Origin of the sequence: Nocardia araoensis NBRC 100135 (assembly GCF_000308435.1) — a bacterium.
In the GTDB taxonomy this organism is placed as follows: domain Bacteria; phylum Actinomycetota; class Actinomycetes; order Mycobacteriales; family Mycobacteriaceae; genus Nocardia; species Nocardia araoensis.
Map to the genome: position 1 here is coordinate 1 of NZ_BAFR01000160.1, position 49,692 is coordinate 49,692.

Below are 49,692 nucleotides of genomic sequence, written 5' to 3' on the forward strand. Positions count from 1 at the left end.
CATCTCCGCAGTCGCGATCGCGGTTCTCGTCGTGGTCGCAGCAGCCGTGGTGTGGGTGCGCGGAGACGCGCACGGCACCGAATCGGTGACCGCGTCGTCCACGGTGCCGACCCCGGTCGCCGCCGATCAGCTGCCGACGTCGCTGCGTGAGTTGTGGCACGCGCCCGACCGTGCGAGCGCGCGTGCGCTGGTGTCCGGCGGGGTCGCGGTGACCGGCGACGACGACACCGTCACCGGCCGCGACCCGCGCACCGGCGAGCAACTCTGGAAGTACCGGCGCGACATGCCGCTGTGCGGGCTCGAGGGCCAGTACGGCATGGTGATCGCGGTCTACCGCGACGAGCGCGGCTGTAGCCAGGCCACCATGCTGGCCGGCGACAGCGGCGCCCGCCGCACGGCGCGCAGCAGCTACATGGACCGGGACGTGCATCTGTCCGCCGACGGCACCTACCTGCTGGCGCAGGGGCCGCAGCGGCTGGAGATGTGGCGCTCGGACCTGGTGCGCACCGTGGAGTACGGCTTCGTCGACGCCCCGGTGAACGTCAAGACGCAGCCGCGCAAAGGGTGCACGCTGCTGTCGTCGGGTTCCAGTCCGTCCCGGCTCGCCGTGCTGGAACGCTGCCCCGCCGACCCGGCCGAGCGGCTCACGGTGCTCAACCCGGCCCCCAAGGACAACACGGTGCCGGAGGAGTACGGCTCGCACGTATTGTCCGGTCCCGGGTCGGATTCCGCGGAAGCACGGGTGCTCGCGGTGTCCGACAGCAGGGTCGTGCTCTACTTCCCCGCCGCCCCAGGCGCCGAGCAGCTGCCGCCGCGCCTGGCGGTCTACGACGGGAACGGCAATCCCATTGTGGTGCATCAGCTTTCGGCGCCGCTGAGCCAGACGGCCACGACCACCCGGATCGGATCGGCCTATCTGGTTTTCACCGGAAACAGCGTGATCGCCTTGAACGGCAGCACTTTCGATCCCCTGTGGACGGCAGGCGGCGCCCTCGGGTCACCCGCTCTGATGGCGGGCAAACTGCTGCTGCCCACCACCGGCGCGCTCGCCGTCCTCGACCCGGCCACGGGAGCCGAAGCGGGTCGCATTCCGGTGGACCGGCCCGGCTATACCGGAAACCCCATCGCGCTCACCGTCATCGGGAACACCGTGCTGGAACTGCGCGACGGCGATTTGCACGCCCTCGGCTGAGGGACACGCCGAAATCCGTCGGTGCCGTGGAGCGGATTCCGGTTCACAGTCGACCTGGAGCCGACCGCCTGTCGAAGCACGGCACGGGCCCATAGGGGAGTTCGCAGCGTGGGTGAGTGCGGACATTCCGTTGCTCGCGGACTATCGGGGCGAGGTCGTCGGCCGGCGCCGCTGATGGCGCTCGAAATCGGCGAGCCGATCGGGGTCACAGCCGCTTCGCCACTGTCACGGGAACACCACCGTGCCGCTGCATGATCAACGGTGGACCATCATGGAGGCATGTCCGCACTCGACGATGCCCGCGTTGTGCTGCTCCGGCACGGCGAGACCAGCTGGTCCACGCAGCGGCGGCACACCGGCCGCACCGATCTCCCGCTCACCGAGCGCGGTGAAGACCAGGCCAGGGCGGCGGGCGGCTTGCTCGCCACGCTGAAACTGCGGAATCCGTTGGTGCGCACCAGCCCACGGCTACGGGCGATGCGCACCGCGGAGCTGGCCGGGCTCACCGACGCGGTGGTCGACGACGACCTCGCCGAATGGGATTACGGCGCCTACGAGGGACTCACCACCCCGCAGATCCGCGAGTCCGCGCCCGGATGGACCATCTGGACAGGCCCGGTTCCGGACGGTGAGACCGCGCAGCAGGTGTGCGAGCGCGCCGACCGGGTGCTGGCCGCTGTGACGCCCGCGCTCCCGGAGCGGGATATCGTGCTGGTGGGGCATGGCCACTTCTCCCGCGCGCTGATCGCCCGCTGGGCCGAATTCGAGATCCGGGAGGGCCGCCGGTTCGCCATGGCGACCGGCGCGCTGACCGTGCTCGGCTACGAACACGACGCGCGCACGATCCGCGCGCACAACCTGGTACCCAACGGAGCGTCACTGTGACCCGACCCGCCACCGATTCCACCGCCGTCGACCTCGGCGCCGCCGTCCTGCGCCGCGCCGTCCCCTCCGACGTGCCCGGACTGGTCGACCTCATCTACGACCTGGCCGAATACGAGAAGGCACGGCACGAGTGCACGGTCACCGCCGAGCAGCTGGGTTCGGCGCTGTTCGGGCCGGAACCGAAGGTGTTCGCGCATGTGGTGGCGGACGAGTCCGGTCTGCTCGGCTGCGCCATCTGGTTCCTGAACTTCTCCACCTGGGACGGTGTGCACGGCATCTACCTCGAGGACCTCTACGTGCGTCCGGAGACCAGGGGCAAGGGCTACGGCAAGGCGCTGCTCACGGCTCTGGCGAAAGAGGCGGTCGACCACGGCTGCAGCCGTGTGGCCTGGTCGGTGCTGACCTGGAACAAGCCCTCGATCGACTTCTACGAGTCGATCGGCGCCGTGGCCCAGGACGAATGGCTGGGCTATCGGCTCAGCGGCGACGCGCTCGGCAAGCTGGCCGCCGACGCGCGGTAGCGCGGGATGTCCTGGCTCCCGCCGCTTGATCTCGCGTCCTGGCCCACCACCGCCGCATCGGCGATGGCGCTGCAGGACGAATTGCGGCCGCTGATCTCGCCGGTCACGCCGCCGGGCGCCCGGTTCCGCACGATGGCCGGGCTCGACTCGGCCTACGACGACACCGGCGCCGTGGCCGCGGCCGTCGTCGTCTTGGCGGCGGACACCCTGCGACCGATCACTTCCGCGGTCGCGCACAGCGTCGCCGACTTCCCGTACGTGCCCGGTCTGCTGGCTTTCCGGGAGATTCCGGCCACCCTCGCCGCGCTCGAAAAACTCGACAGCGCACCGGATCTGCTGGTCTGCGACGGACAGGGACTCGCCCATCCGCGCCGCTTCGGCCTCGCCTGCCACCTCGGCCTGCTCACCGGCGTGCCGACGATCGGCGTGGCGAAGACCGTGTGGGGCGACTACGCCGAACCGGGTCCCGAACGCGGCGCGGCCACCGACATCACCATCGACGGAGCGGTGGTCGGGCGGGCGTTGCGCACCAGAACCGGCGTCAAGCCGGTGTTCGTCTCCGTGGGGCACCGCATAGACCTCGACACCGCCTGCGCCCAAGTGCTGGCGCTGACCCCGCGCTACCGGCTGCCGGAGACCACCCGGCACGCCGACCACCTCTGCCGGGCGGCGCTGCGCGCGGCCGGGAACTATTCCGGCTCGACCCCGTAATCCTGAGCCATCCAGCGGGTGGACGGCGGCGCGAACAGCAGCACCAGCGCGGCGACCGCGACCACCCCGAGCACCGTGCCGTAGACCGGCTGATGCGAATCGGTGAGCAGCGACCAGGTGACCGGGAGCAGCAGCAGCTGGGCGATGACGGCGATGGCGCGACCCCAGCGTTTCCCCAGCAGCAGTCCGATGCCCGCGGCCAGCACCGCGCCGCCGAGGATGCCGAACCAGGCCGCGGTGCCGTAACCGCTGGTCGCGGACTGGTCGTGGCCGAGCAGCCCCCGCACCACCAGCACGATCGCGAAGCCCACCGCGACGACGCCCTCGAGCGTCACCAACCCCCCGGCCGCCCGAACCGTCGTCGGCGCTGTTCCCGCGGCCGCGCTCTTGTCGCTCACGATCGCGCCCCGCCTGCGTTCGGCTCCGTCGTGCGCCGCCGCGCACGGTGTCCTCGCTTCCCTTGCTGACGCTCGTTCACGCGGCAAGCCTACGACCCGCTCGCCCGCGCCATCGTCCTGGCGTGGACCTGCGCAACGGCGCCCGAGGCGGCGCTCGCCGCTTTTCCGGCGCGGGTCGGCGGCCAACTAGGCTGCCATCGTGCGGACGCTGCTGATCGTGAACCCGAATGCCACCTCGACCACACCGGCGACCCGGGACCTACTTGCGCACGCGTTGGAGAGCCGCACGCAGCTGACCGTTGCGCACACCCAGCATCGCGGCCACGCCGCGGAACTGGCCCAATGGGCAGCGACCAACGAGATGGACCTGATCGTCGTGCACGGTGGCGATGGGACGGTCAACGAGACCATCAACGGTTTCCTGCCGCTGCCCGTCCTCGACGACGGTCAAGCCTGGTTGCCGCGCCTCGGTGTGATCCCGGGCGGCTCGGCCAACGTCTTCGCCAGGGCGCTCGGCATCTCCCCCGACCCGGTGACCGCCACCAACCAGCTCATCGACCTGCTCACACTGGACGCCGATCGCCGGATCGGCCTGGGTCTGGCCGACGACCGCTGGTTCTGCTTCAGCGCGGGCGTCGGACTCGACGCCGACGTGTGTGAGGCGATCGACGCCAGTCGCGCCCGCGGCCGCGCCGCCACTCCGGCACGCTATGTTCGAACAACCGTGCGACAATTCTTCCGGGCAAAGCGCAATGAACCCGGCGTTCAGGTCGAAATTCCCGGCCGTGAGCCCATAGACGGGGTGCATTACGCCTTCGTTACCAACACCACACCGTGGACATATCTGAACGCCACGCCGGTGCACACCAACCCCGGCACCCGGTTCGAAACGGGCCTCGGCGTGTTCGCGGTGCGCTCCATGGCCGTCCTCCCGACCCTCCTGCTCGCGCGCCAGCTCCTGGCAGCCAACGGGAATCCCAAGTCCCGCAATTTATTTCGCGAAGACGACGTTCCCACCGTACGAATCGAGTCCAAAGAACCGATCGGCCTGCAAATCGATGGCGACTTCATCGGGAAGCGCAACGTGGTGGATTTCACTGCCGTGCCGGACGTCCTGGCCGTCGTCGCCCCGCGGCCGCGCTGAGCGGCGAAACACCGCGAAAAACATCGCGGTAAGTGGTGCGAAATCGGGGTAGAGCGAGTACAAAGGACCGGGCAGGCTTCCCCACAGCGGGGGCCTTCAGAGCGTGAGCTTCCCCACGGTGCACCGCGTGCCTATTGACATCTACGGTGTTCGTGAAAGCATTCACAAGCAACCGTGCGGAAACATTCGAGTCGCACAAGTGAACGAACCACAAACCATCGGCGCCCTGTGCGGCGCCCAGCAAAGGAGCAGAGGAATGGACTGGCGCCACAAGGCCATCTGTCGCGATGAGGACCCCGAGCTGTTTTTCCCCGTGGGTAACAGTGGTCCGGCGCTCGCACAGATTGCCGATGCCAAGCTGGTCTGCGCTCGCTGCCCCGTAACCGCCGACTGCCTGTCCTGGGCCCTGAAGTCCGGACAAGACGCCGGCGTGTGGGGTGGTATGAGCGAGGACGAGCGCCGGGCGCTCAAGCGTCGCAACGCGCGCACCCGCACCCGCACCGTCGTCTGATCGACAGACGACCAGCCTTACCGGGCCATTCAGCCCGGCCCGGTAACGCATTTCAGCCCGGCACCCAAAGGTGCCGGGCTGTGTTGTTTTTGCACGCTCGTCCGCGAACTGGAAATGATCGGTCTCGCTTCGCGGCGAATCCGGAAGCCGATCAATGCGGTTCGCCGGACCGCAATATCGGCGGCGCGGATTACCGCGTAGCCGGGGCCGCTGTTCGACTGGCGGGCGAGCGAAACCTGTGGGAAAGTGGTTGGTTTTCAAGCGGGTTCGGTAGGTCGCGAATCCGTGCGACACCTCGCATTCCGCTCGATGCGGACATTCGCGAAGTCACCGCACCTCGAGCCGCGACCGCGCCCGAGTAGCGGCCACGCCCGCGACATCCGAGCAACAGCACGCGGACCGATATCGCAGCGGCCGCCCGGCCCCGCCCGCTCTCGGCGATGGGAACTACAGCTCTGCCCCGGGAAACGTGTCGCAGTGATTCTCGAAGCTGCGGCTCGCGGGTCGAACGGGCTGGTCAGCGGCCGGAACGACGGCCCAGTGGGACGCGCAGGACGGCATCGGTACCGATGTCGGCGCCGGGGTGCAGGCCGATGGAGCCGCCGAGTTCGGCGGTCACCAAGGTGCGAACGATCTGGAGGCCCAGCCGATCGGAGGATTCCAGGCTGAACCCGGACGGCAGACCGCGGCCGTCGTCGCTGATGATCACGTCCAGCCAACGGGCCGAACGTTCGGAACGGATTGTCACCGTGCCGTTTTCGCCCGAGTCGAAGGCGTGCTCGATGGCGTTCTGCACCAGTTCGGTGAGCACCATCACCAAGGGGGTGGCGCGTTCGGCGGAGAAGACGCCGAGCGAGCCGGCGCGGCGCACCTTGATGCGCGCGGTGTGCACCGTGGCCACGTCGGCCATGATCGGCAGCAGGCGATCCACGACCTCGTCGAGATCGACCTCTTCGTCCACCGACATCGACAGCATCTCGTGTACCGAGGCGATGGAGGTGACCCTGCGCACCGATTCGGTGAGCGCGACCTGCGCCTCCTCGTTCTCGGTGCGGCGGGCTTGCAGGCGCAGCAGCGCGGCGACGGTCTGCAAGTTGTTCTTGACCCGGTGGTGGATCTCCCGGATGGTGGCGTCCTTGCTCAGCAGCGCCCGATCGCGCCGCTTCACCTCGGTCACGTCGCGGACGAGCACCGCGGCGCCGGCCAGCTCACCGTGCGGGCGCAGCACGAGGGTGCGCAGCAGCACGGTGGCGCCGCGCGCCTCGACCTCCATCCGCCGCCCGGTCCGCCCGGCCAGGGCGGCTTGGATGTCGCCGACCACTTCCTGGGCGTCGAACGGATCGGTGATCAGCGAACGAGTGGTGACGGCGAGATCCTGGCCGGCCAAGTCGGCCTGCAAACCCATGCGATGGTAGGCCGACAGTGCGTTCGGGCTGGCGTAGACGACGATGCCCTCGGTGTCGAGGCGGATGAATCCGTCTCCCGCCCGCGGGCTGGAATGGGTGGCCGCGCGATCCTCGGTGGTCGGGAAGGTGCCGTCGGCGATCATCTGGCACAGATCGTCCGCGCACGCCACGTAGGCGCTCTCCAGCTGACTGCGCACCCGGGAGCGTTGCCGATCGGTGTCGCGGCTCAGCACCGCGATCACGTCGTCGCCGCAGCGCACCGGGATGGCCTCGCGGAGCGCGTGCACCGGATGCGGGTGGTAGACGCCGGACGCCTCGACCTCGCTGTCGGCTCGCACGGTCTCACCGGTGAGCAGCGCCTCGAAGACCTGCGGATGGTCGGCCCGCAGCGCGACCGTGCCCACCAGATCCTCCTGGTGCACGGTGGGCGCGGTGGTGGGACGGCACTGCGCGACGCACACGATGTCCGCGCCATCGGTCACCGGTCCCGCACCGACCCAGAGCAGCAGATCGGCGAAGGACAGATCGGACAGCAACTGCCAATCCCCCACGACCCGCTGCAGATGATCCACGGCGACGCCGGGTAGGTCGGTGTGCTCGGCCAGCAGCTCGCTCAGGGTCGACATGCAGATCTACCGCCGCAATCGATCAGGAGATGACCGCGATCAGGTGGCCCGCCTTGATCGCGTCGCCTTCCTTGACGCCGATCGAGGTCACCGTTCCGCTGGACTCCGCGAGCACCGGGATCTCCATCTTCATCGACTCGAGGATCACCAGGGTGTCGCCCTCCTCGACCTCGTCGCCCTCCTTGGCGACCACTTGGTAGACGACCGACACCAGCTCGGCGAGCACTTCCTCAGCCATGACACCCCATATCCTCGTTGGCCTGCATCCGCTGACGGTACAGCCAACCACACGTGAAAGAATGGCCTTCAATCAGAAGGGAGACTACTCATGGGTAAGCGCGGACGTAAGAAGCGTAGCCGCAAGGGGAACGCGGCCAACCACGGCAAGCGGCCCAACGCCTGAGCGCTACGCTCGGCCCGCAAGCACGAAGCGGCACGCACTTCCAGCAGGAAGGCGTGCCGCTCGCGTTTCATCGGCCGGCTAGTCGGAGGACTCGACCGAGCTCTCCGTGGTCACGATCGTCCGGCGGAGCTCGATGGTCAGGCGCTCACGCAGCGACGCGGGCGCGCGATCACCGCCACACTTGCGGCTGAGCAGGCTCTTGATCTTCTCCTCGATGCCGTAGGCCTCGATACAGGGGCTGCAGTGCTCCATGTGGTGCTGCAACCGTTCCCGAGTCGCGTCGTCGCACTCCCCGTCCAGCATCAGCCACACGTCGGCGAGTACCGCCGTGCAGTCGAGCTCCATGTCAGGGTCCCGCTCGGTACTCACTGCTTGACCTCCTGGCGTTCCCCCGAACGGTTGAATCCACGCTCGCGCGCGACATCGGCGAGCAGACCCTTCAGTTGTTTCCGGCCCCGGTGCAGCCGGGACATCACCGTACCGATGGGAGTGCCCATGATGTCGGCGATCTCCTTGTACGGGAAACCCTCGACGTCGGCGTAGTACACCGCCATGCGGAACTCCTCGGGGAGTTCTTGCAGCGCGGCCTTGATGTCGTCGTCCGGCAACGCGTCCAGCGCCTCGACCTCGGCCGAGCGCAGCCCCTGCGAGGTGTGCTCCGCTGTGGCGGCCAACTGCCAGTCGGTGATCTCGTCGGTCGGATACTGCGCGGGCTGGCGCTGCTTCTTGCGGTAGGAGTTGATGTAGGTGTTGGTCAGGATCCGGTACAGCCAGGCACGCAGGTTGGTGCCCTCCCGGAACGACTTGAAGCCCTGGTAGGCCTTCACGTAGGTCTCCTGGACCAGGTCCTCGGCGTCCGCCGGGTTCCTGGTCATCCGCAGCGCGGCGCCGTAGAGCTGGTCGAGCAGCGGGAGCGCGTCCCGTTCGAACCGCTGTGCCAGCTCGGCATCGTCGACGGCGGCGACATCGTCGGCCGCCACGTCATCGTCGCTCGTCACACCTGTCCCTTCGATCGCCGTACCTGCCAAATCTACCGGCATCGGCACATCGAAGGAGAATCCGCCGTCGGTCGGGGACACCTCGGTCCATACCGGACGGTCGTCGAGCAGCACGGGCACAGGCGTCTCCTCGTCGTCTCATAGGGCCTGCTCACGCGGTGGAAATCAGTTCCAGCGCGGTGTACCGGCTACAACATGCGCGACCCGTCCGGTGTTCCCACCGACCATCGACCCCGGCGAATGCGCAGGAAATCCCGTTGCGGGCGGTGTCACGGCCGCCGTTAGGGTTTGGCCCATGGCAGCAGGCTCGACCCCGGCGATCCGCGCGTTGACCCAGGCGAAGGTGTCCCATCGCGTGCACGCCTACAAGCACGATCCGCGCTCCGATTCCTACGGCACCGAGGCGGTCGACGCGCTCGGCGCCGAACTCGGGGTCGCGGCCGAGCAGATCTTCAAGACCTTGGTCATCGAACTCGCCACCGGCTCGCTCGCGGTGGCCGTGCTTCCGGTGCCGAACACGTTGTCGCTCAAGGCCGCCGCGGCGGCGCTGGGTGCGTCGAAGGCGAGCATGGCGGACAAAACGCGTGCGGAGAAGACGACCGGGTACGTCCTCGGCGGAATCTCCCCGCTCGGTCAGCGCAAGCGGCTGCCCACCGTGATCGACGACTCGGCGCTGACCTGGGACCGGATGCTGTGCAGCGCCGGACGGCGCGGACTGGAGATCGAGCTGGCGCCCACCGACCTGATCCGGCTGACCGCGGCGGTGACCGCACCCGTGACATCCGCGTAATTCGGCCAAGATCGCCGCGATCTGTGCGTTACTGAACTCGCCAGATCGATCCGACTCGAGGATGTGATGCGAATGTCTACGCAGCAGCGTTTGCGCACCCTGATCGTCGCGTTGTTCGGAGCTCTCGTCTTGGCTCTCGGTTCGGTAACGCTCTCCGCCCCGGAGGCGGCCGCCGCGCCGGACAGACCGCCGCTCACGCAGGCCGGCGATTCCGTGTTCGACTTCGACGGTCAGGGTTCGAAGAGTGACGACAAGGCCGGGAAAGCCGAGAAGCTGAGCGGCAATGTCACCACCAAGTTGATCGACTTGGTCGCCGGAATCATCAAGTGCGGACTGAACATCGCTTCACCCAGCGTGAAGTGCAGTTTATAACTGGCAGCGCCTGCGGCGCTGCGTGTTCGCGGCCCCCTCATGGCTCGCGTCCGAGTGGCCACCGCTAGCGACTTCGTCGCGGACGCGGGGCCACCCGGACGCGAGCCGGGCCGCGAACGGCACAATCTCCGCGCTCAGAGCAGGCTGATCTGCTCGGCTTGCTTCTGATCCTCCACGCGGGCGAGCAGTTCCGGGCCGTTGTTGCGCACGCTGTTGACCAGGGCAGGGACCGGGCGAGGCACAATTCCGGCGACGACCTCCTCGGACGGCGTCTCCAGTAGGCTCGCCGGGGCCGGGTGATCAGGGTCGAGCCACGCGTCCCAGTGCTCCTGCGGCATGGGCAGCGGCATCCGGTCGTGGACGCGGGTGAGGTCGCCGACCGCGTCGGTGGTCAGGATGGTGCACGACAGCAGCGGTTCGCTTTCCGGCTGCGACCGGTCGCGCCAGACCGACCACAGACCGGCCATGTAGAGCCGGGAACCGTCCGCGTTGGCCATGTAGTACGGCTGCTTGGCGACCTTGCCTTTCGCGCCCTTTTCGCCGTTCGGCTCGACGACCCACTCGTACCAGCCGTCCATCGGCACCAGGCAGCGCCGGTACTTCACCGCGTCACGGAAGGACGGCGTGGTCGCGGCCTTGTCGGCGCGGGCATTGAACAGCGGTTTGCCTTTGACGGGGACGCCGGGCTCGGCCGCTTTCGTCCACACCGGGATCAGTCCCCAGCGCATGCGCCGGATACGCATTCTCGGGTCGTCGTCTTCGCGGCCTTGGTCGTGCCGCTCGACCACGGTGAGCACCTGGGTCGTCGGGGCAACGTTGTAATTGGTGAACGAGCTCTCGTCGGCCGCGCCGGTCTCATCGATCGCATCCAACTCGACCGCGAGCCTGCCGGGATTGGTCGTGGTCGCATATCGTCCGCACATATCCCGATAGTCCCACTCGCCACCGACAACGTCGGAGACAATTGGTGCATAGCTGGTGACCTGTTGAGAGTTGTGACATAGCATTCTCTCATCGAACGGACGGGCCGCCCGTCCACTCGGACACACGCATCGACCGTCCACCGCAGACGGCAAGAGGAGAACCACTGTGACATCCACCGACACCAAACCGGCCGACCACGACACGGCACTGACGTCGGTCAATCCGGCGACAGGCGAGGTGATCGGCACGCACGTCATCGCCGACGACGCCGCGGTGGCCGCCGCGGTCGCCAAGGCTCGCGCAGCGGCCGCCACCTGGGGCGCGCTGAGTTTCGATCAGCGGCGCACGCATCTGCTGCGCTGGTCGAGCAAACTGGTGCAGAAATCGGACGAATTCTGCGCACTGATCCACGCCGAGAACGGCAAGCCGCTCGACGACGCCTTCCTGGAATTGATGCTCGCGCTCGAGCACATCTCCTGGGCGGCCAAGAACGCGAAGAAGGTGCTCGGCCCCAAGCGGGTCTCCCCCGGCGCGCTGATGTCGAACTTCAGCGCTCGGCTCGAGCAGCGCCCGCTCGGCGTCGTCGGCGTGATCGGCCCGTGGAACTACCCGGTCTACACGCCGAACGGTTCCATCGCCTACGCGCTGGCCGCGGGCAACACCGTCGTGTTCAAGCCGAGCGAATACTCCACCGGCATCGGCAACTTCCTCGCCGACGCGTTCGCCGAAGCCAATCGGGAACTGCCCGAGGGCGTTTTCACCACGATCAACGGCTACGGCGCAACGGGCGCGGCGCTGGTCCGCTCGGACGTCGACAAGATCGCGTTCACCGGCTCCACCGCCACCGGTAAGCGGATCATGGCCGCTGCCGCCGAACGACTCACCCCCGTGCTGCTGGAATGCGGCGGCAAGGACGCGGTGATCGTCGCCGCCGACGCCGACATCAAGGCCGCGGCGGACGCGGTCGCCTGGGGCGCCACCGCCAACAGCGGACAGACCTGCGCGGGCGTCGAGCGGGTCTACGTGGACCGCTCGGTGCGCGAGGAGTTCGTCGCGGAGGTCAAGCGCATCCTCACCGACGTCAAGCCGGGTTCCGGCGACAAGGCCTCCTACGGCCCGATGACCATGCCGAGCCAGATCGACATCGTCCGCCGCCACATCGATGACGCGCTGAAGAGCGGCGGCACCGCGGTGCTCGGCGGTCCCGAGTCGGTCAAGGCGCCCTTCATCGAGCCGGTCGTGCTGGTCGACGTGGACGAGAACTCCGAGGCGGTGTGCGAGGAGACCTTCGGCCCGACCATCACCATCCGCACCGTCGACAGTGTCGACGAAGCGGTGGAGTTGGCCAACAATTCCAAGTACGGCCTCTCCTCTGCGGTCTACTCGAAGAAGAACGGCCTCAATATCGCGCGCAAGCTGCGCGTGGGCGCCACCTCGGTGAACTCCGTGCTCGCCTTCGCCGCCATTCCCGGCCTGCCCTTCGGCGGCGTCGGCGATTCCGGCATCGGCCGCATCCACGGCGAACCGGGTCTGCGCGAGTTCACCCGCCCGCACTCGATCGCGGTGCAGCGCTTCACCGTTCCCGGTATGGCGCTGCTGAGCTACAGCCGCACCGACTCCACGATGAAGCTGCTGCGCAAGCTCGTCCCGTTCCTGCACGGGCGGCACAAGTAGGATTCCCACGGCCGGGCCGGGCACTCGACCTCGAGTACCCGGCCCCGTGCCGTAGGTGGTACCTGCGGCGATCCGCTAGGTGAAGGCCCGGTCGAGCCGAGTCGACAACCAGCCACGACAGACCGCGCACCGGAATGGAGCTTCGATACCGACGTGCCCAGCGCACCGCAACCCCGTCTTTCGAGCGAAGCGAGACCGAGCCACCAGAGGGCCGCGTACACCCAGCGCCGCAGGCGCTGGCAAACCAACACCGTGTGATGATGGACGAGTGAACTTCTGGCCAGCGCCCCATGTCGAGGTCCCCGTACACGCGACCGTGACCCTGCCCGGATCGAAATCCATCACGAACCGGGCGCTCATCCTGGCCGCCCTTGCCGACGGTCCGTCCACCATCACCGGTGCGCTGCGCAGCCGGGACACGAACCTGATGATCGCCGCGCTGCGCGCGCTCGGCGCGGACATCGAGGGCGCGCGCGACACGCTCACCGTCACCCCGGCGCCGCTGGGCGGCGGCACGGTCGACTGCGGGCTCGCGGGCACGGTGATGCGCTTCCTGCCGCCGGTCGCCGCCCTGGCGTCGGGCGATGTCGCGTTCGACGGTGACGAACAGGCCAGGATCCGGCCGCTGCGCACGATCCTGGACGCGCTGCGCTCGCTCGGCGCCGATATCGACGGCGACGCACTGCCGTTCACCGTGCACGGCAAGGGCGCGCTGCGCGGCGGCACTGTGACGATCGACGCGTCCGGGTCGTCGCAGTTCGTCTCGGGCCTGCTGCTGTCGGCCGCGCGCTTCGACGAGGGCTTGGTGGTGCACCACGACGGCAAGGCGCTGCCGTCGATGCCGCACATCGAGATGACCGTGGAAATGCTGCGGCGCGCCGACGTGCGGGTGCAGGCGCCCGCGGACAGCTTCAAAGCGCAGACCTGGACCGTGGAGCACGGGCCGATCCGCGCCGTGGACTGGGAGATCGAGCCCGATCTGTCCAACGCCACCCCGTTCCTGGCCGCGGCCGCGGTCACGGGCGGCACGGTCAGCATCCCGCACTGGCCGCGGCTGACCACGCAGCCGGGCGACGTCATCCGCGAGATCCTCGTGCGGATGGGCGCGGAAGCGCGGATCTTCGACGGCGTGCTCACCGTGCACGGCCCCGACCGGCTCGCAGGCATCGATATCGACCTGCACGACGTTGGTGAGCTGACGCCCACCGTCGCCGCGCTGGCCGCGCTGGCCGACTCCCCGTCCGTGCTGCGCGGCATCGCGCATCTGCGCGGTCACGAGACCGACCGGCTGGCCGCGCTGTCCACCGAGATCAACCGCCTCGGCGGCAAGGTGACCGAGACCGCGGACGGACTGGAGATCGTGCCCACCGAACTGCACGGCGGCAAGTGGCATTCCTACGCCGATCACCGGATGGCCACGGCCGGAGCCATTCTCGGCCTGCGGGTACCCGGGATCGAGATCGAGGACATCGGGACCACGGCCAAGACCCTGCCGAACTTCGTCGCGTTGTGGGAGCAGATGCTCGACCCCGCGCTATCCGACGAAGGAGCGGCGCACTGAGCCGGGGAGGACGATCCGCGGCCAGCTACGACGAATCCGACGTCCGGGTTCGTCCCGGGCGCAGTTCCCGACCCCGCACCAAGACCCGTCCGCAGCACAGCGACGCCGAGCAGGCCATGGTGGTGGCGGTCGACCGGGGCCGGTGGGGATGCGTCCTCGGCGGCGATCCGGATCGCCGCATCGTCGCGATGCGCGCCCGGGAACTGGGCCGCACTCCGATCGTGGTCGGCGACCAGGTGGACGTGGTGGGCGATCTGTCCGGGCGACCGGACACCCTCGCGCGCATCGTCCGGGTCGCCGACCGCAGGACGGTGCTGCGCCGCACCGCCGACGACACCGATCCGTTCGAGCGCATCGTGGTCGGCAACGCGCAGCGGCTGTTCATCGTCGTCGCGCTCGCCGATCCGCCGCCGCGCACCGGCTTCGTGGAGCGCGCCATGGTCGCCGCGTACGCCGGTGGGCTGCAACCGGTTCTGTGCCTGACCAAGCACGATCTGGCGGCCGACTCCGAATTCGCCGCCGCCTTCGAGGATCTCGATCTCACCATCGTCTACGGCGGCATCGACGATCCGCTCGATCCGGTGCTGGATCTGCTCACCGATCACCTCACCGCGCTGATCGGCCACTCCGGGGTGGGCAAGTCCACGCTGGTGAATCGTCTTGTGCCCGATGCGGAGCGGGCGGTGGGCGAGGTGTCGGGGGTGGGCAAGGGCAAGCACACCTCCACCCAATCGGTCGCGCTCCCGCTGCCCAGGGGCGGCTGGGTCATCGACACGCCGGGCGTGCGGTCGTTCGGCCTGGCCCACATCACCCCGGACGACGTCATCGCCGCCTTCACCGACCTCGCCGACGCTATCGAGGACTGTCCGCGGGGCTGCACCCACCTCGGTCCGCCCGCCGATCCCGAATGCGCGCTGGACCAATTGCCGGGCAAGGAACACCGGGTGGCCGCCATCCGCCGTCTGCTCGTCGCCCTGAACTCCAACGATCCCTGGTAATCGCCTCAGCCGTCCGAGACTCAGTCGAAAAGCCGGCCGATCATCGCGCTCTGCCCACTTTGCAGCACATGCGCGGCGGTCAGCGGAATCCAGAAGCACTCCAACTTCGTCGGCGGGGCCAAGCCGTCGTGGTCCTCCTGACTCGCCCACCGTTCGGGTGTGGTTCGGTGTAACGCGAGCTGGAAGAAGTGACGCCGGTGCGTCTGTAGCACACAACTTTCTCTCGCCGGACACGCGTGGACACGACGGTAAATCCCCTTGCGAAGACGCTTCGACATACGGAAAACAACGAAGGCGCCCAGGAAACCCTGAGCGCCTTCGTGATTCAGCGGATCAGTGACGGCGGCGCGACTTCGGGCCGCGGCGGCCCTTCGCCTCCGCGCGGGCGGCCTCGCGGCGCTCGCGACGGGTGGGCTGCGGCCCACCGTCCACGCCGTACTCCTCGGCGTCGCTGTGCACCGCGGCGCGGCCGCCCTCGTCGGGGCCGGAGTAGCTGAAACCGCGCGGGGCGGTGTCATCGATACCCCTGGCGCGCAGAGCCGCGGGGGCGGCGTGGCCGTTGGCGACCTGAGTCTCCTCGGTGGGCAGCGGACGCGGGGCGGTCATCGCTCCGACCGGCGAACGAAGGCCCTGGCCGACGGCGACGCCTTCCTGCTGCGGCTGCTGCACCTCGACCTGGAGGTTGAACAGGAAGCCGACCGACTCCTCCTTGAGACCGTCGAGCATCGCGGTGAACATGTCGAAGCCCTCGCGCTGGTACTCCACCAGCGGGTCGCGCTGCGCCATCGCGCGCAGGCCGATGCCCTCCTTGAGGTAGTCCATCTCGTAGAGATGCTCACGCCACTTGCGGTCGAGCACCGACAGCAGCACCTGTCGTTCCAGATTGCGCATGCTGCCCTCGCCGGCCAAGCCGTCGATCTCGGCCTCGCGGCGCTCGTAGGCGTCGTGCGCGTCGTCCAGCAGCGCCTCGAGCAACTCCTCGCGCGTGAGCTCGCCCGCCTCGCCGACCTCGGTCTCGCCGGTCAGGTCCCGGTAGTCCAGGCTCACCGGGTACAGCGTCTTCAGCGCCGTCCACAGCTTCTCCAGATCCCAGTCCTCGACATAGCCCTCGGCGGTGGCGCCGTCCACGTAGGCGGTGATCACGTCGGTGATCATGCTCTGGACCTGGCCCTCCATGTCCTCGCCGCGCAGGATCCGATCGCGCTCGCCGTAGATGATGGTGCGCTGCTGGTTCATCACCTCGTCGTACTTGAGCACGTTCTTGCGGATCTCGAAGTTCTGCTGCTCGACCTGCGTCTGCGCGCTCTTGATGGCCTTGGAGACCATCTTCGCCTCGATCGGCACGTCGTCGGGCAGGTTCAGCCGCGTCATGATCGCTTCCAGCGCGGCGCCGTTGAACCGGCGCATCAGCTCGTCGCCCAGCGACAAGTAGAAGCGGGACTCACCCGGGTCGCCCTGTCGGCCGGAGCGGCCGCGCAGCTGGTTGTCGATGCGGCGCGACTCGTGCCGCTCGGTGCCCAGCACATAGAGGCCGCCCGCCTCGCGCACCAACTCGGCGTCCTCGGCGGTCTGAGCCTTGACCTGGTCCAGGGTGGGCAGCCAGGCGCGCTCGTACTCCTCCGGCGTCTCGACCGGGTCCAGCCCCTGTTTGCGCAGCAGGATGTCGGCGATGATGTCCGGGTTGCCGCCGAGCACGATGTCGGTACCGCGGCCTGCCATGTTCGTCGCGACGGTGACCGCTCCCGGCCGACCCGCCTCGGCGATGATCTCGGCTTCCTTCTCGTGGAACTTCGCGTTCAGCACGTTGTGCGGAATGCCGCGCTTGGTGAACTGCTTGGACAGGTACTCCGAGCGCTCGACGCTGGTGGTGCCGATCAGCACCGGCTGGCCGTTCTCGTGCCGCTCGGTGACGTCGTCGACCACGGCGGAGAACTTGGCCTCCTCCGTCTTGTAGATCAGGTCGGACTGGTCGGCGCGGATCATCGGCTTGTTGGTCGGGATGGGGACCACGCCCAGGTTGTAGATCTGGTGCAGCTCGGCGGCCTCGGTCTCGGCGGTACCGGTCATGCCGGACAGCTTGTCGTAGAGGCGGAAGTAGTTCTGCAGGGTGATGGTGGCCAGGGTCTGGTTCTCCGGCTGGATCTCCACCCCTTCCTTGGCCTCGATCGCCTGGTGCATGCCCTCGTTGTAGCGGCGCCCGACCAGGATGCGGCCGGTGAACTCGTCGACGATGATCACCTCGCCGTCGCGGACGATGTAATCCTTGTCGCGGGTGTAGAGCTCCTTGGCCTTGATGGCGTTGTTCAGGTAGCTCACCAGCGGCGAGTTGGCTGCCTCGTAGAGGTTGTCGATGCCGAGCTGGTCTTCGACGAACTCGACGCCCGCCTCGTGCACGCCGATCGTGCGCTTCTTGATGTCGACCTCGTAGTGCAGGTCCTTCTTCAGCAGCGGCGCGATCCGCGCGAACTCGGCGTACCACTTCGACGAGGCGTCGGCGGGCCCGGAGATGATCAGCGGGGTACGCGCCTCGTCGATGAGGATGGAGTCGACCTCGTCGACGATGGCGAAGTTGTGCCCGCGCTGCACCAGGTCGTCCAGCGAGTGCGTCATGTTGTCGCGGAGGTAGTCGAAGCCGAACTCGTTGTTCGTGCCGTAGGTGATGTCGGCGGCGTAGGCCACCCGCCGCTGCGCGGGGCTCATGCCGGACAGGATCACGCCGACCTCGAGGCCGAGGAAGCGGTGCACGCGGCCCATCCACTCCGCGTCGCGCTTGGCCAGGTAGTCGTTCACCGTGACGACGTGCACACCGTCGCCGCTGATCGCGTTCAGGTAGGCGGGCAGCACACAGGTGAGGGTCTTGCCCTCACCGGTCTTCATCTCGGCGATGTTGCCGGTGTGCAGCGCGGCGCCGCCCATGACCTGCACCTTGTAGTGCTTCTGGCTGAGCACCCGCCAGGACGCCTCCCGCGCGACCGCGAACGCCTCGGCCATCAGCTGGCCGAGCGGATCGGTCTCGCCGTCCTCGACCATCTCGGCGTACCGCTCGCGGAACTCGTCGGTTTTGGCGCGTAGCTCCGCGTCACTGAGGTCCTCGAACTCCGGTTCGAGGGCGAGAACCTGGTCGGCGAAATGCGAGAGCCGCTTGACCATGCGACCCTCACCAATCCGTAGCAACCTCGTCAGTGTCAGCGCAGGCACGGGTCTCGTCAGTCCTCTGGTCGGTGTGTCAAATCGTGTCGTCGGCCCCCGGGCCGGTGCGGCCCACGCGGTTGCGCGGAATCCGCTGCATGGCCCATGGTAATGGTCTGCTGGATGTACAGCGCCTGCGGCGCTGCGTGGGCCGTGTTGGCTCCTGTGATCGAATCGTCTCGCCGAACTCGAAGTCGATCAGCGTGTCATGGAACCCCTGCGCGGAAAAACGTGTACCGAATTCATCAGAAATGCGACAACGGCCGGGCCAACGGTCGACGCGGCAGCACAATGAAGCGGGGGCGGCATCGGGAAAAGGAGTACCGGGCAGCGTGATCACGAGACTGACGCCGCAGGACACGGCCTACTACCGGCTCGAGTCGAGCAGCAATCCGATCCATATCGGCTCTCTCGCGATCGTGCGGAACACCGAACCCGGTGACGGCTCGGGCGAACCGATCCTGGACTACGACCGGCTGGTCGATCTGGTCGAGAGCAGGCTCTCGCTGGTGCCGAGATACCGGCGCAAGGTGCGCGAGATCCCGCTGTCGCTCGGGCGGCCGGTCTGGGTCGAGGACAGCCGTTTCGACATCACCTACCACATCCGGCGTTCGGCGCTGCCCGGTCCCGGCACCGACGAGCAACTGCACGACCTGGTCGCCCGCCTCGTCTCCCACCCGCTGGACCCGGCCCGGCCACTGTGGGAGATGTACCTGATCGAACGGCTGTCCGACGGCCGCTGCGCCATCTTCACCAAGACGCATTCCGCCCTGGTGGACGGCGACACCGCGCTCGAGATCGGCCACGTGATCCTCGACACCGGCCCCGCTCCCCGCGAACTGGCCTGCGACGACTGGATCGCGCCGCGCGAACCCGGCGAGATGGAACTGCTGGTGGGCGCGCTCGCCCATCTCGCCACCCAACCGCGCAAGGCCCTCGAGGTCGCCAGGGACGCGGGCGCGGGGGCATTCGCGGTACTCGGGACGGCGGGCAGGGCGGTCGAGTCGGTGGTCGGCGCGGTGCGCACCGCGACGACCGGCGCACCCGCGAGTCCCCTGAACACGCGCACCTCGCGGAACCGGCGCTTCGCCGTGGTGCGCACCGACCTGGCGGACTACCGCACGATCCGCAGGCGGTTCGGCTGCTCGACCAACGACGCCATCCTCGCCGTGGTCACCGGCGCCCTGCGCAACTGGCTGCTCTCGCGCGGGGAAGCGCTCACCGAGTCCACCACGCTGCGAGCCGTGGTGCCGATGTCGGTGTACGTCGAGGGAAACGACGGCGACCAGGCGCACTCGGCGAGCGAGGTGTCGTCGTTCCTGATCGATCTGCCGGTGGGCGAACCCAACCCGGTGATGCGGCTGTCGCACATCGCGCACGCCACCGAACTCAACGGACGTCAGCGGCGCGGCGTCCGGGCGCGTACGCTCGTGCACCTGGCCGGTTTCGCTCCGGCCAGCCTGCATGCGATGAGTGTGCGTGCGGCGAGTACGTTCGCAGAACACACGTTCAATCTGGTGATCACCAACGCGCCGGGTCCGCAGGCGCCGATGTACATCGGCGGCGCGCGGATGCTGGAGATGTACCCGGTGTCGCCACTGCTGCGCAATCAGGCGTCGAGTATCGGGATCACGTCCTACGACGGACGTGTCTTCTACGGTCTCAACGCCGATCGCGACGCGATGGCCGATATCGGCGTGCTCGCCACGGCGGTGCGCGATTCCATGGAGGAGATGCTCGGTGCCTGCGTCTGATCAGAAGAAGCTGCGGGTCTACATCCCGGCTACGGTGCCGATGCTGCGCGAGCTGGTCGACAACCGGGAGCTGGCCCCCGTCGGCGGGACCGCGTTCGCGGTGACGCCCGCGCTGCGCGAGGCCTACGCCTCCGGCGACGACGAGGAGCTCGGCGAAGTCGCCATGAACGAGGCCGCGCGCGCCTCGCTGCGACTGCTCGCCGCCGAACGCGAGGCGATCGATTCGTCGGAGGAATCCGACGACGAGGCCGCGCCGGTCGCCGGCGGCAGCCCGGTGTACCGCCGTGCGGTGATCGCCGCCGACGTGACCGGCGCGAAGCTGCGGCCCGATCTCGACGACGCGGTGGTCCGGCTGGCGGGTCCGATCGACTACCGGCAGATCGCCTCGGTGCACGTCGACCTTGCCGAGGCCGAACCGCAGGTGGCCAAGGCCGTCGACGTGGTGGACGCGGCGGATCTCGGCGACACCGACGCGGAGTTCGTCCTCGGCGACGCCGAAGACCATCAATTGGCCTGGTACGCGGCACAAGAGCTGCCGTTTCTGCTCGAGCTGCTCTGAATCGCGGCGGTCGGGCGCGCCACTGGCCCACCGCCATAACCTACGATGCCGTAACCTTGCTGGCGAGGCCTCCGATCGGAGCGACGGCGGCCTGCGCATCCGACGACAGGGAGACCAACGGCAGCGATGGGTTCGAAAATTGGGAGCTTCTCCGTGCGAAGCGTCCGCGCGTGGCTGGAGGCGCCAGCAGCGGGCGTCGCCGAGCGCGGCGGCAAGCTGAATGTGCTGCGCGGAGCCGTGGCACGGGTGACCACGCCGTTGCTGCCCGACGACTACCTGCACCTGGCCAACCCGCTGTGGTCGGCTCGCGAGCTGCGCGGGCGCATCGTCGAGGTACGCAAGGAGACCGCCGATTCCGCGACTCTGGTGATCCAGCCGGGATGGGGCTTCGACTTCAAATACCAGCCCGGACAGTACATCGGCATCGGCCTCCTGGTCGACGGCCGCTGGCATTGGCGCTCGTATTCGCTGACCTGTCCGCCGAATTGGTCCGCCCCCGGCCACGGCGGCAAGCGCCTGATCTCCATCGCCGTGAAGGCGATGCCGGAGGGCTTCCTGTCCAGCCATCTGGTCAGCGGCGTTCCGGTCGGCACCATCGTCCGGCTGGCCGCGCCGCAGGGCGGCTTCGTGCTGCCGTCCCCGCCGCCGGAGAAGGTGCTGTTCCTCACCGCGGGCAGCGGCATCACCCCCGTGATGTCGATGTTGCGCGCGATGGACCGCCGCGAGGTGTTCACCGACGTGGCGCACCTGCACTCGGCCCGCACCGCCGACGACGTGATGTTCGGCGCGGAACTGGCCGCGCTGCGCGAGGGCAATCCGAGCTTCGACACCCGGCTGCATCTCACCGCCGAGCGGGGCAAGTTCGCCCTCGCCGACCTCGACACCGAGTTCCCGGATTGGCGCGAGCGCCAGACCTGGGCCTGCGGCCCGGCCGGGATGCTCGACGAGATCGAACACCATTGGCGCGACGCGGGCCTGTCGGACCGGCTGCACGTGGAGCGCTTCGAGATCGAGCGTTCCTCGGCCGGCGAAGGCGGCACGGTCACCTTCGGCAAGACCGGTCGCACCGTCGCGGCCGACGGCGCGACCAGCCTGCTGGAGGCAGGCGAGTCGGCGGGCGTTCAGATGCCGTTCGGCTGCCGGATGGGCATCTGCCAGACCTGCGTGGTCACCTTGAGTTCCGGGCACGCGCGCGACCTGCGCAACGGTGAGGAGCGCCGCGAAGGCGACAAGGTGCAGACCTGCATCTCGGCGGCGGCGGGCGACTGCACTCTGGACGTGTAGTCCGGCAGGTACCCTCGAGGTGTATCGAGTAGGGAAAGGACCCCGGTGGCCATCACCGACATCAAGACATTCGCTCACCTCACGGCGACCGATATCGAGACACTGGGGCAGGAACTCGATTCCATCCGGCGTTCGGTGGAACTGTCCCGTGGCGAGCGCGATGCGAAGTACATCCGGCGCGCGATCGCGGCGCAACGCGGTCTCGAGGTGGTCGCGAGGGCCGTGCTGTTCGGCAGCCGCAATCGCTGGGCCTGGCTGACCGGCACCGCGTTGCTTTCGGTTGCCAAGATCATCGAGAACATGGAGCTCGGGCACAACGTCAGCCACGGGCAGTGGGACTGGATGAACGACCCGGAGATCCACTCCAGCTCGTGGGAATGGGACATGACGGGCCCCTCCGCGCAGTGGCGGCGGGCGCACAACTACTCCCACCACACCTATACCAACGTCCTCGGCAAGGACGAGGACCTCGGGTTCGGCATCCTCCGGATGACGCGGGACGAGCAGTGGCGGCCGATCCACCTGGTGCAGCCGCTGGCGAATCTGCTGCTGGCCGCGACCTTCGAGTGGGGCATCGCACTGCACGACTGGAGCATCGAGAAGGAGCTGTCGGGCACGCCGCGCTGGGATATCACCTCGGAGCCGAACATGGCGTTCGGGCGCAAGATCTGCCGTCAGGTGGCCAAGGACTTTCTCATCCACCCCGCGCTCACCGGCCCGGCGTTCAAGCACACGCTGAAGGCCAACGCGGCGGCGAACCTGGTGCGCAACCTGTGGGCGTACGCGGTGATCTTCTGCGGCCACTTCCCCGACGGCGCGGAGAAGTTCACCGTCGAGCAGTTGGAGAACGAGACCAGCGGCGAATGGTACCTGCGCCAGATGCTCGGCAGCGCGAACTTCAAGGCGGGGCCCGCCATGGCGTTCATGAGCGGCAACCTCTGCTACCAGATCGAGCATCACCTGTTCCCCGATCTGCCGAGCAACCGGTATCGAGAGATCGCGGTGCGCGTCAGGGAGCTGTGCGACAAGTACGACCTGCCCTACACCACCGGCTCGCTGGGCAAGCAATATCTGCTGGCCTTCCGCACGATCCACAAGCTGGCGCTGCCGGACCGGTTCCTCAAGGCCACCGCCGACAACGCACCGGAGACCTCGTCCGAACGCAAGTTCGCCGGTGTCACGCTCCCGTCGCTCGGGACGGAGTCCACGCACTGGCTGCGCATCGATCCGGAGACCGGCAAGCGGCGCGGTCTGCGTTCGGCGCTGCACGAGGCGAAGATCGCGCTGCGCGACAAGGCGCGGCAGGAGAAGGAGATGCTCCGCGAGGCCAGAGCGGCCCTGCAGGAGAAGGCCGAACACGAGCGGCAGGTCCTGCGCGACGCCAAGGTCGCGCTTCAGGAAAGAGCCCGCCAGGAACAAGCGGCGTTGCGCGAGAAAGCCAAGCGGGACAGGCGTTTTCGCTTCCAGCGAAGGGCGCGCTAACCTACCAGTCGAGCATCGGTATCGCAATAGGGTATTTGACACATCCCCCAGCCGCATCTCGCAACCTACGCTCTCGTAACTTACGGTAAAGTAACCCGTATGGCGATTTCGGATGTCAAGGAATACGCGCACCTCACCGAGGCCGACGTGGAAGCACTCGGCGCGGAGTTCGACGCGATCCGGCGGGAAATCGAAGCCTCACGCGGCGCGCGCGACGCGAAGTACATCCGCGCTGTCATCCGGTTGCAGCGCGCTCTCGAGATCAGCGGCCGGGCGGTGCTCTTCGCGAGCCCGAAGCGGCCGGCGTGGCTGGCAGGCGTCGCCCTGCTCAGCACCGCCAAGATCATCGAGAACATGGAGATCGGGCACAACGTCATGCACGGGCAGTGGGACTGGATGAACGATCCGGAGATCCACTCCAGCTCGTGGGAATGGGACAACACCGGCGCGGCCAAGCACTGGAAGCACACCCACAACTACCTGCACCACAAGTACACCAACGTGCTCGGCATGGACGACGACATCGGCTACGGCCTGCTGCGGGTGACCCGCGACCAGCGCTGGAAGCCGTTCAACCTGGGCAACCCGATCTACAACCTGGTGTTGCAGCTGTTCTTCGAGTACGGCGTCGCGATCCAGCACCTGGAGCTGGGCAAGCTGGTGGCGGGCCGGTACAAGCCCGGCACCCCCGAGCGGGCCGACTTCGAGCGCAGGCGCGACGAGGCGCTCACCAAGATGGGCAAGCAGGTCCTCAAGGACTACGTGATCTTCCCCGCCCTCACCGGCCGCGCGTTCTTCTCCACACTGACGGCCAACCTGGCCGCGAACGCGATCCGCAACGTCTGGTCCAACGCGGTGATCTTCTGCGGGCACTTCCCCGACGGCGCGGAGAAGTTCACCAAGGCCGACATCGACGGCGAAACGCAGGGCGAGTGGTACCTGCGCCAGATGCTCGGCAGCGCGAACATCTCCGGCGGCCCGGTCATGCACTTCATGACCGGCAATCTGAGCCACCAGATCGAACACCACCTGTTCCCCGACCTGCCGAGCAACCGGTACGCCGACATCGCCGTCCGGGTGCGCGAGCTGGCCGACAAGTACGACCTGCCTTACACCACCGGCTCGCTGCCGGTGCAGTACTTCAAGGCGTGGCGCACCATCCTCAAGCTGGCGCTGCCGAACAAGTACCTGCGGGCGACCGCCGACGATGCCCCGGAGACCGCCTCGGAACGCAAATTCCAGGGCCGGACCGCGGCCACCATCGATCCGGTGACCGGCCGGCGCCGCGGGCTGCGCACCGCGCTCGCCAAGGGACGGCGGCGGCTCGCCCGGCGCGGCGTGTCCGCGGCGAGCTGACTCGCATCCGCGTCGGCTCGCGTCCCGGACTTCCGAGCCGACGCGCCAACGCACGCCGTGTGCGGTGAGTTCGCCGGGTTTGATTGACTCGAGCGGTGCAAGCTGAGGTTCTGAGCGTCTATGAGGCCATCCGACGCCGTCGCGACGTGCGCGCGGAGTTCACCGGCGAGCTGGTCGACGACGCGACATTGTGGCGGCTGCTGGACGCCGCGCACCGGGCGCCGAGCGTAGGGAATTCGCAGCCCTGGGATTTCGTGGTGGTCCGCGAAGCGGCCACGCTGCGCGAGTTCGCCGATCATGTGGCGCGCAAGCGCATCGAGTTCCGCGACGCGCTGCCGCCCGAACGGGCAGCCACCTTCGAACCGATCAAGATCGAAGGCATTCTGGAGAGCGGCACCGGGGTCGTGGTCTGCTATGACCACGATCGCGGGGGACCGCAAGTGCTCGGCCGGGCCACGGTGCCCGAAACCGGTATCTACTCCGCCGTTCTCGCCATCCAGAACCTCTGGCTGGCCGCCACCGCCGAAGGCATCGGCGTGGGATGGGTGTCGTTCTACGACCCCGGCTTCCTGTCCGATCTGATCGGCCTCCCGGAAGGCGTCCGCACGGTCGCCTGGCTGTGCGTCGGGCCGGTGCGCGAATTCCAGCGCATTCCCGACCTCGAGCGCTTCGGCTGGCGCGCGGGCAGACCGCTCACGGACGCGGTGCACCGCGAGACCTATCGCGGCTGACCTCGCGCCTCCCGGCCGCGCATCGTTACCCAAATGTGTGGATCGTTCATGGTTCAATCGGATCCCCACTGGGTACGACAAGGTCGAAACTGCCTCTTACGCAGTGCGCTTCATCGTGGTTTCGTCGGTTCCAGGAGGTTTGTGCAATGGCCAATGTCGATGCTGTTCGGCTGTCGAGCGAGCTGGGCATCGATCTGGCACAGGCGACGTTGCGCCTGCGTCGGGAAGGCATTCCCGGCGAGACCAAGCACCAGACCTGTCTGCGCATCCTGGCGGACGAGGGTCGCAAGCGGCGGGGCGTCACGGGCAAGGCCTGACGAGGCCCCCGCCACCGCTCACGCGTCGCCTCAGACCCGTTCGAGCACCGCCGAGGCGCCGATGCCGCCCGCGGCGCAGATCCCGAGCAGGGCCGTGTTCTTGCCCGTGCGAGCCAGTTCGTTGGCCATGGTGGTCACCATGCGTGCCCCGGTGGCGCCGAACGGGTGACCGAGCGAGATCGAGCCGCCGTGCACGTTCAGCTTGTCGATGTCCACCTCGCCGACGGCGGTGTCGCGATCGAGCCGGGTCTTGGCCCATTCGTCGCTGGCGAGCGCGGTCAGCACCGCCAAGGCCTGGGCGGCGAAGGCCTCGTGGATATCGACGAGATCCGCGTCGGCCAGGGACATTCCGGCCTTCTCCAGCGCGCGTGGCATCGAGATGGCCGGGCCGATGAGCACCTGATCGGCCGGGTCGACGCTGACATAGCTCCACGACCGGAACGCCGCCAGCGGCCGATACCCGAGGGCGTGCGCCTTCTCTTCGCTCATCAGCAACACCGCGGCGGCGCCGTCGGTGAGCGGGCTGGCGTTGCCGGCGGTCACGCTGCCGTCGGCGGCGAAAACCGGCTTCAGCGCGGCCAGTTTCGCGACGCCGGTGTCGCCGCGCACCAGACCGTCGCGCCGGATCTCCACGTCTTCGGGCGTGCGGACCCGCAACACCTCGTCGTCGAACCGGCCGGACTCGATGGCGGCCGCCGCGCGGTGATGCGAGCGGGCGGCGAACTCGTCTTGGTCGGCTCGGCTCACGCCGTGGATGCGAGCCATCTTCTCGGCCGATTCGCCCATCACCTCGCCGGTGGTGCGCTCGGCGATCTTCGGCCGGCTCGGCAGCAGATCGGTGAACGGCGCCAGGCGCGCGACCGCGGACAGGTAGTCCTTCGGCTTCGGCTTGCCCAGCGCCAGCGGCGCCGCCGCGTGCACGACCTTCTGCGGCAGTTTCACTTCGGCGTTCGAGGTCGAATCACTGCCGCCCGCGATCATCACGTCGTACTCGCCCCGCTCGATCGCGGCCGCCGCGGAGGTGACGGCCTGCAAACCGGAGGCGCAGGCCCGCGTCACCGTGTAGCCCTCGCAGCCCGGGTCGAGTCGCAGGTCCAACGCGATCTCGCGGGCGATGTTCGGCGCCGCGCTGGGCAGGATGACCCCGCCCCAGACGATCGCCTCCACTTCCGCGCCGGGGAGCCCGGTGCGCTCCAGCAGTCCCCGGACCGCGGCGTCGGCCAGCGCGATGGAATCCATCCGGGTGTATCCGGTGAACGCACGCAGGAAAGGCGTGCGCGCACCGGACACGATCACGGCACGGCGAGCAGCTCTGGTGGCCATGCGATTTCCTTTCGAAAGCCTAGGACCACCAAACTTACTTCAAAGTAAGTTCACCGTCGACCCCCTTCGCCGACGGTGAACCCCGACGCAGCGACGATCCCCTCCACCGTCGCTGAACCGGTCCGCCGCGCGCCGTTGCGCGACAGACCGGGACGTCCGTCCCGGCGAACGCCCCTGCCCGTCCCGGAACCGTCGCATGCACTCCGTCATCCGACGCAAAGAACGGTAACAAACTTTCGACTTGTTTTCCAAATAGTTTCTATCGGTTTGCCTCAGACCTCGCATCGGCTTACCATGAACCCACTATGCATAGCCCTTCGGAGCTGTCGCGGCAGAAGAGATTCGGGCGAATCATCAAAGAACGCCGGGACGAGCTCGGCCTCACCCAGCTACAGATCGGCGACCTCGGGGGACCTTCGGCGCCGACCATCCGGAAGATCGAGGACGGCGAGGCGACCATCAGCATGCAGACGCTGAACAAGCTCGACGCGCCGCTGCGATGGCTGCCGGGCAGCGCCGCACGCACCTATGCGGGCGGCGTCCCGGCCGCCGACGAACCCGCGAACGCCTCGCGCGGCGCGGGTGACTCGGTGGTGGCCGGGCCGGACGCGATCCGCTTCGAAATCTCTGACCTCACCGGTCTTCTGGCGGCCTCGGGCAGCCTCAACGACGCCGTCGAGCACGGTCGCACCACCGACCCGCAGGTGGTCGCCGCGATCGCGGAGCTCAACCGGGTGGTCTCCAAACTGTCGGCGCGGTACGCGACCGCGATGCTCGAACGCAACGGCGGACCGGGCAGACAATTGCACCCGCTGGTGGAGATGGCCTTCGCGCACTTGCTCGCGGTCCCCGCGGAGGCCAGCGACCCCGACGAGCTACAGGAACGCCGGTACCGCCGCTGGCTGGCCGGTCGATCGGAGGACATCGATGCAGCGACCGAAGCCCGATTCCGCGCACGCTGGCTGGCGGCCAACGCGGCGACCACAACCGTTCGCAACGGCGAGTGACGAGGCAGCCATGACCGACCACCGACCGAACTACGCGGAGCTGACCCTCAGCCACAAGATCAATCGGCTGTTCGCCGTCGTGCATCCGCGCAACGCACCCGAACGCAGCACCGAGTCCGTCGCCGGGCAGATCGGCGAAATCCTCGGCCGAGCGGTGCCGCCCGGTTATCTGACGCGCCTGCGCGAGGGCGAGTTCGACGACCGGGAGCCCGGCGCGGCGGTCGATGTCGAGATCCTCGCGGCGGTGGCACGCAGCTTCGGCGTCGCCGCCGACTATCTGCTCACCCGCGGGCCCGCCGCGGAAGCCATCGACCGGGAACTCGAACTCCTCGCCACCATGCGCGACGCGAACGTCGCCAGCGTCGCGCTGCGCGGTTCGAACATCGATCGGGCCATGCTCGCCAAAATCATCCAGAGCACGGAAGGGTCGACGCCGCCGAGTCGGTAGCATGCTTCCTACATGGGCCACTGAGCTTTTGTAGGAGACCGATCACATGGCCATCCAGGCCCGGTTCCGGAGCTTGACCCGGGACCTCCCGATACCCCACCCATGGAATCTCCAGACCTACCTCGATGCCGTCGCCGCCCACCGCGGTCGCAGCATCAGCCTGTTGCCGATCGATACCGCGCTGCTCGCGGGCACCGGTTGCGGCACGGGCAGCGGCCTGTGGATCGCCAAGCAGGACAGCGACGTGATCGTCTACGGCGCCGACACCACCGAATGGCACGCCGAGCACATCATCGTGCACGAACTCGGGCACATGCTGCTCGGGCACGGCCCGGAACAGCACCGGCCCGGTGAGCCGCTCACGAGCACACCGACGGTGACGGCGGTCGCCGACCTGCTGCCCTCGATCTCGCCCGAGTCGATCGCCCACGTGCTCGGCCGCACCGACTACGGCACCCTGCGCGAGCGTGACGCGGAGACCTTCGCCGACATGGTGATGCTGCACGCCATGCGTCCACCGCGCCGTGATTCGCTGCTGCACCGCACGTTCTTCCGCGACCGGCGGCGGTGAACTCGCCGATCCCCGCGCCGATCGCGATACCACTGATCGCTTTCGTCGCGGTGGTCGTCCTCGGGCGGCGGATCGTGCTGCACCACGCCATCGTGGACCGGCTGCTCAATCGAGCCATGTTGTGGGGTACGGCCACGCTGGTCCTGCTCGAGCGCGGCTTCGCTCCGGCGATAGGCAGTCTGCTGCACCAGCTTTCGATGGCCACGCTGCTGATGGAGGTGGCCGGTCTGTACGGTGCGGCCCGCCTGTGGTCCGGCGCCGACCCCGTCTCCGCATCGGCTCGGCAGCGGGTCTACGACCTCGCCGGACTGGCGGGAGGCGCGATCATCCTGGCCGTCGGCAGCCCGGCGCGACAGGAGGGCCGGCTGCTCGGGCAAGCAGCGGACTGGCCGACGGCGGTGGTCTGGTCCATCCTGTGGCTTCCGCTGTTCGCGGCAGGACGGCTGGCCTGGCGCGCGGCACTGCGCGAATTGCGCTCGGACGAATCCACCCCCGCCGAACGGATCGTCTACGCAACCCTGTTGGCAACGCTGGTCGCCGGTTCCGCGGGTCTGGTCGTCTCCGCCGTGCGACTCGCGACGCCCGGTCCGGCCGCTGACCCAGCCTTGGCGCGCTGGGCGGCACCGACTTTCGCCGCCTCTACGCTCGGCGCGGCGCTGCTGGCCGTGCCGCTGATCGCGTGGCTGCGGGCCCACACGGGGTGGGACCGCGCCGGACGGTACTGCCGTCGCCTGCGGCCGCTATGGCGTGATCTCACCGCGGCCGTGCCCGAGGTCGTACTCGAGCCGGACATCCACCTGAACGGATCCGAAGCGCGGCTGGTGCGGATGACGGTGGAGATCCGCGATGCCCTGATGCACTTGCGGCACTACCTACCCGCGGAGACGAGTGACGCCGACTACGCGGAACAGGTCATGCGGGCCATCGCCGCGAAAACGAACGGCGCGGCCGTGACACCGCGACCGCTCGACCAGCCCGTGCGGCTGCCCGCCGGCGACATCCACTCGGATCTGCGGCTCCTGCTCGCGCTGGCCCGCCGCTGGCCCGCCGACGGCGTCTCGACGAAAATCTCCGGGCATCCGGCCGGTGAGCCGAATGCCCGGAGAAGTGGGGACGGGTGGTTTCCGTTTCGTCAGGCCAGGCGGATCAGGCCGTAGTCGAAGGCGTGACGACGGTAGACCACCGAAGGCCGGTCGGTCTCCTTGTCCTGGAACAGGAAGAAGTCGTGGCCGACGAGTTCCATCTGGTACAGGGCGTCGTCGACGGACATGGGCGTCGCCGGATGCTCCTTCGTGCGCACGATGTGGCCGGGACCCGCGTTGTACTCCGGCTCGCGCTCTTGCTCCTGGTGCGCGTGCGCGGCCCCGGATTCACCGAGTCGCTCGAACAGGGAGTCGTCCACCAGATCGGCAGTGGCCTGGGCGACCGACAGCGGCGTCTTGTCGCCGTAGTGCACCCGGCGCCGATCCTTGGTGCGACGCAGCCTGCTCTCCAGCTTCCCCGTCACCGACTCGAAGGCGGCGTAGAAGCTGTCCGCGCAGGCCTCGGCCCGCACGACGGGACCCTTTCCGCGCGCGGTGATTTCGACGCGCTGACAGTTCTTGCGCTGACGACGGTTGCGCTCGTGGAACAGCTCGACGTCGAAGAGGAAGATCGACGGGTCGAAGCGTTCTAATCGGGAGAGTTTTTCCGCGACGTAGATACGAAAATGATCGGGCACCTCCACGTTGCGGCCCTTCACCACGATGTCGCCGCGCGGCGCGCGTGGTCGTTCTGCTGTGGGTTGCTCGATTGCTTCCTGGGTGCCGGGCTCCAGCACCGAAGTAGCGGGATCTTTCACTGAAGGTCGTGAAGAAGTCGTCACGCGTACCTCCCGGATCTGGCCGCACCGACCGATTCCAGTGCGGCGGGATTGAACCGTGCCGAACGACGATTGCTCGGCACTAGACGTCCGAGGCGCCACCTCCAAACTTGCGGTTCGGGTGTGTGTCCGCGACGCTAGTCCGCCGACGGGCTGATCGCCAGTGTTCACGCAAATTTCCCGGAGTCAAGCAGCACAAGTAACCAGAACGCCACGTGTCGGCAATCCGGCGCACAGCAGCGCGCGCACCGACTCGCGGGCCGTCGCGCCGGTGGTCAGCACGTCGTCGACCAGCACCACCTCGGCGTTCGCCGGTATCCCCCAGTTCGCGGCGGGTCCGGGCGTCGTGGTCACCCTTCCCTTCAGGTTGTGAGCGCGCTCGGCGGGTGTCAAGCCCACCGAATCACGCACTCCAGGCCCCACCCGCAACAGCGGCATCACTCGGCAATTGGGCAGCCATCGCGCGGCTACCGACGCCGAACGCAGCACCGGATCGCCGCCCCGGCGCCGCGCCGCCGCGCGTCTGCTCGGCGCGGGCACCAGCGCCAGGGGAAGACGCGGCGAACGCAGCTCGGTGAGCGCTCCCGCGAGCGCCTTTCCGAGTGGCAGCGCCAGATCCCGTCGTCCCCGTTCCTTGGCGGCGAGCACCGCCCGGCGCGCGGGCCCGGCGTACGGCCCGAGCGCCCAGCACGGAACGCCCGGGTCGCTGCGCGGCCATACCCGCAGCGGCGGACCGGCCAACGTGACGGCGCAGTCGGCGCACCAATCGGCTCCGGAACGTCCGCAGCCCGCGCAGGCGGCGGGCAACACCAGATCGAGCAGGGTTCGCATCGACCGAGTGTGCGCTCGCCCCCTGACAGATTCGCCCGGTCATGTCGGCAGCGGCGCCTCTGGCGGAACGTTATGTTCTTGCGGGGAAGTCTTTTACACCGCGCTCGACCCGTTATCGCTCCTTGCGCCTGCGCCGTATCGCTCACCAGCATGAGCACGCGTTCCGCACGGCGTGACGGCCCGGATCGTGGGCCCGCGACCGGCCGCCGCTCAGCCAGGCAGCACGGGGGTGGCGTTCGCGCCCAGACCCGGCACCTCACGCCAGTAGGGCTGCCCTTGGTCCGGAGCCGAGGTCAGCTCCAGGACCGCGCGCGAGTCGGAGACGTACTGATGGTCCGGGCTCGCGCTCACCGAACGCACCGGCGCCGTGAGATTCTGCGACGTCAGCGGAGTCGGCTCCGAGCCGTCCACCGAAACCGTGCTGACCGGGTCCACATTGCCTTCGCGCGCGATGATGATCGTGTCCGGGTCGAGCCAGTCCACCGACACCGCCGCGGTACTGAGTCCGACACCGACGGGTAGCGCCGAGGTCAGCGCCAGCTTCCCGTCCGGTTGGGGCGCCACGACCGCGACGTACACCCGGCCGTCGGCGATCATCGCCGCCCGCGCCCCGGTCCGGGAGATCCGCAGCTCGGTGATCGGTAGCCGGGGCGCCGTGGCCGACGATGCCGCCGTCAACCGCGAGATGTCGACGTTCTGTACCGAGACGTTTCCGGTGCCGCGGTCGTTGACCGCGCGAATGACCCGGTCGCCGTCGACCACCGCCCATGCCGCGCTGCCGTCCGCGGTCCACGAGGGCCGGGTGATGGTGAAGCCCTCGGCCACCGGGAAAGCGTTGCCACCGTAGGTGCCGACCATCAGGGTGCGCGACGGCACGCCCGGGGGGCGCCCCGCTTCCGCCACCGCGGCGACCAACTGCCCGTCCGCGGACAGCGTGGCCGACTGGAGGTTGTTCACTCCGCCGAAGTAGCCCGGCGCGGGAGTGATACCGCCGTTGTCGGCGATCTGCACCAGGCCGCCGCCGCGCAGCGCGTGCAGCCCGACCTGGTTGCGGGCGGCGGTGGCCGGATTGAACTGCTGCACGTCGGCCACGCTCCACCCGTTCGCGGCGAAGCGTTCGTCCAACGGCTTGCCGTCGGCGAGCAGCATGTACGGCCCGAGGATGTCGGCGCTGGACAACGTGAGCACCACCTGCGCGGCCAGCAGTTCGCGCTCGTGCGGATTCAGCGCCGACGCGCCCGCGAAGTCGATCCGGACGCCGCCGAGACCGATGCCGACGCCATCGGGGTCACCGTTGGCCTTGGTGATGGTCCCGCGCAGCGCGATCGGCGGTGTCAGCTGGCTGTGCAGCACCGACGCCAGCGCGGGCTGCGGCCCCTCCAGCAGCGAGCTGATCAATCGCTGGGTCAGCTGCGCTTTCGGCACCGCGAGCCAGCGCAGATCCGGCACGGCCATATTGCCGCCCGGATCGATGAAGTACAGCGCGTAGCGGCGGTAGGACTTGAAGAACGCGGTGGAGTCCATGACCACGCCGTCGGGCAACTCGTCGATGCGCCACTCGCCGTTGATCTTGGTCAGCTCGATCTTGTTCTCGACGAACGGAATGTCGTCGTTGGGCCGGTACCCGCCGTCCGCGGACAGCTCGCCGACCTTGCGCGCGCGAATCAGATAGTTGGCCTTGTCCCCGGAGCGCGACTCCCGCAGGGTGTCCGGCTTCTCGACGATGACGGTGCCGGCCGCGTCGTCCCACTGGGTGGAGGCCGCAGGCGTCATGTACTGCCGGGCGGCCAGATGCCGGTTGGCCGGGTCGGCGGTGGCCTGGAGGAAATCCCGCAGCAGCAGATCAGGATCGCGATTGGCGACCGGGGGCGGCGGACCCTCGGAGGTGGGCTCGCGGTTGATGGTGCCCAGCGCCTCCGGCGCGGAGGACTCGGGCAGGCTGGCACAGGCGGTGAGCGGCACCACGACCGCGAGAACCGCCGCTGTCAGCACGGTCAGCCGCCGCATCCGCGCAGATCCGACACGCATTCTCATGACTGTACGTCCCCCGGTTCGCGCGCCCCGCCGCCCCCGGTCTGCGCCGACTCCGACGCGGGCGATCCGTTCGATCCGGACGCAGGCTGCTCTTCGGCGGGGGTGTGGTCGGTGGGCGTCGCCGTACCGGGCGACCCACTCGCGCTCGGCTCCGCGGCTGCGCCGCCCTCCGCCGCGCCGTCCGGCTCACCGCCGCCCGTCCCGGCCGCCTCGCTCGCGCTTTCCGAACGCACGTCGTCCGGCTCGGCGGTCTCGAAGTCGTCCGGATGCGCACCGACCGGATCGGAAGCGCCCGCCTGCGCGCCCTGCGGCACGGCGTTCGTCACCTGCGCGGCGCCCGCCTCGGCGATCGGTCGCTCCGGGTCGGGTCCGGTCGCGTCGCGATCGGCGGGCGGTTCCGGCTCCACCACGTGCATCGTTTTGCGCGCGGGCTCCAGCGGAAGCGGGCTCGGACCGAGCTTCTTGCCGCGCACCAGCGGCAGCGTCAGGCGGAAGCTGGCGCCGACCCCGACCTCACCCCACGCTTCGAGTCTGCCTTCGTGCAGGTTCGCGTCCTCCACGCTGATCGACAGACCGAGGCCGGTGCCGCCGGAGCGGCGCATGCGAGACGGATCCGAACGCCAGAACCGGTTGAAGACCAGCTTCTCCTCGCCGGGGCGCAGGCCGACGCCCTGATCCCGCACGACGACGCCGACCGCGTTGCTCTCGACGTCGCCCCGCATCCGGATCAGCACCGGTTTGCCCTCGCTGTGGTCGATCGCGTTGGCCAGCAGATTGCGCAGCACCCGCTCCACCCGGCGCGGATCGACCTCCGCGACCAGCGGCTCCTCCGGCATGTCGCTGATGATCTCGACACCGGCGTCCTTGGCCAGGTGCCGCACGGTCGAGATCGCGGCCCGCGCGCACATCCGCACGTCCAGCGATTCCACCTGGAGTTCGGCGACGCCCGCGTCGTGCCTGCTGATCTCCAGCAGATCGTTGAGCAGGCCCTCGAACCGGTCCAGCTCGTTGACCAGCAACTCGGCGCTGCGGGCGAGGGCGGGATCGAGGTCGTCGCTGCTGCCGTGGATCAGGTCGGCGGCCATGCGCACGGTGGTGAGCGGAGTGCGCAGCTCATGGCTGACGTCGGAGGTGAACCGGCGCTGCAGGTTGCCGAATTCCTCCAGCTGGGTGATCTGGTTGGACAGGCTCTCGGCCATCTCGTTGAACGCTTGGGCCAGCCGCGCCATGTCGTCCTCGCCGCGCACCAGCATGCGTTCCTTGAGCCTGCCGTCGGCGAACCGGCCCGCGATCCGGGCCGCGGAGCGGATCGGCAGCACCACCTGCCTGGTGACCAGGGCGGTGATCGCGGCCAGCAACACCAGCAGCACGATGCCGCCGACCAGCATGGTCCCGCGCATCAGGGACAGGCTGCGTTCCTCGTTGGCCAGCGGGAAGATCAGGTAGATCTCCAGCGTCGGGATCTCCGCGCTCGGGCTGCCGATGATCAGCGCGCGACCGCTGTAGCCGTCCGCGTCCTCGACCGTCGCGAACTGGTAGCTGACCTGGTTGCGCTGTACGAACCGGCGCAGCTCGTCCGGTACCTCCTGGATCGGGCCGCGGGGGATCTGCTGCGGCGGCATCCCGCCGATGACGCTCAGCGCCGAGACGAAGCTGCCCGCGGCGCCGGTGGACTGGCCGCTGCCGCCACGGTTGGACAGTGCGTTGCGGGCCTCCTCCAGCCGCTGCGGTTGAGCGCCGACGTCGTGCACACCGGCCAGCTGGCTCTCCACCGTGTTGCGCGCACGGTCCATCTCCTCGACCGCGGCGTTGATCTTGGCATCCAGCAGCCGGTCGGTGATCTGGCTGGTCAGCACCACACCGAGGATCGTGATGACGATCAGCGAGAGCGTCAACGTCGACACGATGACGCGCAACTGCAGCGACCGGCGCCACAGGTGGCCTAGGGCAATGCCGACCGCTTGGAACCAGGCCACCACCGGAGCCAGCGATCGTTCCAGACGCGCGATGACGCCATGGATCACGGCGGTCCGGCCTTGTAACCGACACCGCGGACGGTCAGCACGATCTCCGGGTTCTCGGGATCCTTCTCCACCTTCGCCCGCAGGCGCTGCACGTGCACGTTCACCAGGCGGGTGTCGGCGGCGTGCCGGTAGCCCCAGACCTGCTCGAGCAGGACCTCACGGGTGAACACCTGACGCGGTTTGCGGGCCAGGGCGACGAGCAGGTCGAACTCCAGCGGCGTCAGCGAGATCTGCGCGCCGCCGCGGCTGACCTTGTGCGCGGGCACATCGATCACGATATCGGCGATCGACAACAGCTCGGCGGGCTCCTCCTCGGTGCGGCGCAGGCGGGCCCGCACCCGGGCGACCAGCTCCTTCGGCTTGAAGGGCTTGACGATGTAATCGTCGGCGCCGGACTCCAGACCGAGCACGACGTCGACCGTGTCGGTCTTCGCCGTGAGCATCACGATCGGAACCCCGGAATCGGCCCGCAGCACGCGGCATACATCGATGCCGTTCATGCCGGGCAGCATCAGGTCCAGCAGCACCAAATCGGGGCGGATCTCGCGAACCGCCGCCAGGGCCTGTGTGCCGTCGCCGACCACGTGCGGGTCGAACCCTTCCCCGCGCAAGACGATCGTGAGCATCTCAGCGAGTGCCATATCGTCGTCGACGACCAGAATCTTCGGCTTCATAACTACTATGTTGTCATCTCCCAGGCCAGGATCGGGCCGCCACGCCAACACTGGTGCGAACCCGCGGCACAGCCAACCTTATCGACCAACGATTTCGGCGATGCGCGCGGCCAGCACCGCCGGACCGTCCTCGGATCGGTATGTCCACCAGGGTCCGCGCCAGTCGCGTTCGGCCAGCTCACGGTACACCGCGCCGGTCCGGTCCTGTAGACCGCCGTCACGTTCGTAGGCGTCGAGCGCACGCTCGGCGTCGAGTTCGCCACGCCTGCGGGCACGCTCGGCGGCGAGCTCGGTGGGCACGTCCAGCAACACCTGAAGCGCGGGCTCGGGCAGCGCGAATCTGCCGAACTCCAATTCGCCCACCCAGGACACGATTTCACCGTCCGCCGACTGCCCCGTGCGGGCGGCCGAATAGGCGGCGTTGGAAGCGACATAACGGTCGAGGAGCACAACGTCGTTGTCCGCCAACAGCTTCGACAGCTCGTCGGCGGCGTCCGCGCGGTCCAGCGCGAACAGCACAGCCATGCCGCTGACCGAGCCGGCGAGGTCGCCGTGCGCGCCGCGCAGCGCCTCGGCGGCCAGGTCGGCGTGCACCGAGACGCGGTAGCGCGGGAAGGCCATCGTCGCGACCCGCAGCCCGCGACCGCGCAGCTCCGCGACCACCCGCTCGATCAGCGTCCGCTTACCGGCGCCGTCGAGCCCCTCGACCGCTATCAGCACTCCCATGACCAGGCAGACTACCCCGCCTGCCGACGTGTGCCCGCACCGGCTGACCAGCGTGGATGCCGGGCAGTCCGGGCGGGCGGCGAGGTGGCCGACGTGGGTGTCCCGCCGACCGCGGGCGGGACATCCAGCAGCGCGTTCAGTAGCGGTAATGATCCGGCTTGTACGGGCCCTCGACGTCGACGCCGATGTACTCGGCCTGGTCCTTGGTGAGCTTGGTCAGCTCGCCGCCGAGCGCTTCGACGTGGATGCGGGCGACCTTTTCGTCCAGGTGCTTCGGCAGCCGGTAGACCTCGTTGTCGTACTCCTCCGGCTTGGTCCACAGCTCGATCTGCGCGATCACCTGGTTGGAGAAGCTGTTCGACATCACGAACGACGGGTGGCCGGTCGCGTTGCCGAGGTTGAGCAGACGCCCCTCCGACAGCACCAGGATCGAGCGGCCGGTTTCCTTGAACGTCCACAGGTCGACCTGCGGCTTGATGTTCAATTTCGTTGCGCCGGAACGCTCCAGCGCGGCCATGTCGATCTCGTTGTCGAAGTGACCGATGTTGCCGAGGATGGCCTGGTTCTTCATCGCCTTCATGTGCTCGAGGGTGATGATGTCCTTGTTTCCGGTGGCGGTGATGACGATGTCGGCATCGCCGATCGCCTTCTCCACGGTCACCACGTCGTAACCGTCCATCAGCGCCTGCAGCGCGTTGATCGGGTCGATCTCGGTGACCTGCACCCGGGCGCCCTGTCCGGCAAGCGATTCCGCGCAACCCTTGCCCACATCGCCGTAGCCGCAGATCAATATCTTCTTGCCGCCGATGAGCACATCGGTACCGCGGTTGATGCCATCGATCAGCGAGTGGCGGGTGCCGTACTTGTTGTCGAACTTGCTCTTGGTGACCGAGTCGTTGACGTTGATCGCGGGGAACACCAGCTCGCCCGCCGCCGCGAACTGGTAGAGGCGCAGCACGCCGGTGGTGGTCTCCTCGGTGACGCCGCGCACCGATTCGGCGATCTTCGTCCACTTGCCGCGGTCGGACTCGAAGCGCTCACGCAGCAGGTTCAGGAAGACCTTGTACTCGGCCGAGTGGTCCTCGTCCTCCGGCGGCACCACGCCCGCCTTCTCGAACTGCGCGCCGCGCAGCACGAGCATGGTGGCGTCGCCGCCGTCGTCGAGGATCATGTTGGCCGGCTCGCCCGGCCAGGTGAGCATCTGCTCGGCGGCCCACCAGTACTCCTCCAGGGTCTCGCCCTTCCAGGCGAACACCGGGGTGCCCTTCGGCTCGTCGACGGTGCCGTTGGGGCCGACGACCACGGCGGCCGCCGCGTGGTCCTGGGTGGAGAAGATGTTGCAGGAGGCCCAGCGAACCTCGGCGCCGAGGCTGGTCAGGGTCTCGATCAGCACCGCGGTCTGCACGGTCATGTGCAGCGAGCCGGAGATGCGCGCGCCCTGCAGCGGCCGCACCTCGGCGTACTCACGGCGCAGCGCCATCAGACCGGGCATCTCGTGTTCGGCCAGACGGATCTCTTTGCGGCCGAAATCGGCCAGCGACAGATCCGCCACCTTGTAGTCGATGCCGTTGCGGACATCGGCGGTCAACGACGTGCGTGCGGGAAGTTCTGAGGTGGTCATCAGCCTCTCCTGGTTCGGCAAGTACCGAGGCAAGGCTAGTCGCTCACGACCGGGTGCGGTCCACGCGGCCGTCCCTCCGCCGCGCGAACCGGCTTCGGATCCGGCTCACGCCGTGACGCCACGCGCTGCCAGCATGCGGCGCCGCTTACGCGGCTGAATATTCGCCAGTGTGATGTCGCCGCCGTAGTGGGCGAGGACGCGGTTGTCCATCACCCGCCGCCACAGCGGCGGGACGGCGGCCAGCACGATCATGGCGGCGTAGCCCGCGGGCAGTTGCGGGGCCTGTTCGGAGGTGCGCAGCGTCTGGTAGCGCCGGCCCGGGTTGGCGTGGTGATCGCTGTGCCGCTGCAAGTGGAACAGGAAGATGTTGGTGACCAGATGGTCGCTGTTCCAGCTGTCGCGCGGCGAACAGCGGGCGTACATGCCGTTCGGGCGGCGCGCCCGCAGCAGGCCGTAGTGCTCGACGTAGTTCACCGTTTCCAGCAGACCGAAGCCGATCACGGCCTGCAGCAGCAGCCAGGGCAGCACTTGGTAGCCGAAAGCGATGATCAGGCCGGCGAACAGTACGAGCGTCATCGACCAGGCCTGCAGGATGTGGTTGTGCACGCTCCACCAGCCCTTGCCCTTGCGGGCGAGCCGCTCGCGTTCGAGGCCGAGCGCCGAGCGGAAACTCCCGGACACGCTGCGCGGCAAGAATTCCCACAGCGACTCGCCGAGGCGCGCGCTGGCCGGATCCTCCGGCGTCGCGACCCGCACATGGTGGCCGCGGTTGTGCTCGACGAAGAAGTGCCCGTAACCGGACTGGGCGAGCGCGATCTTGGCCAGCCAGCGCTCCAGGCGTTCGACCCGGTGCCCGAGCTCATGAGCGGCGTTGATGCCGATGCCGCTGACGAATCCGAGGGTGGCGGCCAGACCCAGCTTGTCGACCACGCTCAGTTCGTCCCCGGCCCACATATAGCTCGCGATCACCAAACCGATCAGCTGCACGGGGAGCATCAGATAGGTGCACCACCGGTAGTACCGATCGTTGGAGAGCCGCTCGTAGTCCTCGTCCTTCGGATTGGTGCCGTCCACGCCGATCGACCAGTCCAGCACCGGGATGACGATCAGCACGATGATCGGGCCGATCCACCAGAAGACGTCGAGTCCGGTGTGCAGCACCAATTGCGACGGCAGCAACGCGGACGCAGGCGGAAGCAAGCCGAGGACCCACAGAAGGCGTTTGGGATCGGGCGATCCCACCGGTTTGCCAACCGTTTGCAACTTTTGCCCCACTCGAAGAAGACCCGAACACCGTCGCATGAGAATACTTGCTGACTTGTTCTCCGTTACAACCATGTTGTCGGTTGAGACGTGATCGCTATCATAAGCCGTGCAGTCGGTTTTCAATGTGCTGCATATGCGCCAGTCGCGAGCCGGTTGCTCACTCGGGCTCAGCTTTGCACCCGCGCGGCGAGGATCGCTTCGACGTAGGGACTCAACAACGCGCTCAATTCCGCGGGCGCGTCCCGCCCCGGGCCGGGCGGAGTGGGGATGTAGCTGAGGGCGATCCGCACCAGCGCGTGCGCGATGAGGTCGGATTCCGCCGCCGTCGACGCCACCCAGCTGTGCTGGAAGGCGCGCGACAGCCGCTCGGTCGCGTGCTCGAGCAACGGCGCCGCATCCAGGGTGATCAGCCGCAGCAGATCCAGCTTCACCTCACCTGCGACCAGCGACTGCACCAGCGGGTCGGACGCCGCGTCGAAGAAGAAGTTCGCCATGCCGTCGCGGAACGCGGCGCGCACGTCACCGACGTTGCCGTTGATGGCGGCGTCCACGTGATCGACCAGGAAGTCGGCCAGGCGCAGGGCGTAGGCCTGGGTGAGTCCGCCGCGCGAGCCGAACTCGTTGTACAGGGTCTGCCTGCTCACGCCCGCCCTGGCCGCGACGTCGCCGAGCGTGATCTTGGACCAATCCCGCTCGGTGAGCAGCTCGCGCATCGCGTCCAGGACCGACGTCCGCAGCAGGTCCCGCGCGGCCTCCTGGTAGGGGATCCTGGCTCCGGTACGCGGCATACCCGCGACACTGTCACGGGCGCCTGCCGCAGTCAAAATCTCACGACCGTTCGATTTCGACCATGTAGAAATCCGCCTTGGCGGCGCCGCAGTCCGGACAGGTCCAGTCGTCGGGGATGTCGTCCCAGCGGGTTCCCGGCGCGATGCCGTCCTCCGGCCATCCTTCGGCTTCGTCGTATTCGAAGCCGCACTGGATGCACTGATAAAGCTTGTACTCACTCATTTCGTGGCCCCTATCGTTTCGAAGTCGATCTTCTCCCGGACGCCGCAGTCCGGGCAGCACCAGTCGTCGGGCACCGTCTCCCACCGGGTGCCCGGCGGAAAGCCCTCGTGCGGATCGCCTTTCGCCTCGTCGAAGACGTAGTCGCAGACGGGGCAGCGATACGCGCTCACGCCGCGTCCCCTTCCGCCCGAGCCGAGCCGTAGCGCGCGAGCACCTTCTCTCGCTTGCCGGGATCGATGTTGGCCCGGGTGATGTCGCCGCCATAGTGCGCGAGCACGCGCTTGTCCATGACACGACGCCACAGCGGCGGGAAGTAGGCGAGCAGGATCATGCTGGCGTAGCCGCTCGGCAGGTTGGGCGCACCGTCCCAGCTACGCAACGTCTGGTAGCGCCGGGTCGGGTAGGCGTGGTGATCGCTGTGCCGCTGCAAGTGGTACAGGAAGATGTTGGTGACGATGTGGTCGCTGTTCCAGCTGTGCACCGGCGCGGGCCGCTCGTACCGGCCGCTCGCCGTGCGCTGCCGCACCAGGCCGTAGTGCTCCAAGTAGTTGACCGCCTCCAGCAAGCTGAACCCGATGATGGCCTGCAGGATCAGATACGGCAGCAACTCGATGCCGAACACCGCGACCAGGGCCGCGAACAGCACCGCCGACATCAGCCACGCGCTGAGCACTTCGTTGCGCAGGCTCAACGGCTTCTTGCCGAGCCGGTCCAGCCGGGCCTTCTCCAGCTGCCAGGACGACTTCAGGCTGCCCCACACGGTGCGCGGCCAGAAGGCCCAGAACGTCTCGCCCACACGGGAACTCGCCGGGTCCTCGGGGGTGGCGACGCGCACGTGGTGGCCGCGGTTGTGCTCGATGTAGAAGTGTCCGTAGAAGGATTGGGCCAGCGCGATCCGCGACAGCCAGCGCTCCAGGTCCACCTTCTTGTGGCCGAGTTCGTGCGCGGTGTTGATGCCGATGCCGCCGATCATGCCGACCGTGATCGCCAGCCCGATCTTGTCCACCAACTGCAGCCCGCCGTCGATGCCGAGCCAGCTCACGTTGTCCGCGGTGATCAGATAGGCCGCCATCACCAGTGTGGCGTATTGGAACGGCAGGTACAGGTAGGTGAGGTAGCGGTAGTACTTGTCGTTCTCCAGGTACTCCATCACCTCGTCGGGCGGGTTGTTGCCGTCCGGGCCGAAGAAGATGTCCGCGATCGGGATGAGCACGTAGACCAGGATCGGCCCGAGCCAGAACGGCACCTGCGCGAGACGGTGCCAGCCCAGCTCGTTCAGTCCCCAGATCAGCGGCAGACCGATGAGGAACAGGCCGGCCGGGGCGAACAGACCCCACAGCCACATGTAGCGCTTGCGATCCCGCCAGTCCGGTGCCTCGACCGGCTGCGCGGACGTGTCGGCGTGCGTCGACATCGTTGTCTCCATTCCCGAAGGGCACGCCACGTGTGACGTGCATTACCTCACTTCTGGACGATAGACGGACATTTGTCTCTTGTCTAGACAAATTGGTCAATTTGTAAACCGCAGATTGGATGGAGAAAAGCCCCGGCGGAGGTGACTCCGGCCGGGGCTCGGGGGGCTGAGGCCGACTCAGCGCAACAGCACGTCGGCGTCGGCGGGCAGGGCATGCACCGGCCACCAGCGCAGGTCGGTGGATTCGTGGCTGCGCACCGGGATCGCGCCCGCGGGTGCGGTGATACGGAACAGCAGGTCCAGGTGCCTGGTGGGGACACCGAGCGAGCAGGTGATCGGGTGGGCCTGAGCGCCGTAGAGCCCGGGCTCCAGCCGCAGGTCCGGAATACCGGACTCCTCGGTCGCTTCGCGCAGCGCGGCGCCCGCGACCGTCTCGTCCCGCTCCTCACAGTGGCCGCCGAGCTGGATCCAGCGCCCGACGCGCGGATGCAGGGTGAGCAGTACCTCGCGGCCGTCGTGGGAGAAGACCACCGCGGAGGCGGTGATGTGGCCCGGCGCGTGCTCGCGCAGGCAACCACGCGGGGCCGAACCGAGGAACGCCAGCATCGCCTCTCGCAGCGATCGCTCCGGATCCGTTGCCGGGCACCATGTCTCGAGCAACTCGGTGGCCGAAGCGTGCAGTGATTCCGCGCTCATCGGTGACGCTCTCGCACCGCGGATCCGAGACGCTTCACAGCTCGACCAGCCCGGAGCCCGCGCCCGCCGCCTGCCGCGGGGTCAGTTCCTCGAGCGGGTGGCCGATGGCGACCGCGCCCAGCGGACTCCAGTCCTCGTCCACGCCCAGCACCGCACGGGTGACCTCGGGGGCGAAGATCGTCGACCCGATCCAGCAGCTGCCGATTCCCTCGGTGGCCAGGGCGACCAGCAGACCCTGCACCGCAGCGCCCACCGCGACGGTGAACATGGTGCGCTCGTTGGCCCGCCTGCGCTCGTCCGGGTAGTCGTGCGCGCCGTCCGGCACGCAGAACGGGATGATCACCTCGGGTGCGTCGAACAGGATGCGCCCGCGCGCGACGCGGCGCTCGATCCGTTCCGGCGGCAGCCCGTCCGCGGTCAGATCGTCGCGCCACTTCTGCGCCATCGCCTCGAGCAGCCGAGCACGCACCTGCGGCGTGCGCAGCCACACGAACCGCACGGGGCGGGTGTGGTGCGGAGCCGGCGCGGTCAGCGCGACCGACACCGCCGACCGGATCCGTTCCGGATCGACCGGAGCGTCGGAGAACTGACGGATCGAGCGACGCAGGAGAATCGCCTCCTTGCGACCGCGCTCGATGGCCTCCGCGGTGCCCAGCCAGAACAGGTCGTCGGTGCCGCCGCGCAGCAGATCGGCGGCGGAAGATCCGTCGTCGACGATAGGCAGGCCCCGGACCACGGCGACCGGGACGCCGCCGAGCTTGCCCTTGACCAGGTCCGCGGCGGCGGCCAGTTCGTCCGCCACGGCCACCTGGGTGACGAACAGCTCGTTGCCCTGGCCGTCCACCGCGCCCGCGTAGTCGTGCAGCACCCGCAGTCCCGCGGCGCCGATGGCCGCGTCGGTCTGCCCGTTGCGCCAGGCTCGGCCCATCGTGTCGGTGACCACCACCGCGACCGTCACGCCCAGCCGCTCCGCGAGCGCGGCGCGCAGCGCCTTGGCGCTGGCGTCCGGGTCGGTGGGCAGCAGCACGAGCTCGCCTTGTTCGACGTTCGAGCCGTCCACGCCGGATGCCGCCTGCACGATGCCCAGCTTGTTCTCGGTGATCAGAGTGCGGCCCTTGCGGGCGAGCACCCGCACCGCCTCCTGGTCGACCAACCTGCGCCGGGCCGCGTCGCGTTCCTCGGGGTCCAGCGGCGCCTCCACGATGCGCCCCTCGACCTTGGCGATGATCTTGCTGGTGACCACCAGTACGTCACCGTGGGCCAGCCAGGGCGCGCAGCGGGCGATGTGCTCGGCGATGTCGTCGCCGGGCCGGAATTCGGGCAGCCCGGTGACGGGCAGGATGCGCAGCTCTCCGGCCGCGTGGTCGGTCGGTGTGCTCACAGGGCGACTCCAGCGAGATCCAATGCCTGACGCACCATTTCGGCGGTGGTCGGCGGGTCGGTCATCAACAACGGCACGCTACGCACCTCGACACCGGGCACGTCGGCGGTGTCGGTGCTGTGGATCAGCCAGCCGTCCAGGATCCCGGTGGCCGAGCGGGCGCCGTAGTACCGGCCGATCGCCTCGGCCGTCGTCTCCACCCCGATCACCGACAGGCACTCGTCGGCCATACCGCGCAGCGGCTTGCCATCGATCACCCCGGACACGCCGATCACCTTCGCGGGGGTGGTGCGCAGCGCGCCTCGGATACCGGGCACGGCGAGGATGGCGCCGATGCTCACGACGGGGTTCGACGGCGCGAGGAGGACCACGTCGGCGGATTCTATGATATCGATCACATTTGGGGCAGGTTTGGCTTCATCGGCGCCAATTGTGGCGAATCCATGGGTGTCGATGTTCGCGCGGTAGCGAACCCACCACTCTTGAAAATGGATCGCGCGCCGTTCGCCAGGGTTGTCCGGATCCGACACCACGACATGCGTTTCACAGCGATCGTCGGTTGCCGGGATCAGTTTCACGCCGGGCTGCCACCTGTTGCAGAGCGCTTCGGTGACCGCGGAGAGCCGGTATCCGGCGCGCAACATTTCGGTACGGATCAGATGCGTGGCGATATCGCGGTCCCCCAAGCCGAACCAGTCCGGCTGGGCGTGATATTTCGCGAGCTCCTCCTTGGCGTGCCAGGTCTCGCCGACCCGGCCCCAGCCGCGCTCGGTATCGATGCCGCCGCCGAGGGTATACATGCAGGTGTCGAGGTCGGGGCAGATCCTGAGCCCGTGCATCCAGACGTCGTCGCCGACGTTCACGATCGCGGAGACATCCGCCTCGGGCAGCAGCTCCCGGACGCCCTGCAGGAAACGCGCGCCACCGACACCGCCGACCAGCACGGCGATCCGGGGTCCGTTCGCGAGCGTGGCGTCCGCTTGTTGTCCAGTCACATCCGCACAGCCTATGCGCTGACGCGAAGGCTCCCGTTCGCGGCAAATTTGCTATACATTTGCTATCGCAGATCACAAGGCGGACTCGGAATGCGGCTGCGGATAGTAACGGAATAGCGACGGCGGCTTGACCATCGACGCGTCCGGCGTGTCTAATCACAGACATGTCATTCCGGTTCGCGCGAGAGATCTACGCGCGAACGGCTTTTCGAACAGACGTTCGCATCGGTGTGACAAGCTCGGGGACGTCCGCGGGACAACGTCGCGGGGTATGGCCGTCGGTGCGCGTGTTGGTCCGACGGAAAGAATCATTCTGCGCTAACACACAGTGAGGAGGCGGAGCGATGGCCAATGAGATGGTCTCGCCGACCGATTCCACAGCAGGCGCAGCACGTGGCGTCTGCGCAGATAACGGCGGCTGGAAGGACCAAGAGGGGGGTGACGGAGTCACAGCGCCCCGGCTCAGCCTGGTCGTGACCGGCTTCGACGAGATGTTCGAGTCCATCGAAGAGCAGTGGCAGGAGCGCGCCCTGTGCGCGCAGACCGATCCGGAGGCGTTCTTCCCCGAGAAGGGCGGCTCGACCCGTGAGGCCAAGCGGATCTGCATGGGTTGCGAGGTGCGCGACGAGTGCCTGGAATACGCGCTCGCGCACGATGAGCGCTTCGGCATCTGGGGCGGCCTCTCCGAGCGGGAGCGCCGCCGCCTCAAGCGCGGCATCGGCTGACAGACATCCGCGATGCCCGGAGCCGCCCGTCCACCGTGGCGCTCCGGGCACGCGCGACACCGGACGATCTCCGACCGCCTCGGTGCGGACGACCGGAGCCGACTGGCCTAGATTTTCTCTCATGGCACGTTCCCGTAAGCGTCGACCGCCGACCGCACGGTCGGTGATCCGCCGCGGCCGCGGAGTGCGCGGGCCGATGCTGCCGCCCACCGTGCCCGCTTGGCGGACCCGAGGCCAGAAGTTCGACCGGCTGGTGCTGGAGGCGTTCGCCCCCTTGGACTCCCGCTGGCACGACCGGCTCACCAAGCTCGACATCGCGGTCGACGACGTTCCGAAAATCCGTCCGCTGCATCCCGATTCGGTCACCTGGCCGGACGAGGTGGTCGCCGACGGCCCGGTTCCGCTCTCCCGGCTCATCCCGGCGGGCGTCGATCGGCACGGCGCGGCGACCAGGGCGCGGGTGGTGCTGTTCCGCAAGCCGCTCGAGCTGCGCGCGAGCGACCCCGACGACCTGGTGGACCTGCTGCGCGAAGTGCTGGTCCAGCAGGTCGCGACCTACCTCGGCGTCGACCCGGACGTGATCGATCCGGAAGCGGAGTGAATCGCACCCATCCACTCGGCGGCGGCCGTCGAATGCTGTTGCGGGGCAAGCGCGGGCGCAACCGCGTGTAGGCAGGCCGACAGCTGGGTACCCAGGGGAACCCGCGCACGCCGCCGCCGGCGCCGCGCACCGTTGCCCGCGCGTCCGAGGAATGTCGTCGAGACCACCGCGGGGCCCGTCACGGCCCTGCGGAACGTCGTGCTGCCTTCGTTCCGCGACGCACGGACCGAGATTCTTCAAGCGTGTCTGTCCCCATCGACGCGCCAGGGGGGTTACTCTCATCGGCGTGATTCCCATGCGTCGTTGCTGCCGTCCAGGCTGCAAGAATCCGGCCGTCGCGACGCTCACCTATGTGTACTCGGACTCGACGGCAGTGGTCGGACCACTCGCGACGGTCGCCGAACCGCACTCCTGGGATCTCTGCGAAACGCACGGCTCACGCATCACCGCTCCGAAGGGCTGGGAACTGGTTCGCCACGAAGGCGGATTCTCCTCCAGCACACCGGATGACGATGATCTGACCGCGCTCGCCGAGGCGGTGCGGGAGGCCGGGTTGCGCCGCCGCCCGCCGGAGCGCGAGCAGCGCGGCTATCGGGACTACGCTCCCCCGCCGCCGCGTACCACACGAACCGGTCGCCGCGGCCATCTGCGCGTGCTGCCCGACCCGCCGTCCTGATCCGGCGAGGACGGTGTCGGACCGGTCCGGCGCAACCACTAGGGTGTTGGGCATGACAGTCGCCCGCTCTGCCGAATTCGTGAACGCGGTGATCAAGGCCTACGACGTTCGCGGTGTGGTCGGTGATCAGATCGACGCGGAATTCGTCAGGGACGTCGGCGCCTCCTTCGCACGCCTGATGCGCGCCGAGGGCGCGAACCGGATCGTCATCGGGCACGACATGCGGGATTCCTCCCCGGAACTGTCGGCCGCCTTCGCCGACGGCGCGCTCGGCCAGGGTCTCGACGTGGTGCACATCGGCTTGGCCTCGACCGACCAGCTGTACTTCGCTTCCGGCCGCCTGGACTGCCCCGGCGCCATGTTCACCGCCAGCCACAACCCCGCCCGCTACAACGGCATCAAGCTTTGCCGCGCCAAGGCCCTCCCGGTCGGGCAGGACACCGGTCTGGCCACGATCAAGGACGAGCTCGTCGAGGGCGTGCCCGCCTACGCGGGCGAGCGGGGCGCCGCGACCGAACTGAACCTGCTCACCGAGTACGCCGACTTCCTGCGCGGCCTGGTCGATCTCGGCGGTATCCGTCCGCTCACCATCGCGGTGGACGCGGGCAACGGCATGGGCGGGTACACGGTGCCCGCGGTGCTGGGCACGCTGCCCCAGGTGACCATCGTGCCGCTGTACTTCGAGCTGGACGGCACCTTCCCCAACCACGAGGCCAACCCGCTGGACCCGGCGAACCTGGTGGACCTGCAGAAGCTGGTCCGCGAATCCGGCGCGGACATCGGCTTGGCCTTCGACGGCGATGCCGACCGCTGCTTCGTGGTGGACGAGAACGGCGACCCGGTGGCGCCGTCGGCGATCACCGCCCTGGTCGCCGAGCGCGAGCTGGCCAAGGAGCCCGGCGCGGTGATCATCCACAACCTGATCACCTCACGCGCGGTACCCGAACTGGTGCACGAGCTGGGCGGAACGCCGGTGCGCACGCGGGTCGGCCATTCGTTCATCAAGCAGGAGATGGCCGCCACCGGAGCGGTGTTCGGCGGCGAGCACTCCGCGCACTACTACTTCCGCGACTTCTGGGGCGCCGACTCCGGAATGCTCGCGGCGTTGCACGTGCTGGCCGCACTGGGCGAGAAGGACCGGCCGGTGTCGGAACTGATGGCGTCCTACGCCACCTACGCGGCCTCCGGCGAGATCAACTCCACCGTGGCCGACGCCGCGGAGCGGACGCTTGCCGTGGTGGACGCCTTCGCCGACCGGGCGCACTCGGTGGACCGGCTGGACGGGGTGACCGTGCAACTGGCCGACAATGCCTGGTTCAACCTGCGCGCGTCGAATACCGAGCCGTTGCTCCGGCTGAACGTCGAGGCCCGATCGGCGGAGGAAGTAGACGCACTCGTGACCGAGATCCTGAGCATCGTGCGCTCCTGACTGGAATAGTGGAATCACAGGCCTTGGATTCGCCCGTCTCGGTCTCGGTGTGGCAGCTGGACCGGGTGGGCGCGGGGGCGGAAAAGACACAGCGCGATGAGGGGAGGTGGGACGCCCGATGATCGCTGGAACACCGGTGCTCGACCTCGACGATGCCGCTTCACTCGAGGCCGCCGACGCAGGCGGCGCCCTTCGCTCGGCTGCCTCCGGCGGCGCCCAGGTCCGCGCTACCGCGGCGGCCGTCGGTGAGGACGCGCTGGCCCGATTGGCCGATCTACGACCACGCAGTGTCGTGCTGGTCTCCGGTTCCGGGCGTGCCGCACGCGCCGCCGGACTGCTCGTGGCCGCGCTCGGCGACCGTGCCGGCCTACCCGTCGTACCCGCCGCCGCCCTGCCGCCGTGGGTGGGGCCGCTGGACGTCGTCCTGGTCTCCGGCGACGACGCGGGCGACCCGCGTCTGATCGATGCCGTCGACCGGGCGCTGCGCCGCGGCGCCGAAGTGGTCGTGGCCGCGCCGCACGAGGGGCCGCTGCGCGCCGCCGCGGCCGGACGCGCCGCCGTCCTGGAGCCCCGGGTGCAGGTGCTGGGATAC

General features: G+C 68.5%; 51 protein-coding genes and 1 pseudogene. 28 read left to right on the top strand and 24 right to left on the bottom strand.

What is annotated here, in order from left to right; all coding sequences use genetic code 11:
• The first annotated feature begins 1 nt into the window (after position 1).
• The 4 genes from ON21_RS21915 to ON21_RS21930 all read left to right on the top strand — a co-directional run bounded on the left by ON21_RS21915 (position 2) and on the right by ON21_RS21930 (position 3,309).
• A complete protein-coding gene (locus ON21_RS21915) occupies positions 2-1,192 on the top strand; it encodes an Rv3212 family protein (RefSeq protein ID WP_051021195.1) in 1,191 nt (396 codons plus the stop codon).
• A 279-nt stretch (positions 1,193-1,471) separates the two neighbouring features.
• Positions 1,472-2,077 (top strand): acid phosphatase, encoded by a 606-nt coding sequence (locus ON21_RS21920; RefSeq protein WP_039800322.1) that lies wholly within the window; start codon positions 1,472-1,474, stop codon positions 2,075-2,077.
• Complete coding sequence (locus tag ON21_RS21925; RefSeq protein ID WP_051021196.1) at positions 2,074-2,598, top strand: GNAT family N-acetyltransferase; 525 nt, start codon at positions 2,074-2,076, stop codon at positions 2,596-2,598. The genes ON21_RS21920 and ON21_RS21925 overlap by 4 nt, the downstream gene beginning before the upstream one ends.
• A 6-nt stretch (positions 2,599-2,604) precedes the next feature.
• Positions 2,605-3,309 (top strand): endonuclease V, encoded by a 705-nt coding sequence (locus ON21_RS21930; RefSeq protein ID WP_039800323.1) that lies wholly within the window; start codon positions 2,605-2,607, stop codon positions 3,307-3,309.
• Here the strand turns inward: ON21_RS21930 and ON21_RS21935 are convergent.
• The gene (locus tag ON21_RS21935) at positions 3,288-3,710 is read right to left on the bottom strand and encodes a hypothetical protein (protein ID WP_444543667.1); all 423 of its coding nucleotides are present in this window, start codon (positions 3,708-3,710) and stop codon (positions 3,288-3,290) included. The genes ON21_RS21930 and ON21_RS21935 overlap by 22 nt on opposite strands.
• 196 nt (positions 3,711-3,906) lie before the next feature.
• On the opposite strand from ON21_RS21935, the gene ON21_RS21940 reads away from it, so the two are divergent.
• Positions 3,907-4,851 (top strand): diacylglycerol/lipid kinase family protein, encoded by a 945-nt coding sequence (locus ON21_RS21940; RefSeq protein WP_039800325.1) that lies wholly within the window; start codon positions 3,907-3,909, stop codon positions 4,849-4,851.
• A 256-nt stretch (positions 4,852-5,107) separates the two neighbouring features.
• Positions 5,108-5,362, top strand: coding sequence for a WhiB family transcriptional regulator (locus tag ON21_RS21945; protein WP_011211115.1), 255 nt, complete (start codon positions 5,108-5,110; stop codon positions 5,360-5,362).
• 517 nt (positions 5,363-5,879) lie between these two features.
• On the opposite strand, the gene ON21_RS21950 is transcribed toward ON21_RS21945, so the two are convergent.
• Complete coding sequence (locus ON21_RS21950) at positions 5,880-7,394, bottom strand: sensor histidine kinase (protein ID WP_039800326.1); 1,515 nt, start codon at positions 7,392-7,394, stop codon at positions 5,880-5,882.
• A gap of 22 nt (positions 7,395-7,416) precedes the next feature.
• Positions 7,417-7,632 carry a biotin/lipoyl-binding carrier protein gene (locus ON21_RS21955; RefSeq protein WP_039800327.1) on the bottom strand — a complete coding sequence of 72 codons (216 nt, stop codon included), beginning with the start codon at positions 7,630-7,632 and terminating at the stop codon, positions 7,417-7,419.
• Between the two features lie 90 nt (positions 7,633-7,722).
• Between ON21_RS21955 and ON21_RS41040 the strand changes: the two genes are divergently transcribed.
• Complete coding sequence (locus ON21_RS41040) at positions 7,723-7,797, top strand: 50S ribosomal protein bL37 (protein WP_022597109.1); 75 nt, start codon at positions 7,723-7,725, stop codon at positions 7,795-7,797.
• Between the two features lie 78 nt (positions 7,798-7,875).
• Here ON21_RS41040 and rsrA read toward each other — a convergent pair whose 3' ends face one another.
• Together rsrA and ON21_RS21965 are read right to left on the bottom strand one after the other, a co-directional pair.
• Positions 7,876-8,142, bottom strand: coding sequence for a mycothiol system anti-sigma-R factor (gene rsrA / locus ON21_RS21960; protein WP_039800329.1), 267 nt, complete (start codon positions 8,140-8,142; stop codon positions 7,876-7,878).
• 20 nt (positions 8,143-8,162) lie between these two features.
• Complete coding sequence (locus ON21_RS21965) at positions 8,163-8,915, bottom strand: sigma-70 family RNA polymerase sigma factor (protein ID WP_444543665.1); 753 nt, start codon at positions 8,913-8,915, stop codon at positions 8,163-8,165.
• A gap of 175 nt (positions 8,916-9,090) precedes the next feature.
• Between ON21_RS21965 and ybaK the strand changes: the two genes are divergently transcribed.
• Together ybaK and ON21_RS21975 are read left to right on the top strand one after the other, a co-directional pair.
• Positions 9,091-9,585 (top strand): Cys-tRNA(Pro) deacylase, encoded by a 495-nt coding sequence (ybaK, locus tag ON21_RS21970; RefSeq protein WP_039800330.1) that lies wholly within the window; start codon positions 9,091-9,093, stop codon positions 9,583-9,585.
• A gap of 72 nt (positions 9,586-9,657) precedes the next feature.
• On the top strand, positions 9,658-9,957 hold the full coding sequence (locus ON21_RS21975) for a hypothetical protein (RefSeq protein ID WP_039800331.1): 300 nt from the start codon (positions 9,658-9,660) through the stop codon (positions 9,955-9,957).
• 134 nt (positions 9,958-10,091) lie between these two features.
• Here the strand turns inward: ON21_RS21975 and ON21_RS21980 are convergent, their stop codons facing one another.
• Positions 10,092-10,880, bottom strand: a complete 789-nt coding sequence (locus ON21_RS21980; RefSeq protein WP_039800332.1) for an SOS response-associated peptidase — start codon at positions 10,878-10,880, stop codon at positions 10,092-10,094.
• A gap of 166 nt (positions 10,881-11,046) precedes the next feature.
• Between ON21_RS21980 and ON21_RS21985 the strand changes: the two genes are divergently transcribed.
• The 3 genes from ON21_RS21985 to rsgA all read left to right on the top strand — a co-directional run bounded on the left by ON21_RS21985 (position 11,047) and on the right by rsgA (position 15,114).
• A complete protein-coding gene (locus tag ON21_RS21985; protein ID WP_083880796.1) occupies positions 11,047-12,555 on the top strand; it encodes an aldehyde dehydrogenase family protein in 1,509 nt (502 codons plus the stop codon).
• Between the two features lie 268 nt (positions 12,556-12,823).
• Positions 12,824-14,116 carry a 3-phosphoshikimate 1-carboxyvinyltransferase gene (aroA, locus tag ON21_RS21990; protein ID WP_039800333.1) on the top strand — a complete coding sequence of 431 codons (1,293 nt, stop codon included), beginning with the start codon at positions 12,824-12,826 and terminating at the stop codon, positions 14,114-14,116.
• A gap of 116 nt (positions 14,117-14,232) precedes the next feature.
• The gene (gene rsgA / locus ON21_RS21995) at positions 14,233-15,114 is read left to right on the top strand and encodes a ribosome small subunit-dependent GTPase A (RefSeq protein WP_039800335.1); all 882 of its coding nucleotides are present in this window, start codon (positions 14,233-14,235) and stop codon (positions 15,112-15,114) included.
• A gap of 20 nt (positions 15,115-15,134) precedes the next feature.
• Here rsgA and ON21_RS22000 read toward each other — a convergent pair whose 3' ends face one another.
• Together ON21_RS22000 and secA are read right to left on the bottom strand one after the other, a co-directional pair.
• Positions 15,135-15,326 (bottom strand): NUDIX hydrolase, encoded by a 192-nt coding sequence (locus tag ON21_RS22000; RefSeq protein WP_218004128.1) that lies wholly within the window; start codon positions 15,324-15,326, stop codon positions 15,135-15,137.
• A gap of 121 nt (positions 15,327-15,447) precedes the next feature.
• The gene (secA, locus tag ON21_RS22005) at positions 15,448-18,312 is read right to left on the bottom strand and encodes a preprotein translocase subunit SecA (protein ID WP_039800336.1); all 2,865 of its coding nucleotides are present in this window, start codon (positions 18,310-18,312) and stop codon (positions 15,448-15,450) included.
• A 323-nt stretch (positions 18,313-18,635) separates the two neighbouring features.
• Between secA and ON21_RS22010 the strand changes: the two genes are divergently transcribed.
• The 7 genes from ON21_RS22010 (at position 18,636) to ON21_RS38595 (ending at position 25,786) form a co-directional block, all read left to right on the top strand.
• Positions 18,636-20,057 (top strand): WS/DGAT/MGAT family O-acyltransferase, encoded by a 1,422-nt coding sequence (locus ON21_RS22010; RefSeq protein ID WP_039800338.1) that lies wholly within the window; start codon positions 18,636-18,638, stop codon positions 20,055-20,057.
• Positions 20,058-20,097: 40 nt separating this feature from the next.
• A complete protein-coding gene (locus tag ON21_RS22015) occupies positions 20,098-20,616 on the top strand; it encodes a DUF6912 family protein (protein ID WP_174372196.1) in 519 nt (172 codons plus the stop codon).
• A gap of 126 nt (positions 20,617-20,742) precedes the next feature.
• Positions 20,743-21,900: a ferredoxin reductase gene (locus ON21_RS22020; protein ID WP_051021198.1), complete on the top strand. Its 1,158-nt coding sequence runs from the start codon at positions 20,743-20,745 to the stop codon at positions 21,898-21,900.
• A 45-nt stretch (positions 21,901-21,945) separates the two neighbouring features.
• Positions 21,946-23,382 carry a fatty acid desaturase gene (locus ON21_RS22025; protein ID WP_039800342.1) on the top strand — a complete coding sequence of 479 codons (1,437 nt, stop codon included), beginning with the start codon at positions 21,946-21,948 and terminating at the stop codon, positions 23,380-23,382.
• A gap of 99 nt (positions 23,383-23,481) precedes the next feature.
• Positions 23,482-24,738 carry a fatty acid desaturase family protein gene (locus ON21_RS22030; RefSeq protein WP_039800344.1) on the top strand — a complete coding sequence of 419 codons (1,257 nt, stop codon included), beginning with the start codon at positions 23,482-23,484 and terminating at the stop codon, positions 24,736-24,738.
• Between the two features lie 110 nt (positions 24,739-24,848).
• On the top strand, positions 24,849-25,469 hold the full coding sequence (gene bluB / locus ON21_RS22035) for a 5,6-dimethylbenzimidazole synthase (protein WP_039800373.1): 621 nt from the start codon (positions 24,849-24,851) through the stop codon (positions 25,467-25,469).
• A gap of 146 nt (positions 25,470-25,615) precedes the next feature.
• A complete protein-coding gene (locus ON21_RS38595) occupies positions 25,616-25,786 on the top strand; it encodes a hypothetical protein (RefSeq protein ID WP_157170916.1) in 171 nt (56 codons plus the stop codon).
• 30 nt (positions 25,787-25,816) lie between these two features.
• On the opposite strand, the gene ON21_RS22040 is transcribed toward ON21_RS38595, so the two are convergent.
• Positions 25,817-27,109 (bottom strand): acetyl-CoA C-acyltransferase, encoded by a 1,293-nt coding sequence (locus tag ON21_RS22040; protein ID WP_039800345.1) that lies wholly within the window; start codon positions 27,107-27,109, stop codon positions 25,817-25,819.
• A 305-nt stretch (positions 27,110-27,414) separates the two neighbouring features.
• On the opposite strand from ON21_RS22040, the gene ON21_RS22045 reads away from it, so the two are divergent.
• The 4 genes from ON21_RS22045 to ON21_RS22060 are packed head-to-tail and all read left to right on the top strand — an operon-like array spanning position 27,415 to position 30,292.
• Positions 27,415-28,116, top strand: a complete 702-nt coding sequence (locus tag ON21_RS22045; protein WP_051021199.1) for a helix-turn-helix domain-containing protein — start codon at positions 27,415-27,417, stop codon at positions 28,114-28,116.
• A 10-nt stretch (positions 28,117-28,126) separates the two neighbouring features.
• The gene (locus ON21_RS22050; RefSeq protein WP_039800346.1) at positions 28,127-28,564 is read left to right on the top strand and encodes a hypothetical protein; all 438 of its coding nucleotides are present in this window, start codon (positions 28,127-28,129) and stop codon (positions 28,562-28,564) included.
• Between the two features lie 46 nt (positions 28,565-28,610).
• A complete protein-coding gene (locus tag ON21_RS22055) occupies positions 28,611-29,135 on the top strand; it encodes a hypothetical protein (RefSeq protein WP_051021200.1) in 525 nt (174 codons plus the stop codon).
• Positions 29,132-30,292, top strand: coding sequence for an MAB_1171c family putative transporter (locus tag ON21_RS22060; RefSeq protein WP_039800347.1), 1,161 nt, complete (start codon positions 29,132-29,134; stop codon positions 30,290-30,292). The genes ON21_RS22055 and ON21_RS22060 overlap by 4 nt, the downstream gene beginning before the upstream one ends.
• Here the strand turns inward: ON21_RS22060 and hpf are convergent.
• From hpf to cofD, 15 genes are all read right to left on the bottom strand, one after another.
• Positions 30,268-30,927 carry a ribosome hibernation-promoting factor, HPF/YfiA family gene (gene hpf / locus ON21_RS22065; RefSeq protein WP_051021207.1) on the bottom strand — a complete coding sequence of 220 codons (660 nt, stop codon included), beginning with the start codon at positions 30,925-30,927 and terminating at the stop codon, positions 30,268-30,270. The two genes, ON21_RS22060 and hpf, sit on opposite strands and share 25 nt — an antisense overlap.
• Before the next feature lie 255 nt (positions 30,928-31,182).
• Positions 31,183-31,827 (bottom strand): ComF family protein, encoded by a 645-nt coding sequence (locus tag ON21_RS22070; RefSeq protein WP_039800348.1) that lies wholly within the window; start codon positions 31,825-31,827, stop codon positions 31,183-31,185.
• A gap of 210 nt (positions 31,828-32,037) precedes the next feature.
• Positions 32,038-33,861 carry an MtrAB system accessory lipoprotein LpqB gene (gene lpqB / locus ON21_RS22075; RefSeq protein WP_051021201.1) on the bottom strand — a complete coding sequence of 608 codons (1,824 nt, stop codon included), beginning with the start codon at positions 33,859-33,861 and terminating at the stop codon, positions 32,038-32,040.
• A complete protein-coding gene (gene mtrB, locus ON21_RS22080) occupies positions 33,858-35,885 on the bottom strand; it encodes an MtrAB system histidine kinase MtrB (RefSeq protein WP_444543666.1) in 2,028 nt (675 codons plus the stop codon). The genes lpqB and mtrB overlap by 4 nt, the downstream gene beginning before the upstream one ends.
• Positions 35,882-36,559: an MtrAB system response regulator MtrA gene (mtrA, locus tag ON21_RS22085; RefSeq protein ID WP_039800350.1), complete on the bottom strand. Its 678-nt coding sequence runs from the start codon at positions 36,557-36,559 to the stop codon at positions 35,882-35,884. The genes mtrB and mtrA overlap by 4 nt, the downstream gene beginning before the upstream one ends.
• A gap of 78 nt (positions 36,560-36,637) precedes the next feature.
• The gene (locus ON21_RS22090) at positions 36,638-37,285 is read right to left on the bottom strand and encodes a dTMP kinase (protein ID WP_039800351.1); all 648 of its coding nucleotides are present in this window, start codon (positions 37,283-37,285) and stop codon (positions 36,638-36,640) included.
• A 136-nt stretch (positions 37,286-37,421) separates the two neighbouring features.
• A complete protein-coding gene (gene ahcY / locus ON21_RS22095) occupies positions 37,422-38,906 on the bottom strand; it encodes an adenosylhomocysteinase (RefSeq protein WP_039800353.1) in 1,485 nt (494 codons plus the stop codon).
• A 105-nt stretch (positions 38,907-39,011) separates the two neighbouring features.
• On the bottom strand, positions 39,012-40,148 hold the full coding sequence (locus ON21_RS22100; RefSeq protein WP_306307708.1) for an alkane 1-monooxygenase: 1,137 nt from the start codon (positions 40,146-40,148) through the stop codon (positions 39,012-39,014).
• A gap of 191 nt (positions 40,149-40,339) precedes the next feature.
• The gene (locus ON21_RS22105) at positions 40,340-40,960 is read right to left on the bottom strand and encodes a TetR/AcrR family transcriptional regulator (RefSeq protein WP_039800356.1); all 621 of its coding nucleotides are present in this window, start codon (positions 40,958-40,960) and stop codon (positions 40,340-40,342) included.
• Positions 40,961-41,000: 40 nt separating this feature from the next.
• A complete protein-coding gene (locus ON21_RS22110) occupies positions 41,001-41,183 on the bottom strand; it encodes a rubredoxin (protein WP_039800357.1) in 183 nt (60 codons plus the stop codon).
• Positions 41,180-41,353, bottom strand: a complete 174-nt coding sequence (locus ON21_RS22115; protein WP_039800358.1) for a rubredoxin — start codon at positions 41,351-41,353, stop codon at positions 41,180-41,182. The genes ON21_RS22110 and ON21_RS22115 overlap by 4 nt, the downstream gene beginning before the upstream one ends.
• A complete protein-coding gene (locus ON21_RS22120; RefSeq protein WP_039800359.1) occupies positions 41,350-42,597 on the bottom strand; it encodes an alkane 1-monooxygenase in 1,248 nt (415 codons plus the stop codon). The genes ON21_RS22115 and ON21_RS22120 overlap by 4 nt, the downstream gene beginning before the upstream one ends.
• Before the next feature lie 177 nt (positions 42,598-42,774).
• A complete protein-coding gene (locus tag ON21_RS22125; protein WP_039800360.1) occupies positions 42,775-43,293 on the bottom strand; it encodes an NUDIX hydrolase in 519 nt (172 codons plus the stop codon).
• 34 nt (positions 43,294-43,327) lie between these two features.
• Positions 43,328-44,674: a coenzyme F420-0:L-glutamate ligase gene (locus tag ON21_RS22130; protein WP_039800361.1), complete on the bottom strand. Its 1,347-nt coding sequence runs from the start codon at positions 44,672-44,674 to the stop codon at positions 43,328-43,330.
• Positions 44,671-45,669 carry a 2-phospho-L-lactate transferase gene (gene cofD / locus ON21_RS22135; RefSeq protein ID WP_051021204.1) on the bottom strand — a complete coding sequence of 333 codons (999 nt, stop codon included), beginning with the start codon at positions 45,667-45,669 and terminating at the stop codon, positions 44,671-44,673. The genes ON21_RS22130 and cofD overlap by 4 nt, the downstream gene beginning before the upstream one ends.
• A 491-nt stretch (positions 45,670-46,160) precedes the next feature.
• Between cofD and ON21_RS22140 the strand changes: the two genes are divergently transcribed.
• The 5 genes and pseudogenes from ON21_RS22140 to ON21_RS22160 form a co-directional block, all read left to right on the top strand.
• On the top strand, positions 46,161-46,394 hold the full coding sequence (locus ON21_RS22140) for a WhiB family transcriptional regulator (protein ID WP_029901515.1): 234 nt from the start codon (positions 46,161-46,163) through the stop codon (positions 46,392-46,394).
• A gap of 121 nt (positions 46,395-46,515) precedes the next feature.
• The gene (locus tag ON21_RS22145; RefSeq protein WP_168434228.1) at positions 46,516-46,995 is read left to right on the top strand and encodes a metallopeptidase family protein; all 480 of its coding nucleotides are present in this window, start codon (positions 46,516-46,518) and stop codon (positions 46,993-46,995) included.
• A 295-nt stretch (positions 46,996-47,290) separates the two neighbouring features.
• Positions 47,291-47,671: a DUF3499 domain-containing protein gene (locus ON21_RS22150; RefSeq protein WP_039800382.1), complete on the top strand. Its 381-nt coding sequence runs from the start codon at positions 47,291-47,293 to the stop codon at positions 47,669-47,671.
• Positions 47,672-47,723: 52 nt separating this feature from the next.
• On the top strand, positions 47,724-49,100 hold the full coding sequence (locus ON21_RS22155) for a phosphomannomutase/phosphoglucomutase (RefSeq protein WP_039800362.1): 1,377 nt from the start codon (positions 47,724-47,726) through the stop codon (positions 49,098-49,100).
• Between the two features lie 118 nt (positions 49,101-49,218).
• Positions 49,219-49,692, top strand: a pseudogene (locus ON21_RS22160) (tobH protein); the annotation flags it as partial.

Excerpts from the sequence above, each read along its gene's own strand:
- ON21_RS21975 (WP_039800331.1), top strand. The coding sequence starts at position 9,658 with ATGTCTACGCAGCAGCGTTTGCGCACCCTGATCGTCGCGTTGTTCGGA.
- ON21_RS22150 (WP_039800382.1), top strand. The coding sequence starts at position 47,291 with ATGCGTCGTTGCTGCCGTCCAGGCTGCAAGAATCCGGCCGTCGCGACG.
- ON21_RS22015 (WP_174372196.1), top strand. The coding sequence starts at position 20,098 with ATGCTGCGCGAGCTGGTCGACAACCGGGAGCTGGCCCCCGTCGGCGGG.
- ON21_RS22070 (WP_039800348.1), bottom strand. The coding sequence starts at position 31,827 with ATGCGAACCCTGCTCGATCTGGTGTTGCCCGCCGCCTGCGCGGGCTGC.
- ON21_RS38595 (WP_157170916.1), top strand. The coding sequence starts at position 25,616 with ATGGCCAATGTCGATGCTGTTCGGCTGTCGAGCGAGCTGGGCATCGAT.
- ON21_RS22105 (WP_039800356.1), bottom strand. The coding sequence starts at position 40,960 with ATGCCGCGTACCGGAGCCAGGATCCCCTACCAGGAGGCCGCGCGGGAC.
- ON21_RS21945 (WP_011211115.1), top strand. The coding sequence starts at position 5,108 with ATGGACTGGCGCCACAAGGCCATCTGTCGCGATGAGGACCCCGAGCTG.
- ON21_RS21955 (WP_039800327.1), bottom strand. The coding sequence starts at position 7,632 with ATGGCTGAGGAAGTGCTCGCCGAGCTGGTGTCGGTCGTCTACCAAGTG.
- mtrA (WP_039800350.1), bottom strand. The coding sequence starts at position 36,559 with ATGAAGCCGAAGATTCTGGTCGTCGACGACGATATGGCACTCGCTGAG.
- ON21_RS22140 (WP_029901515.1), top strand. The coding sequence starts at position 46,161 with ATGTTCGAGTCCATCGAAGAGCAGTGGCAGGAGCGCGCCCTGTGCGCG.
- ON21_RS22040 (WP_039800345.1), bottom strand. The coding sequence starts at position 27,109 with ATGGCCACCAGAGCTGCTCGCCGTGCCGTGATCGTGTCCGGTGCGCGC.
- ON21_RS21920 (WP_039800322.1), top strand. The coding sequence starts at position 1,472 with ATGTCCGCACTCGACGATGCCCGCGTTGTGCTGCTCCGGCACGGCGAG.
- rsrA (WP_039800329.1), bottom strand. The coding sequence starts at position 8,142 with ATGGAGCTCGACTGCACGGCGGTACTCGCCGACGTGTGGCTGATGCTG.
- ahcY (WP_039800353.1), bottom strand. The coding sequence starts at position 38,906 with ATGACCACCTCAGAACTTCCCGCACGCACGTCGTTGACCGCCGATGTC.
- ON21_RS22055 (WP_051021200.1), top strand. The coding sequence starts at position 28,611 with ATGGCCATCCAGGCCCGGTTCCGGAGCTTGACCCGGGACCTCCCGATA.
- ON21_RS21980 (WP_039800332.1), bottom strand. The coding sequence starts at position 10,880 with ATGTGCGGACGATATGCGACCACGACCAATCCCGGCAGGCTCGCGGTC.
- ON21_RS22090 (WP_039800351.1), bottom strand. The coding sequence starts at position 37,285 with ATGGGAGTGCTGATAGCGGTCGAGGGGCTCGACGGCGCCGGTAAGCGG.
- ON21_RS22125 (WP_039800360.1), bottom strand. The coding sequence starts at position 43,293 with ATGAGCGCGGAATCACTGCACGCTTCGGCCACCGAGTTGCTCGAGACA.
- rsgA (WP_039800335.1), top strand. The coding sequence starts at position 14,233 with ATGGTGGTGGCGGTCGACCGGGGCCGGTGGGGATGCGTCCTCGGCGGC.
- ON21_RS22050 (WP_039800346.1), top strand. The coding sequence starts at position 28,127 with ATGACCGACCACCGACCGAACTACGCGGAGCTGACCCTCAGCCACAAG.
- ON21_RS22145 (WP_168434228.1), top strand. The coding sequence starts at position 46,516 with ATGGCACGTTCCCGTAAGCGTCGACCGCCGACCGCACGGTCGGTGATC.
- ON21_RS22030 (WP_039800344.1), top strand. The coding sequence starts at position 23,482 with ATGGCGATTTCGGATGTCAAGGAATACGCGCACCTCACCGAGGCCGAC.
- ON21_RS22120 (WP_039800359.1), bottom strand. The coding sequence starts at position 42,597 with ATGTCGACGCACGCCGACACGTCCGCGCAGCCGGTCGAGGCACCGGAC.
- lpqB (WP_051021201.1), bottom strand. The coding sequence starts at position 33,861 with ATGAGAATGCGTGTCGGATCTGCGCGGATGCGGCGGCTGACCGTGCTG.
- ybaK (WP_039800330.1), top strand. The coding sequence starts at position 9,091 with ATGGCAGCAGGCTCGACCCCGGCGATCCGCGCGTTGACCCAGGCGAAG.
- ON21_RS21950 (WP_039800326.1), bottom strand. The coding sequence starts at position 7,394 with ATGTCGACCCTGAGCGAGCTGCTGGCCGAGCACACCGACCTACCCGGC.
- ON21_RS22020 (WP_051021198.1), top strand. The coding sequence starts at position 20,743 with ATGGGTTCGAAAATTGGGAGCTTCTCCGTGCGAAGCGTCCGCGCGTGG.
- ON21_RS21930 (WP_039800323.1), top strand. The coding sequence starts at position 2,605 with ATGTCCTGGCTCCCGCCGCTTGATCTCGCGTCCTGGCCCACCACCGCC.
- ON21_RS22110 (WP_039800357.1), bottom strand. The coding sequence starts at position 41,183 with ATGAGTGAGTACAAGCTTTATCAGTGCATCCAGTGCGGCTTCGAATAC.
- ON21_RS22045 (WP_051021199.1), top strand. The coding sequence starts at position 27,415 with ATGCATAGCCCTTCGGAGCTGTCGCGGCAGAAGAGATTCGGGCGAATC.
- ON21_RS22155 (WP_039800362.1), top strand. The coding sequence starts at position 47,724 with ATGACAGTCGCCCGCTCTGCCGAATTCGTGAACGCGGTGATCAAGGCC.